The following is a 57,671-nucleotide window of genomic DNA, read 5'->3' on the forward strand; positions in this document are numbered from 1 at the left end:
ACCCTGTTTGCGGGTGTAATCGATGGTGCGGGCTTCGCGCTCGTATTCCATCTTGGCGCAGTGCCGGTAGGCCGCAGACAGCACGGCGCTGCGGCCGTCGCCGCGGCTGACAATGCTGGCTGAGAAATGGGCGATGGCCACCGGTGAAAGCTCCTGACTGCAAACCTTGTTCGTCGGGAGCGAGCGACACCCGACGGCCCCGCCAGGGCCGTGAGCAACACGTCGCATCAGCGACGTATAATTGCGCCCTTGGAACCGCTCCTTCGGAACGGCGGGATCATCCACGAAAGAATCGGCTTTGCCGATCTGCAGATCTGCAGATTCCTTTTTCAAGGCATCCGGGGGATTCTTGGTGTCGCAACAGCAACGCCAAGGACCTCAAGGAGAGCATCCGGAATGAAGAAGCCATCATCCAAGATCAGGGAAGAAATCGCCAAATTGCAGGACCAGTTGAGAGCAGCTGAAACACGCGAGGCCGAACGCATCGGCCGGATCGCGCTGAGGGCCGGGATTGGTGAGATCGAAGTCGACGAGGCAGAGCTTCAGGCGGCATTCGAGGAGATTGCAGGACGGTTTCGCGGAGGGAAGGAGGTGGCGACCGGAAGAAAAAATCCGAGCGGTGGCAGGACCGGCGGCGAGGCGACCTCGACGCTCACGTATGGCGCGGGTGCGGGCAGCGCTGACGAGGCTTGAGCGGATGGCGAAGGGGATGTCGACGGAAGCGCGCAAGAAGGACACCCGCGAGAAGATCGAGCTCGGTGGCCTGATCGTGAAAGCGGGCTTGCGCTACGAGAAGCGAGCGCTGCTTCTCGGCCTGCTGATCGAAGCCGGAAAGCGGATCAAAGGCGACGAAGCAGAGCGAGCGCGGCTGACCACGATCGGTGCGGAGGCATTTGGCAATGACCGCGAATAGGCTGCTTCTCGGGATCCTTCCGGCGGTCATCATGTTAGCCGCAATGGTTGGGACAACAGGCTTGGAGCACCGGCTCGCGGCATTGGGGACTAGCCCGCAGGCAAAGCTTTTCCTCGGGCGGGCCGGTCTCGCCCTGCCCTACATGGCCGCCGCCGCAATCGGCGTGATCTTGCTGTTCGCCGCGAACGGATCGGCGAACATCAAGGCCGCCGCGCTGAGCGTGCTTGGCGGAAACGGCGCCGTCATCATCATCGCGGTCGCGCGTGAAGCAATCCGGCTCGCTGGCATCGCCACCAGCGTGCCTGCGGGACAATCGGTTCTCGCCTATACCGATCCTGCGACCATGGTTGGCGCGAGCGCCGCATTGTTCAGCGGGGTGTTTGCTTTGCGTGTGGCCATCAAAGGTAACGCCGCGTTTGCTCAAGCTGGGCCAAGGCGCATCGGTGGCAAACGGGCCGTGCATGGCGATGCCAACTGGATGGGCATGCAGGAGGCCGGGAAACTGTTTTCCGACGCTGGCGGCATTGTCATCGGCGAGCGCTACCGCGTCGATCGCGACAGTGTCGCGGCCGTGGCGTTCCGTACTGACAATCCGCAGAGCTGGGGGGCTGGCGGCAAGTCACCGCTGCTATGCTTCGATGGCTCGTTCGGTTCCTCGCACGGCATCGTTTTTGCCGGCTCCGGTGGTTTCAAGACGACGTCCGTGACGATCCCAACCGCGCTCAAATGGGGCGGCGGGCTCGTCGTGCTCGATCCGTCGAGCGAGGTCGCGCCGATGGTCGTCGAGCACCGCCGCAAAGCCGGCCGCAAAGTGATCGTGCTGGATCCAGCCAGCCCTGCGACCGGCTTCAACGCCCTCGACTGGATCGGCCGCTTCGGTGGCACGAAGGAGGAGGACATCGTCGCTGTCGCAACATGGATCATGACCGACAACGCACGCGCCGCCTCGGCCCGCGACGACTTCTTCCGCGCGTCCGCCATGCAACTGCTGACCGCGCTGATCGCCGACGTCTGCCTATCCGGACATACGGATGCAAAGGACCAGACGCTACGCCGTGTCCGGGCCAACCTCTCCGAGCCGGAGCCAAAACTTCGCGAGCGGCTGACACGGATTTACGAGCAATCGGAATCCACCTTCGTTCGCGAAAACGTCGCCGTCTTCGTCAACATGACGCCGGAGACATTCAGCGGCGTTTACGCCAATGCAGTGAAGGAGACGCACTGGCTTTCCTACACGAATTATGCCGCCCTCGTTTCGGGCGACAGTTTCTCGACCGACGAATTGGCGACCGGTGTCACGGATATCTTTATTGCTCTGGACCTCAAGGTCCTGGAAGCGCATCCGGGACTGGCGCGGGTGGTGATCGGCTCCTTCCTCAACGCGATCTACAATCGCAATGGCGAGGTTGCAGGTCGCACTCTGTTCCTACTCGATGAAGTGGCCCGACTTGGCTATTTGCGCATCTTGGAAACCGCCCGCGACGCAGGACGGAAATACGGCATCAGCCTGGCGCTGATCTTCCAGTCCATTGGCCAGATGCGCGAGGCCTATGGCGGCCGTGACGCCAGCTCGAAATGGTTCGAATCCGCATCCTGGATTTCATTTGCGGCGATCAACGACCCAGAAACGGCCGAATACATATCCAAGCGCTGCGGCGACACCACGGTCGAGGTCGACCAGACGAACCGTTCTTCCGGACTGAAGGGATCGTCGCGCTCACGGTCGAAGCAATTGACCCGCCGCCCGCTGATCTTGCCTCACGAAGTGCTGCGCATGCGCGGTGATGAACAGATCGTCTTCACCGCAGGAAATGCGCCGCTGCGGTGCGGTCGTGCCATCTGGTTCAGACGCAAGGATATGAGCGCTTCCGTCGGCGAGAACCGGTTTCACAGGCAGGCCATAAAAGGGTCGGGAGCCAATGAGACGGGTCCCGCACCCGAGAGAATTTTCCCGGCGATCGCTGCCTCATCGGCCATAGTCATCTGCTTTGCTGCATCTGTGGCATCAGCCCAACAGCCTAATAGCCCGAGCGAAGCGTTTTCAGTTTGCGGAAACGGGCAACGGATCACTTGCGTGGTGGATGGCGATACGTTCTGGTTTCGAGGCGAAAAGATCCGCATCGCTGACATCGACACTCCGGAGCTCAGCCCGCCAAGATGCAAACGCGAACGCGAGCTTGGCCTCGCGGCGAAACAGCGTTTCCTCGGCATCCTCAATTCCGGTCCGCTCTCGTTGAAAGTGGCTGCCAGAGACGAAGATCGATTCGGTCGCAAGCTTAGGATCGTCTTCCGCGATCGGCGATCGGTCGGTGATATCCTTGTCGCCGAGGGGCTCGCCCGGAAGTGGGATGGATCGCGCCGGAGCTGGTGCGAATGACCAAGGAGCTAACGGATCACAGGTGTGAATCGATAGTGCCTGTCCGATTCAAAACTCTCATTGGACGGCAGAATCCGAACGCGCGATTCTGTGGTCATGATCACACAGCCGTACCACCTCTATGTCGAGCGCATCGCACCGGAAAAGAACATGGCACGCTTTTACGTGCTTGCCGTTCAGCCGACATTGTTCGGCGAGGTGTCGCTCGTGCGCGCCTGGGGCCGGATCGGAACGCGCGGACAACAGATGGAACACCTGTTCGACAACGAGAACCAGGCCGTCAGCCTGTTCCTCGATGTCCTTCGCGAAAAGCAAAAGCGGGGCTATCGGCCGAAACCACCTGTGGACATCCAGCGGATCTGATCCCCGTTCCCCTCGTTGCCGATGACAATACGGTCATAAGCTGACACGGCTTTTGCATTGTTATACTTTGCGAGGAATTTCCATGACCACCACCAATGAAATCGCCGACAAGATTGCAGCCGATAACGGCCTGACGAAGGTTCAGGCCAAGGGCATTGTCGAGGCCGTGTTCCAGGCCATTGCCGATGCAGCAGGATCCGACGCTGAAACCTCGATCCCCGGCTTCGGAAAATTCAAGGTGAAGGCTTCGCCTGAGCGCGAGGGTCGCAATCCTGCGACCGGAGAAAAGATGACGGTTGCCGCGTCGAAGAAGCTGACCTTTGCGCCTGCCAAGGCGCTCAAGGATGCACTGAACAAGTGATCCCCGACATGGAGAGCCCCGCCTTACGGCGGGGCATCCGGTATCAGTCCCGGTTCGACCGGGACCAGATGAGGGAGAGGCCTTCCTCGCCTTCGACCTCGATCAGCGTTGCGTAGATCGGGGCCGGGAAGCTTGGGTCGTCGAGCTTGACCGAGAGGTAGTCGCGACCTTCGTTCGAGGTCTTCTTCCAGGCTGCGCCAAATTCCGTGGCTCCCGCGAGGATCCGGTAGTCAGGGCCTTTCTCGGAAGTGCGCTCGACGACGCGGATGGTTGCCTTGACGTTGAGGTTGAGGGTCTTGATGGTGCCGGAGAAGCCGTTTGCGGAAGCGGTGAAAGAGCCGATGGTTGCCATTGTTGTAATCCTTTTCGGTTGTTCGGGCCGCGTCCATCGCGGCCTCGATGGCAGTCGATAGGACCGGGGACGATCGGCCTGCATCCAACGGACCGAAACGGAGTGGAGGACGGCCAAGGAGAGGCTTTCTTGTCTCGCGAGGAATGGGCGCTTCAGCGCACAGGGGAAGAAAACGAGCCGGCCGTTGCGGATGCCGATCGAGCCGAGCATCGCGAGGCGGTCTTTGGTCAGACATGCCCCATCGAGACCGCAGTGGACTTGGCCTACTGACAGATAAGGGGTACGGCAATGGCGTGATCTGGCGGTGACCAATGGGAATGGGTGCTAGCACCGACAAGTCGGGATCGAATGGTCGAAGCCAATACCTGCCTGTGAGAGAATTGCCGGGAAGCGCATTGTACCTCCTCGCTTGGCTGGTAGCGGCGCCAGGCCTTGATGACCAACTTTACTGGGGTCCGCTCCACCTTCCCGACAGCAGCTCCAGGCAGGTTCTCAGCGTCGCTCAAGCGGTCACTTGTCGTGTTGGCGCTGACACCCCAGGGTGACTTAAGCCGACCACGGCCGTGGCGTTTGCTACCTCCGGAGTTGATTGACTGTCCATAAGCTGGGTGTTGAGCGAGAGCCGGTGCTACCGCTCGCCGTGCGTTTCGAAAAGGCCGGTCGGAAATCCGTCGAGGCTGACCTGATTCTTTTCCCGCCAGTAGTCTTCGATCCCGTCAACGCCCTTGGCCTTGGCCCAGGCGTCCATCTGCGGGCGCTCTTCCTGGTATTCGAACAACGGCACGCCATAGCCGCAGGATGTCTGCACTAGATCGAAGTCGAGCCTTATCATTTGACGCGCGCCGAGCGGCGCGTTGCCGTCGAACCGTTCGTCCAGCAGGCTGGCGAACTCGTCGCTGTCGCGATGGATAACGCGCCCCCTACCGAAAAGCCGCATGATGAGCGGCGGCCCGGAAACCGCACAGAACATGATGGTGAGGCGCTCGTTTATCCCGAGATGAGCAGCGGTCTCGTTGCCGCTACCAGTGCGGTCGAGATACATCGCGGCGTTGTCGCCAAGGATACGAAACATGTCCGTGCTGCGCGGAGACATGTTGACGTGACCGGTCGGCGCTGCCGACGCGGTGAAGAACATGTGCTGCGCGGCGATGAAGCGACGGTGTTGCGGTTCGAGAGTCGGGAAGAATTTGGCCATGCCCGAGAATATGGCCGGCTTCATACGCTGCCAAGACCGGAATGTGCGAAAAGTTCCTGACACGGGCGCCGCAGAACGAGCCACGGGGATCCGGGCGCGCACCTCTTTCAAAGCTAGGCCGCCGCGAAAGCGCCATCATCAACGAGTTGTTCGAGATGAAGCTGGCGCCCCTGCTTTCTAAGCGACCCCTGCATTTTGACAGTGTTAACTGACGCACCTCTCCTGAGGAGCGCCCGCACTTTGAAGCGCCTCTGAAGGGCCTTGGACAGTCACCTAAGTGCCCAACGCATAGCTGTACTGCACAAAAATTGAGTGCGCCGTGTAGAAAATTCGGGCATACAGACTTCAGCTGATGCACATGGCGGCTTCCTCCCAGTTCCGCCGCAGCAGCTGTTCCCCTCTGGAGGTCCATGACCTTCACACTTTATGGGCCGCGGTTTTCCGTCGGCCCTTTTTTCTTGTTCCGAAGCGAGTCGCAACGACGGTACGGGACGCTGAGAAAGGCGGGGCCGAAGCCCCGCGATCGTCCTATTCGAACGCTGCCATCTGGGCCGTTGCGGCCTTTTGATCAACGGAGTTGGCGGGCTGCTCGACCGTGCGCTCATAGGGCTTCCAGGTTTCGCCTGTGATATCCTCGTAAGCCGAGACGGCGCCTTCGGCTGCCATGCGAAGCACGTGGGCCTGCAGGCCCATGTCGGCTGCGAACTCGCGCTTGCGCTGGGCGCGGCTGTCGAAGCCGACCGGGCCGTCCAGGTCCTCGTCTCTGGTGTCGTTGGAGAGTTTCGTGGTGAGATCACGGGCCTCGGTGACCGCGCGGCTGTAGAATTGCCCAGCGCCGTAGGCGGAGCCGACAAACGATCCGACGATGCGCTGCATGTGGATCTGCATGGCCTTCTCGGCTAAGCCGTCCTTCAGGGCATCGGCGCTTTCCATCAGCTGGCCGCGATGGAGATCGCGGATCCCGTCGCTGTCGATGAGGGCAAGGCCGAAGCTTTCGGAGATGCGCAGTGCCTGGGTTGCGTCGGGGCAGGCGTGCCTGACCATTTCGAGTGTGGTGGCGCGCTGGGAATTGGCGGGACGGTTTTTCTGGGTGGAGCGGTTGAGCGGTGCCATGATCGGATCCTTTTGAGCGATGTTTCAGCGAAGCCCGGGGTGCCGGTTGTCGACCGGCTCAGCCCCTCGGGTGCGGGCAAAAAGACATGGGCACCAGCGGCCCGGCCCAAGGTCAGGGCATTGCTAAGAGGAGCGGGGAAGGTTTGCGGATGGTGCTGCCCGCCTTTAAGCGGGCTGCGACAGACGCGGGCCTGCCCTGCGACGAGGCGATGATCCTGCCGCAACGCGGCGTGGCACACGGCCTTTGACCGGGACGCGCCCATGTCAGACCGCAGCAAAACCGAGGTGCTGTGCCGGCCGACGATCTGGTCCACGACAGCATGATGCAATCGCCATCGCCGATCCGTTCTTGGCAACGCCGCGTCAGGCAGGGAGGGAACCGACAAATCTCGATTCCACCACACTCCAGTGTAAGCCGGTTGCCCCGTGCCATGGCTTCCGCGCTTCGATCAATGCTTTACCGCACCCTCGCCTTGACCGGGCTTCCGGCTCTCACTTGGCCGTTGATATGCCGAGTGTGACCGGTAGGCGGGCCATGTCGTGCTTTGCATCGCCACGGCGCCTTCGTTTGTCGTGTCCGCTCAGCCCGCCGGGAGCGACAATCCTGCTGCCGTGCCCAGATGCCTTGATAGAACGCGATGACATCGATCACATGATCTCGAGGAGCGCCGCTGCCAGTGAACGCGACAGTCATTGCCTTGCCGCCCAGGTTACGAAGCTGGACGGACCATCATATGGCTGGTGATTGAGTGGATCGATGACGAAGCCATGCCGGCCGATCACGTAGTCGGAGCCTGGAACCAGAAATCGCCGTTCACCGGTCTCGCCGCGGATCCCACCCAGCGTCGCGATGCATTCGACGAAACCGGGCCTGTGATTGGAATTGAGGGCTGCGATGACCACCCAGTCGTTGCGATGTCGCGTTTCGAATTCCTGTCGGTCCCGAATATGCGACTGACCGTCCTTCAGTGTGACGCTCATCACGCGCTCGTAGGCATCAGGATAAGTGTCGCGAAGTGTGCGATCAGCCTGACGCCGCTCATAGGCGGTGAACAGCTGCGGAAAGGGCATGGGCGACCTTCGCCCATTCACAATCCTCCTCGTAGAATCCGTCGTCATTACGATAGAGGGCATGGACGATGGCATTGGCATTCTCGACGAGATGGAAACCACCATGGCTGGCGGTCGAATGCAGAACGATACCGTTGGCGAATTGCCGCGAGATCTGCGCCATGCCCCATGGCGTCGATGCTCCGGCCCGTATCGTCGGCCGGTCCAATGTCCGTAGTTCAGTCTCATGGGCCGCTTTTTCCGCGGCCATGTCATCATGGATCTCTGCCATGACAAACTCCTTCTGATTGCTGGAAACGAAAACGCCGCCGGCATCAGCCAGCGGCGTCGGTTCAAATCCTGTTCCTGATGCTATTCGGCGGCCTCGCGAAAACCCTCGTCCGCCTCTTCCTCGGCGGCGGAATGGTCCACGAGGTCACCAGCGGAAAGCTGATCTTCGAGCGTATCGGGAACGTCGTCGGCATCCGCCAGTCCGGTGTCGACGCTGGTGTAGCGTCCGGCCCACGATCGCACCTCCTCAGCGGATGGCGCGAGCAACGCTGCCGGATGCACCAGCCGTCCGTCGGCAAAATGCTCGACCAGAGCCGCGCGGGTATCCTTGACCTTGATCCGGCCGGGCACGCCTGCCGTTTCCGCGGTCGCCTCCAGGGCGGTACGTGACAAGCATGAGAGGAAGTCCTCTGTGCCCATATTGGGCAAGAATTGATCAGCCGCGATGGCGTCGCCGGCAATGCGGGCAATCAGGCCGCTATCGGAACGATTGCGCCGAAGAGAAAGGACTTCGATCAGCACCGAGCGCGCAGCCTGCACCAGTGTCTCGCGATCGAAGGACAGCTTGCCGTCCTCGCTGATCAGCCGGGCGGCGTGCGGCCCGCATTTCGCATGACCATAGGGATTGTCCGATGCGCCGCTGGCAATGCTGACATTCGTGCCGGTGAAGGCGAGAATGAGCAAAGCCATCAGCGTGTCGTCTTCGATCGGCGCGCGGGCAAGCGCCTCGTGGAGAGCGTCGGTGCGCAGGTCGCCGATCATGTCGAGACCCTTCTGGGTCACATCGGGCCGTACTTTCGGAGCTTCGACCTCCTCGACGACCGTTTCGACACCATCGGAATCCTTGACCAGTGTGGGCTTTTTGACTTCGGGCATGCGATAGGCAACCGACTGCACCGAGCCATCGCGCGCGTTGATGTACCAGCCGGTCAGGTCGCCCTTGCCGGGCTTGCCGTAGACCTGTTGCGCTTGGGCAGGCAGCTTGGGCTGGCCGTATTCATTGGCCTCGATGATCGAGCCGCGCTTTGGCAGATTGTTGGCAAGCCACTCCTGCTGCGCTCCGAGAAACGCCTCGACGTCGGTGGTGTAGCGGCTGTCCTCGTCAGCGGGTGCAAACAGGTCCTCGACCCAGGTAATGCCGTAGGCCTGGGCCAGATCGTCACCGAAGCTTGCATGCTTGGCGAGCAACCTGGTCGTGGTCAGCGCGCGGGCAACCTCCCACCACGAGACCTGCGGGTCCTGCTTCTTCGGCTTGTACTTCTTCCAGACCTCGGCCTGCTCGTCCTGGCCGGCGGCGGCGATCGTGCGCAGTTGCTGTTCGTTCGGCATATCGCCGCGCGCCATCTGGTCGAGCATGGCGGGCAGGATGTTGGCAAGCAGCCGCAGCTTGCGGATTTGCCGGCTGGGAAGCGCCAGCGCCATGGCGATCGACTCTTCGGTCCATCCGAGAGCCACCAGCCGTTCGATCGCGCGCCATTGGTCGACGGGGTTCAGCGGTTCGCGGGCGATGTTCTCCGCAAAGGACTGCATGGCGCCGAGATCGTCGGAGGGATCGGCAAGCAGAAGCGGGATTTCCGAGAGATCCGCTGCGATGGCCTGTGCGGCACGGCGGTGACCGAAAACGATGATGTAGCTGTTGCCACCTTCCGGATCGAGCTTGACGATCGGTGGCTGGACGACGCCGATGGCCCTGATCGATGCGCACAACAGCGCGTCGGACTGTGGTGAGGATTTCGACTGGCGGGACCGGTCAGGATTGTCCTTCAGGCTGCGCGGATCGGCTGTAATCAACTGCATGGGAATTACCTCTTGAGCTTCGGGCGGACGGACTGTCCTGGCCTCCTCATCTTCATTTCGAAGACACCTCCCGAACCGCAGGACGGGCCGGCGGCTGCAATTGCGCCGGAGCAGACCTGGCTTGCGGAGGAGCGAGGCACACCTGCCTTGCGAGGCAAGCTGGCCCGGTCTCGGCGACCGGCGCGATTGAGGGAACCGGCAGCCGTTAGACCGTCCTTGCGAAGAAGTTCTGATATAAGATCCTCATCACTCAATCCTCCAAACCTCTGTTTTAATTTCATTTTTTAAGTTTGAAACTTGTTGTTTGTGTCGGTTCCGACAAAAAGGGGATATAAAAATCCACTGTGAGACCCGATTTGGGTATTCAATCCAGACTGCCCTTCAGACAAAACCTCGATAAAAAACTTGGCAATTTGCGCCGGTCAGATGCCGCTGTTTTTGTTCAACATTCCCCAAACCAAAATCATTGGCCCAAGGACGAAACGCATCGAATCTGATATAAGGGGGATAAAAGGAGATCATGAATGCCGATCCACAATCCCTGCGCCCTGCTCGACCGTTTGTTGCAGGAACCGAACGAAAGCACATGGCTCGAATTCAAGGTCAACAACAAGGATCCACGTGAGATCGGGGAATACGTCTCAGCGCTTGCAAATGCCGCAATGCTAGCGGGGCGTGACCGCGCATTTATGGTCTTCGGCGTTCGGGACAAAACGAGGGAGCGGGTCGGTACCGACCTGCGTCTGCAGCAACTCAAGCATGGCAACGAAGACTTTACCAATTGGCTGAGCCGAATGATTGAACCGAGGATCATGCTCGATGTCGTGGATGTCGAATGCGACGGGCTGACTTATTCCCTCATAGCCATCGAGCCGTCCTATGAGCGGCCGGTCAAATTCAGCGGTGCGGAATTCATCCGCATTGGAGAAAACAAAAAGAAACTCTCCGATTTTCCCGAACACGAGAGATCTCTCTGGATTGCAACTGGTCGTCGGCGCTTCGAGAGTGCAGTCGCTGTTTCGAACGCCACCGCCGATGACATATTCGCCCAACTCGATCCCGAACCCCTCTTCGAGTTGACAGGCGATCCCCGCCCGAAAAATCCGGACGAAATTATTCGAAAAATGATCGAGTATGGATTCCTGCTGGATAACCTGGAAGGGCGCTACGACATCACCAATCTCGGCGCGATCATGCTTGCGCGCGATGTCACGCTGTTTCCGTCTATTGCCGGGAAGGCAGTACGCATTATCAAATATATCGGACGCGACAAATCCAAATCGGATTTCGAGCAGGAAGGTAAGAAAGGCTATGCAGTTGGCTTCACTGGGATGATGAGATTCCTAATGGAACGCCTGCCCAAGGAAGAACGATACATCAATGGCGTCCGGCGCATGGTGCCGCACTTCCCGGAAACAGCAATCCGCGAGGTGATTGCCAATGCCATGATTCACCAGGACTTCATAGTCGGCGGCGTCGGCCCGGTTGTCGAGATCTACGAAAACCGTATCGAGGTAACCAATCCTGGGAACTCACTGATAGCCACCGACCGAATTCTTGACGAGAGACGCTCGCGCAATGAAAAACTCGCATCGACAATGCGCGCATTCGGTCTTTGTGAGGAGCGTGGCGGCGGTCTGGACAAAACGCTGATCGAAATAGAAGCTGGTCACCTGCCTGCGCCGGATTTCATTTCCTCTGAAAACTCGATGCGGGTGGTTTTGTTCGCTCCTCGTGCATTTGCCCAGATGTCAAAGGCAGAGAAGATGCGGGCCTGCTTTTTCCACTGCGTTCTTCGATGGTTGACCCACGACTATATGAGCAACGCAACCCTGCGAGAACGCTTCTCGCTGGCCCCAGAGGACTATCAGGCCGTCTCTGCCATAATTGCCGAGTCGATCAAGCTTGGGCGGATTGCACCGGCCGATCCCGACCAAGGAAAGAGAAATGCGCGATACGTGCCCTACTGGGCAGTTTAAAAACGAAAGGGCGCTCGACCCTTTCGGGGAGCGCCCTTTCCGACCCGGACAGTTTCAAACGCGCGGCAATCACCACAGCAGGAAACCATCAAAACGGGTGATAGCCGATAAATGTGTATGGACCACACCCGTTTCAAGTGACCGCAAATATGCCGCCGTTCACGCGGCTTCCTGGCGATCCTCCTCTGGTTCATCGGCGGTTGCCGCCAAATCCCTTTCGATGTCGTCCAGTTGGCTTAACTTGAGCTCAAGCTCGGCTTCGAATGAGAAGCTTTCTCCCAGACGTGGCGTGTAGGAGATGAGGCGGCGTTTGGCGTCAACCAGACGAATGCGATGGTTCTCTCTTTCCTGTTCAAACCTACCGAGCGCATGCTCGAGCCGGGAGATGGCGCCGATCGGCGTCGTGGTTACAGCCAAGTCAACCTCGTATCCGCCACCTGTTCGTTGAAGCACCGTGTCGTAGCGATAGCCGTCCTTGCCGAACCGTTCGCCCTGATAGGCGAGATCGAAGCCGCCGATGGTGGCAATGATCACCTCTTTCTCCTTCTGAAGCTGAACCAGCGTCAGAATCTCTTTCATCAGCGCGCGGCCAGCGAGTTTGCGCTCATCGAATTCCGCGTTTCCAATCTGCATCGTAAACGCATCGCCGGCGGTCGGTGCCAAACGCTCAATATCCTTGCCCACGTCCTCGATCCGGCGGCTGGAGAATTCGATATCCCGTTCGGCGTCGCGGATCTGCCGGCGGATCGCGTGCTGGTCATCGATATGGGCGGCACGCAACCGGTCGAGACGGGCAATCTCGGCCTCGAGCCCCGCCTTCTGCATCAGACGTTCGTCGCCTGACGCGATGGCCTTGGCCATGGCGAACTGGTTCGCCTGCCCCTCACCCATGTCCTCAAGCCGCCGAACGCTGGTATCACCCGATAGTGCCGCCGCAATGAAGCGGGCCTTGCGTTCGTTGTTCTGCCACATGGTGGCGTCGAGGCTGCCGAGCGTCGCATAGGCGAACACATCGACTTCGTCATGCTGATTGCCCTGGCGAATAATACGGCCCTCGCGCTGCTCGATCTGCGATGGCAACCACGGAACATCGAGATGATGGAGCGCCTTCAGCCGTGCCTGGACATTGACGCCGGTGCCCATGGTTTCCGACGAGCCGATCAGCACGCGAACTTTTCCGGCATTGAAGTCGTTGAACAGGCGCTGCTTGGCATCCGACTTCTTGTAATCCTGCATGAAAGCGATTTCGGAAGCCGGCACGCCAAGGCGGACGAGCTCATCGCGGATCCATCTGTATGCGGAAAAACCGCGGGATGCCTCGACATTGATCGTGCCGAGATCGGAGAAGATCAACTGGCCGGCGCCCGGCCGGTCGAACGGCTTGCCGTCCTTGCGCCGATATTCCGACGCCCCGGTTTCCTGCCATATCCGATGGGTGTTAGTGACAAGTGCGTTCAGCTTGTTGGCCTCCTCGTTGCCCATCGCCTGATCGACGAGACGAAGATCGATGGCAGCGTGACGGCCGTCGGTGATGACCGAGAGCAGGATGTCGTCGCCGGGCTTGGCCGGACCGTCACGCATCTCGATCGCCTTGATGCGGGCATCCAACTGCTTCTGGTAGGTCTTGAAAGCAACGGTTGGCTCCGCGGTGACGATCTGGCGCTTGCCGCCGGAGACGTCGGGAACCTTCACATACGTCCTGAGATCGGCGGGCAGCACGACGTCGGCGAAGGATCGGAACATGGCGATCAGTTCCGGAACGTTGACGAACTGGCTGAAGCGCGTGACCGGCTTGTATTTGCCCGACGGTTGCAGTTCGAGTTCGGTCGAGGTATCGCCGAAGGTCGAGGCCCAGGCATCGAACTCGTGCAGGCCGCGCTCGGAAAGCGCTGTCGGACCCATCATCCGCTGTACGGAGAACATCTCGCCGAGCGTGTTGGTGATCGGGGTGCCCGAGGCCAGCACCAGCGCCCTGCCCGGGTTCTTCGTCTCGATGAAACGGGATTTGACGAACAGGTCCCAGGCGCGCTGCGAACCGTTCGGATCAACTCCGCGCAGCGTCGACATGTTGGTGGCAAAGGACAGCTTTCGGAATTCCTGCGCCTCGTCGACGATGATCTGGTCGATACCGAGCTCGGAGATGGTCAGCAGATCGTCTTTACGGGTAGCCAGCGCTTCCAGCCGTTCCTTGTGGCCCTCCTTCATGCGTTCGATGCGCTTGCGCGACAGCCGGTCCTGGCTGTCGACCTTGACCAGTAGCTCCTCGTAAAGCTCCAACTCATCCTGGATCATCTGGGCCTCGAACGACGAGGGTACGGAGATGAAGCGGAACGCCGAGTGGGTGATGATGATGGCATCCCAGTTGGCCGTGGCTGCCCGCGACAGAAAACGGTGGCGCTTCTCCCTGACAAAGTTCGTTTCGTCGGCGACCAGGATTCGGGAACTCGGATAGAGAGCCAGAAACTCGCGGGCGGCCTGCGCCAGGCAATGGCCGGGCACGACCAGCATCGCCTTGTTGATTAGGCCCAGCCGCCGTTGTTCCATGATTGCAGCCGCCATCGTCAGCGTCTTGCCCGCGCCAACGGCGTGGGCCAAATAGGTGGTGCCCGCCGAGATAATCCGCCAGATGCCGCGTTTCTGATGGCCATACAAAGAAAAGGCGCCAGAGGCGCCGGGAAGCTGGAGATGATCGCCGTTGAACGATCGAGGCGCGATGTTGTTGAAGGTGTCGTTATAGACGCGCGCCAGCCGGTCGGTGCGATCCGGATCGGACCAGATCCACGACTGGAAGGCGGACTTGATCTTGGCGAGCTTCTCCTTGGCGGCCTCCGTCTCTACCGTGTTCAGCACCCGGCGCTCGGTCTCGCCGTCGCGGACGGTGTCGAAGATCTGCGGCACGGACGAGTTCAGGGCATCGGAGAGAAGCTGGCCGGCATGGCGGCGGTGCGTGCCCCATTCTGTGGTGCCTGATGCCGACCATTCCAGCTGCCGGGCATTCACCGTCCATGTCGCCAGTTCGGGTAGGTGGTGAATGGAGATCTCGGCGTCCATCGTCTGTTTGACGAAGGCGACGACATCATCGGCCGGGATCCACGGCGCGCCAAGGCGCGCGGTGATATCCGAAGGCCGGAGATCGGCCGGCTGGACACGCTCCAGCGCCGCAACATTGCGCGCGAATGCGGGATCAAGGTCCGCGGCCGCGCGTGCGGTTACCAGCTTCGAACGGACAGCACCCGACAGATAGGCATCGGCCATCTGCCAGGAACCATCAGATGGTTCGCGGAAGATGGCATCCCCCAGCTCCTCGATCACACCTTCCACGTCGCGGTGCAGCAGCTCGGCGATATGATCGGGATCGACATGGCCACGTTCGTTCAGAACAACCGCGAGCGCATCTGATGCCGAGGTGATCATTGGCGTGGGCGGCGGCGCAATCACCCGCTCGGTAAAGATGGGACCAGGCTTGGCTGTATTCGTCTCCAGATCGTAGTCTTCGATCGAGGCGACCAGCCAGCAATCGGGATCGTCGAGGAAAGGCGCGATATTCGGCCTGCGATGGACCTCCCTGACTTCACCGGTTTCCGGATCCTCCGATGTCGAGATGGAGGTAAAGTTGATCGGGCCGAATTCCCGTACGAAACTCGACCAGGCAATACGCAGCGAGACCTGCGCCTGGGTCCAGGGCTGATCGCGCTCTTGAAGTTTGAGAATGAGCCGGACCGCATCGCGGATCGTGATGAGCTTGCGGATGATCAGGGCGTGCTTGGCAAAGATGCCATCGGTGCTCCGGTCCTTGCGAACTTCGACGGAAACGCTCGTGCCGTTGACCACCTGCATCAGGGCGGTGCCCTTGCCAATGAAATAGCTGCCCTCGCGCACCTTGGGATCATCAGGCCGCTCTGCCATCGCATCCACCACTTCATCCTCAAGTTCGAAATCGATGGAGGCGACCTCGCCCTCGTAGATCCCGGTTGGAAGGCGGTCGATAGCTGCGTTCAGGCTCGTTTCGAGATCATCACCGATCGGGAGGCAGGTATAGGTCTCGCCGAAGGGTCCCGACGTGATCGCATGGCGGCCCAGCACCATGTGGGGGTGATCAACGAACCACCTGTTGACGCGGACGCTATCGCCCTCGCCTGCCGCCTGGACATCTGCGAGATTGAGCCAGCTGGTGTCTCCAGCATGCTCGTCTGCCCGGCGCTTCCGGAAAAAGAGGATATCGACAACGACATCCGTGCCGGCATCGGCGCGAAAGCTGCCTTCGGGCAGACGGATCGCACCTATGAGATCGGCCATGCCGGCAATGTGTTCACGGGCGCGGGCGTCAGCCTTGTCCATCGTGCCGGACGAGGTCACAAAGGCGGCAAGCCCGCCAGGCTTCAGCCGGTGGATGGACTTGGCGATGAAATAGTCATGCAGCCGTAAGCCGAGAGACCGGAAGGCCCGATCACTCTTTACCGTCCTGTCAGAAAACGGCGGGTTGCCGATCGCCAGATCGAAATGGTCGGGCAGGTCGGTGCGGATAAAATCGCCGCAGACGATTCTGGCCCGTGGCTGCAGCAGCCGAACGATACGGGCGGTGACGGGATCGAGCTCGACACCGGTGACGTGGCTCACCTTGGAAAGCGCATCCGGCATCAGCGCCGGAAACATACCCGTGCCGATGCCCGGCTCAAGGATCCGGCCACCCTTGAAGCCCATGCGGATCAATCCTGCCCAGATAGCCCGAACGATAAACTCCGGCGTGAAGTGGGCATACTGGGTGCAGCGCGCCAGAGATGCGTAATCCCCTGCCGCAACGGCACTTTCCAGATTGCCGCCGAGTTCTTCCCAACCTTTGCGAAAGGCATCTTCGCCCGGCCGCCGGAAGATGCCGTTGGCCAGATCCGAGGCGCCGAAGCCGGTGAACTTGATCAGCCTTGCCTGCTGGTCAGGTCGGGCCGGCACTCCGTGACGCTCGATCTCGTTGGCCAGCAGGATGGCGGCAATATTGTCTCGTGCCCTGTCGCGCCAGGACTTGGCAAGACCGCGAGAACCCTGCAGCCGGAAGTCGACATTCTTCCGTATCTGCGGTGAGGGCTTCCGTTCCTTGAGAATGGGAGCGTCTGGTGCCGGCATCGAAGTCCGCAGCTCGACATCGGTCCCGAAGTCTGCGGAGAAACTCCAGACACCGAGATCAAAGCCGCATGAGAGAGCTGTATTGCCGAACAGGTCGATGGTGAAAGGATCGTCATGCGCCATTGGAAAACTCCTGTGAGTGGGCGCGCCGAGGCACACTCACCGTCAGGTGCGAGTGTTGCCAGGATGCGGATGGTGGAGGTTTGGACGTGAAGACTGCCGTCAGGCAGCGATAGTTTCGGCTAAGAGGCGGAACTGCACCGGCAGTTTCGCGGCGATCTCCTCGTCGGTCAGATCATCAAGCAGCTTCCAGATTTTGCCTTGTGCTGAGGGATAGACGAGCACGATCTGGCGATTGCGCAGGTCAGCCGGAAAGCGTTCGTCGGCATAGCCGCGGAAATCCGGACCGGTCGCGCTCCAGATGTGATCGCGCTTTTCTTGGTCGTTCATCGCGCGCACGGGGCGGGATTCGCGGGTGATGATTTCGGCACGCATCCGGTCAGGTGACTGACGATCGCCCAGGTCGCAATATCCGTGAAACCAGCGGGACCGATCATCGATCGGCAGGGCGAAGAATACGCTGGTGACGCTGGCGGCCAGAAACTCGCGCATGGCGAACATGTCGCCACGGTAAAACAGCGGAGGGAGGATCTCGAACATGCGGTCGTGATCTGCTTCGGATATCTCAAACCATTCGCCGACGTAGCGGGTACCATTTATCCTGTTATCGTCGAACGGCGACTGGCTATGGCGATTGAACAGGGCGTACATTTCGTGGCGGCTGGCCACACCTTCGAACACTTTACGGATGGTAGGAGGATTGAACATCGGCTGCTCCTTTGGGGTTGGGACTGAGGCGAAGCCTGATCGACCTCCTTATTCAGTCCTTTGATTACCCCTCCTGGCCGGCGCTTCGCGGGCAGCGGGTCAAGGGCCGCCGTCAGGCGGGCGGCAGCTTCACCCTTGATGCGCTGTCCGCGTATACGGCAGCTCTCCTTTCTCCCTCCTACCCTTCAATTCGTCATTCCAATCCTCAGCTTCCGGCCTCAGCCGCGAGAAATCGCAACCGGCGAGATCTGCCATCTGGCGCAGACGATCGGCAAAGACCTCACCCTGAACATTGTTGTCTGTCGCGGCCACCAGCCATGCGCCTTCTCCGGAAGCCAGGGTCTCCAACGCCTGAGCGGTCAACGGCGACCAGCCGCCACCTGTGCTGACATAAAGCGTGTCGGGTCTTGTTTGCTCAATCGCCGCCAGGCTGAGCGCGTCGATTGCCGCCTCCGTGACACAGATCCGACGAGCGTCATTCATTCCAAACCGGAAAAGCGCCTTGGCCCCGCCGGTGGAAAACCCGCGCCAGTCCGGACCGCGCTCCTCCCAGCCGATGACGGCGCCAGCCTCATCGACATGTTTTGCCCACATCGAGCCATATGGTCCTTCGCGCAGAACGTCTGCCTCGATCGCTGCCGAGATGACTTGCCATGGCAGGGCGCGGCATTGATGCAGATACCTCCAGGTCGCCGAAGCGCGCCATGGCCGTTTTCTGTGGCGCCAGCGGTCAGCGATCGAAGCCCATGTTTGCGTTTGATGAAGAGGCTTCTCCCAGGTCGCTGCGGTGGGCTGGAATGCGACCAGCTCCCCAATAGCCGCCAGGGCCTCGGCAAAGCCGATCCCATGGAGATAGCTTGCGAGCGCGAAAACGTCGCCCTTGGCGTCGGAGCGGGCGTCAAACCAGCCCCTATCGTCGTGTATTACGATGATGATGTCGTCGTCGCGGCGGAATTTGACTGCCCGGCGCGTGCTCTCTTTCCTGTCTATCCCGAAGCCCTCATGCTCAAGCACGGCTGCGCAGCCACCCGGGTACGCAGCTCTTCGATGTCATTCTTATCCATATTGCCTCCTTTAGTTTCCATGACCTTTCGGACTGGCCGCGCCCAGGCCGCGAAGATGGAAGCGCGCAAGGGCGCGGTTCGCAATGTGCAGATCTGCGGGACAAGCTCGCGGCGAAGCCTCCCTTGCGCGCGCATCAGCGCAAGCGGCACGCGCTCCCCGGAAGGGGTGATCGGCTCAATGAGCCGATCCATAGGCAAAGGGATCGTATTCGTTGATGATGGCGTCCTCATCGCCGTCATACTCGGCGGAAGGCATGACGCCGATCTCTCCATCCACCTCGAAGAGGGTGACCGGGACCATCAGGGTCCGGGCAAGATCGAGTGCGTGGTTTTGTGCGAGGCTGAGATCCGACATGTGATGCTCCATCCAGTGGCGGGGCCGATCCCCGCTCGATGGCGCCCGTTCGATCCGGGCCTGACCGCGGTCACCTCGGCGGCGCAGCCAGAGAGGTCGCAGTAGCTGCGAACCCCCTGCGGGTTGACCGTCCAAGGACGGGACTGGATTAGGGATGCCAGACAAGAGAGCTGGGTTTGGCAACGCCAATGGTTGGAGTAGATTGGTATTCGATCTCGCCGCACTGACCTTCGTCCAGATCATCCGGACTGCCATCAACCGGAATGACGTGAAGATAAGGAACGGCTTTGTCTTCCAATGGGAGACTTCGGCACAGGAACAGCGTTCGCTTTGTCGGCCAGGTGATCATCGATCGCATCAGTGCGACGGCGCGCAGGTTGAACCCTTGGCGTGGAGGGTTAAAACCCGACGAACAGGGCGCTGTCGTATTGACCGACACGGGACTTTGACACTATCGATTTTTGTCAATCCAAGGTTGACAAATTCAATAGTTTTTAAAGTCACCTTGATATTCACTTTGAACTCTGGCCATAATGTCTATTATGAATGAACAGCCAACGCCGAAGCTAAAGTACCTGATCCAATCAGTCCCACCGGGCTTCCTTGTCGATGCGGCCTGGACGGCACGTCATGCGATCTCACGGCAATCCGTATCGGCGTATATCAAACAGGGTTGGCTCGAGCGGGTCGCGACAGGCGTCTACCGACGCCCATTTTCGGCAAGAGAAACGTCGGAAGCCGTCACGGGCTGGAAAATTCCCTTGTTATCCGCGCAATGGATCATGGGACATGCATTTCATGTTGGAGGTCTGACCGCGCTTGGATTGCGCGGCCATTCCCACTACCTGCAGTTGGGCGGCAATACGCGCGTCTACCTCTATGGCTCCGATATACCTGACTGGCTTATGACATTGACAACCGAAGCCAGGTTCGTCCGACGAGGTCATGGACTGTTCTCCGACGAGAACAACGGCGTGGAGAACAGCGAATTCAGCCTCTCCGATAATCCAGATGAGGAACTGGCCATGAGCCCGTGGCGCTGGCCTATCAAAATGTCGTCTGCAGAGCGGGCGATACTGGAGATTCTCGATGAACTTCCGAAGAACGAGAGCTTTCACAACATCGACATGGTGTTTGAGGGAATGGTCAATCTGCGCCCGAAAATGTTGACGACGCTGTTGGCCCAGTGTCGCAGCGTGAAGGTGAAACGCCTTTTCTTCGTCTATGCCGACAAGCACGCGCATGCTTGGCTCAAGCATATCGACAGATCGCAGATCGATATGGGACGGGGCGATCGAGCACTCGTTCCAGGCGGGAGGCTCCACCCGATTTATCGCGCAACGGTCCCTGCCGACCTGCTGCCAAAGGAGAATGTCGATGGCGCGTGATCGCTATATGCGGCAGGTCGAACTGCTAGTCCGGACGTTGCCCTATATCGCGCGGCAGGATGTCTTCGCTCTCAAGGGGAGAACGGCCATCAACCTATTCTACAGGGATATGCCTCGCTTGTCGGTCGATATCGACCTCACCTACCTTCCCATCGAGGATCGGGAAACGACGCTCAGCGGTATCGACGCCGCGCTCGACCGCATTCGCGACGGCCTGCTGAAAAACCTGCGGAGCGTAGATGTCCAGCGTATCGCCGGCGGCGGTAACAATGACACGCGGGTGCTCGTCCGGCAGGGTACGACCGAAATCAAGATCGAGACCTCGCCGGTCGCGCGTGGAACGGTGCATCCTGCGAAGCTGCGGGCCGTCACGGATGGCGTGGCCGAGGCGTTCGGCTTTGCCGAAATGCAGGTCGTGTCATTCGAGGATCTTTTTGGTGGCAAGCTTCATGCCGCCGTGGACCGTCAGCATCCGCGCGATCTCTTCGACGTGAAGCTGCTCTACCATAATGAAGGGCTCACCGATGCGTTGTTTCGGACCTTCCTCATCTACGTCGCAAGCTCCGGCCGCCCCCCGCATGAGCTCATCAGGCCGTCATTGTCCGAACTCGAAGAAGCCTTCGTGAAAGAATTCGAAGGGATGACCATCGAACCTGTCAGCCTGATCGAACTGAAAAACGCACGGGCCCGGCTCACAGATGACCTTCGAGCCCGGCTCGATGAGAAAGCGATGCGGTTCTTGCTTACTCTCCACGATACGGAGCCGGATTTCGATGCCATCGGGCTGCCGCAGGCGGCGGCACTGCCGGCAGTCCGGTGGAAGTTGCTCAATCTTGCAAAGCTAAAGCAGCAGAACCCTGACAAGCACGCCATGCAGCGTCGGGAAATCGAGAACATACTTGCTTAAGCCGCCCGATAGGGATGCCTGTCGGGGAAAAGTTACGGCTTTTCACCTTCAATGTGTCGTTGTGCAGATCATGCATTTATCTAAGCCGGCTATTCAGTAAACCCTTCCAGCTAAACGTATGCCACCCGCTGACGGCTCTTCTCCGATAGAGCCTAAGGCCGTTCGTGTCCCGCCCGGCGTTGCATCATCGTAAGATTTGAGTCAAAAACGTCCGCGACCGAACCACGTCTACCGGATGAACCTAAGCCACAAATGATCGTCGTTGTTGAAGGCATCAGTGCCGCAGGCAAAACAACCTGGTGTCACCAGAACGCTGCGCAGTTTCTGATCAAGGAAAGCTACCCCGAGAAGCGGCCCGACCGACAAGCAGGCCCGGGGGAAGCTGCAAGGATATGGACGGACTGGAATGCCAAGCGGTGGTCTGACGCCGTCGCGATGGAGCGGGCGCAAGGCGTTGCCGTTTGCGACACAGATCCGCTGAAACTTCATTTTATCTGGGCAATGTGGCAGATCGGGGAGGTTGCTGAGTCCCATTGGACCGCGCAGCTGAAGTTCACCCGGCAAGCGCTCCAGGATCAGCGTCTGGGCTTTGCCGATCACTATCTCTTCAAGAAAATTGACCCCGACGTCGCTCAGGCACAAAAAGATCATGACGCCGCCAGATCTCGACCAAATTTCGACCTGCATCTCAGGCTCCACGCCTCGCTCGTCGTCTGGTACGAAACCATTGAAAAAGTTCTGTCTGGAAGATTGAACTGGGAATTATCGGAGACTCTTCCTGCGGCAGAGCATACTCCAAATCCTTACCGTTACGACGTTTCGGTGTTTGACAGGTTCATCCAGATGCTCCCTCGCCCCAGACGATAAAATCACCGCAACGCTTCTCCTGCGGCGGCCCCAATAGGCTAGGCGGCTGCGTATACCCAGATCTTCTCCACAGCGAACAATGGATCAATGGAAAAATCGCTGAGGATGAGACCGTGGTTGCGGCGCACCTGATGGGTCAATGTTATTCCCTCAAGTGCACAAACCGGAATAATTTGCGCGATGGCGTTATCGCGCCGTCGGCGGTTGATAGACAATCACTGCCGCTGTAAAACCCACTCACGGAGTCGAAAAGACTTCGGGAATTCACGAGGAACTGTCATGGCTACCGGTACCGTTAAATTTTTCAACGACGACAAAGGCTTTGGTTTCATCACGCCCGAAAACGGAGGACAGGATGTCTTCGTTCACGTGTCATCGTTGCAGCGCGGCAGCTCGCTTAGAGAAGGCGACAAGGTGAGCTTCGAACTTGGTCAGGATCGCAAAACGGGGAAATCGAAGGCTGAGAACGTCAGCGTACTTTAAATTCAGGAGGCTCGTTCCGGACCGGGTGGAGGTTGCATCTTGCGATATCGGCCTCGCATTGCGGTTACCGTCGCTGCGGTTGGCTTGGCGATTGTCGCGGTTGCACTTCCAGCAGTAACGGGAAGCCATCTTCCTCAGCGAGTGCCTCTAAACGCAGCCACACCAACGGCGAGCCTCTGGCAACTATGTCGCGACGGCAGTGCTGCGACCTCGACTCAGCCTAGCGCCGATGACAGCGCAATCCTTCAAAGCTACGAGCAATCGCGTACAGCCTGCGACCGGCTGGTCGACACCTCCGGTCTTCGGGATCGTGACCTTGTAGAAGCGTTGCTGGACCGGGCGGATCTTCTGGCGCCGGGCGAGAAGGATTCTTATGCGCGGGCATTGGCCGATTATAAGCGCGCCATCGCGCTAGCGCCGGACGTCGCCGTCGCCTATTGGCGGCGAGGCAAGGCACACCTCCTCTATGGTCGCAACCTGCCTGAGGCGCTGAAAAATCTGGATGAAGCTGTTCGCCGTGATTCTTCGCAGGCGGAATTCTACATTACACGGGCTTCCATCCTGAGCTGGCTTGGACAGCCCAATCCTGCGTTAGCCGACCTCAACCGAGCCCTCTCACGTGACCCGCGTTCCGTGCACGCCTTGACCAACCGCGCCATGGCCTACTTCAACAATGGCGACATAACTCGAGCCCTCGCCGATTTCGATGCCGCCCTCCATCTCGCACCCAACGATTCCGGCCTCTACGCACTCCGGTCCGCCGCTCGCCGCCAGGCAGGCGACGAGGCCGGGGCAAAGTCCGATGAGGCGAAAATGGCAGAACTGATGTTTGGAAAAGCCCCATAAAGGACCGAGGTAGACTGCCTGTCGTCTCCGGCCTACCGCCATGCGTTTATGCACATTTTGCCGCCAAGCGCGCTTTATGATTGCGTAGAAATAACAACGCTCGCGCCAGGCCTTTACCTTATCACGGGCAGGTAGAGAACGGAAAGTTTCAGTGACTTACTTCAGTCTCAAGGTCCTGGGCGAGCTGAGAAATCCGGAAAATTGACCGCCATTCGCCGCGGCATCTTCCAATTTCTCTAATGATGGATAATCAATGTGAGTCGGTACTGTTGTAGCATGCCAAGGTCGAGTTTAAGGAGCCTGAGTTGAGCGACGATCCCATCACTGCGACCTCGCCTAACCAGCCGGAATTGGACTTTCTCTCCGGCCGTGGCGAAATGGGTGCGCTTATGCGCAATCACGATTGGCGAGCCACGTCGCTTGGCTCGCCCAAGGACTGGCCGCAGAGCCTCAAGACCGCAGTGCGCATCATGCTCTTATCCCGGCAGCCGATCTGGATCGGCTGGGGCGATGAGCTGATCTATCTCTATAATGACTCGTACAAATCCATTATCGGCGGCAAGCATCCCTGGGCACTTGGAAAACCGACCGCAGACGTCTGGGAGTGAAATGGTCAATGCTGCTACACCGCCTATGACACGGCCAAGCCTGCCCAAGCGGTGGAGGCCCCGGGAACGCTACCGGCGGCCGATCCTCATTGCACCGCGGTGCAATTCCTAAAATCGTATGATACTCAAAGCCATAACACAACGGGTGCGCAGCTGGAGCCGCGGCGAGAGGAAGTTGATGAGCAGACGCATATCAAAAGAAGAAGGCCCACACCCGGTCGATGTTCACGTTGGCCGTCGTCTGCGAATGCGTCGCGCTCAACTAGGGATGTCGCAGACCACGCTTGGCGACCAACTTGGCATCACCTTCCAGCAGATCCAGAAATATGAGCGTGGCGCCAACCGGGTGAGCGCGTCGATGCTGCACGACATCGCAAGGGTGATGGAGACCCAGATCGCCTATTTTTTTGAAGACCTGCCCACATGGACACTGCGGGCGCAACGCCAACAGCTAGCTCCGAGCGGCATCAGAGCTTTCTCTCGAGCATGTGACGCTTCCTGGGAACATACCGCCTGATTTGCTAGCCAAAATTAATAGGGCGTCTTAAAAGTGCCGATCGAAATCGATCACGCCGACGCCAGCTTTTCTTACCAGTGAATGGACTGAAGAAGCCACGATCGTCATCTCCGCCGCTATAGTTTCCCGCCCATCGACCGGATCGCCGGAGCCAAGATGCTGCTTCTTCTTTGAAAATCAGAGGAGCGACGTCTGCGTCTTGAATGGATCTGGGCCATTAAGTCTGACTGGGAGGAACCGCGGTCGCCCCAGGGGCGATTGGCACGATCATGTTCTTTTCGTAATAATATTTATCCGCGCACCATCGCACTCAGCAAAGGCTCAAACGGAAGACGTTGTGTCGCATTCATCGTTCGAACCGCTCCAGCATCTTCCTCAATTGCGTATTCTGAATTTGAAGCTTGCTCGCCAACTGATGCCTCAGCGCGCCGATCTCTTGATCAAGGTTGTCGCATCATCCGCAGCAGTAGGCACGACTGGAGAGACATGCGAAACGACCTCAGCCGGCTCTGTTTTCCTACCACGACTTGCCCGCTTGACCGGCGGGGCCGCGGCAGCCTGTTCGCGCTTCGCGTCGTTGCTCGTGCGAGCAACGACAATATTGGTATCGTCAAGTGAAGCTGGATCCCCGACTTCATCCAACTTCCCGTCCAGGCAATCAGCCGCCGGAGCAGGCGTGGCGGAGTCAGGATCGGATTGATCCCGCGGCGGCTCAGCGCTTGCAGGCGGATCCACCGCGTTCAAGTCTTCCTCGGCAGGCGTGTCCATCTGACCGGCAATCGCCAGTGCGGCCGGCTTGCCGTCGTCGACCGCGTCGTCCCGCTTTCGCTCACCTCTTGACGATACCAGTCGAGCAAGAAATTCCATGGAGACGCCATCTCTTCGACCTCGCGTTCTATCCCACATCCAAGCTGGGGGTTACGGCTATGGCGACAGCTGCACCGCCGCCAATGCACGTTGACATACATAGAATGCGGCCCAGGCTTGGCAGCCTGCCGTCAATCAATCGAGTTCAAGACGCCTTCGCAGATCGGCGTTTTCAGCACGAAGTTTTTCGGCCAGCAACTTGCGCAGTCTCTGGTTTTCCTCTTCGAGCTGCAACAGATCCGTCAATGCGTCGATCGCCGCCGTCTCTGCAGAGGTCGACGTCTGCGCAGCCCTCGGGGAACGTTTCACATATGTGCGCTTTGCACTATCCGCGCCATCGATACCCTTTATCTTGGGACCCCTTTTCTGCTTCCCCGGAATGCCCTTCGAAGCGGCCGCAGTTTCGGGAGCGGCCTTCTTGGCACGAGGTTTACGCTGCTGCTTTGGCGCAATGGGCGTCTCAACGGCCGGCGCTTCAGCCTCAGCATGGGTCATTGTATCGGTTTCGTCGGCCATACTCGTCTCCTGTGCATCTGATGCAGTTTTCAGCTGCGCAGGCAGGCGTGTCAATGAAGGTATCGCAGGAAACATCTCCGGTGAAGATGCTTTACGCTCCGTTATGCTATCGTGCGGGGTAGCGGACGGAAAAGGCATTGTCTCTTCCTTCACACGGCGCGCCAAGGATTTGAGATCCATATTGCCCCAGATCGAGTTGGACTTGAGATCGGCTTTCCGTCGACCATGTTTGTGCTCGACGACAAAGCTACGCTGGATTTTTTTCAATTGAAGAGGCCTTGGATAATCTACCGGAAGGTTTTGCGACGTGCCGTCCGGCGCGAATAGCGATCACCGTGCCAGCAGTCTATAGCCGCCCTCATACCCGGTCATCACTACAATTCCAAGCCTAGGATTTGTACCTACTGATGCGATGAAACAAGCGGGACCCGAGGCCAATACGCGCGTCACTGTCCTCCACTGGAGAAGCGCGGTCCTGAAACGATGCCGCAACTGCTGCTAGCCGCTTGGACCGCCGCCAAGGCTGAAAGCAAGCGTTCGAAAGATTTGGCGCGAAGGTGTCGGCAGGAAGTGGTTAAAGGATTTCTTTCCGATACAAGGGCATCGGCCCAATCCACCAGCAGACCGCGCGCTGGTACTGGGATCTACTGGTCATGATAGGGCGCGATCTCGGCATTCGCGTCAATCTAGAGCTTGGCGTAGACTTCCGGCCAGCGACCAGTCGCCGTCCGTCGTTGAATGCTGAAGCTCTTGTCGCACTAAGACTGGCATGGTCAGGATATTTTTGGACCCAAAGCATTACCTTATACCGCCTTAGCGATGGCAGCATCTGCAAAATAAGCGGAAGGGCAGATCGCGAGCCCGTTCATCGCAGGACAGGGAGCAATGCAGCGATGTCGGACATGGCCAGCTGATTGAGGGACCGGCAAACGTCAACCCTCCCCCATCATTGGGCCTTCGCGCTCAAGACATGCAACCTTCGGATTTCAGCTCACGGCCTTGGAGGTTTATAACCTATTATCAAACAACTTTCTCGCCATCCCGACCGAACGCGGTGCGGTTTCAGCGAAACCGAACTGCTTGTAGAGGCGGTTTGCCGGGACGTCGGCAATCAGACTGACATAGGCGGTCTTCGGCAACTGCTTCTCGATATAATCCGTCAGCGCGGCCATGATCATCTTGCCTAACCCCCTGCCCTGATGCTCAGGCATGATCGCAATGTCGGTGACCTGAAAGAAACAGCCTCCGTCTCCGATAATTCGCCCCATGCCGACGACCGCACCGCCGTGCATCAGGCAGACGCCAAAGATCGAGTTGGGTAATCCCTTTTCAGCCGCCTCTCTCGAAAAAGTGCTGAGGCCTGACGCCTGCCGTAGGCGCAGATAATCGTCGACACCTGGGACATGGAGCTCAATGCGGTAGTCGTCGTGCTGGGCCAATGCGGCTTCCTTCCGTGCAACTATTCTAAAAATCGATGATCCGCCATTATCGTGTTCCCGGCGGTTGATAGGCAACCATTGGCGCTGTAAAAAACAGTTGCAAAGTCAATTGCGACGAGATTGAAGAGGAGTGGTCATGGCTACGGGTACTGTCAAATTTTTCAACGACGACAAGGGATTTGGTTTTATCACGCCCGAAAACGGTGGACAGGACGTCTTCGTTCATGTGTCCTCGTTGCAGCGCGGCGGCTCGCTCAGAGAAGGTGACAAAGTCACCTTCGAGGTGGGCCAGGACCGCAAGACCGGGAAATCGAAGGCTGAGAACGTCAGCGTGCTTTAGTTCTGGGAAGTCTTCTTTAATTCGGCGAAGACCAGCCACCAGCAGGATCGGATATTGGCTTTCTGTAAAAGGAATTGATCATGCCGGCTCAGCTTCGTGCACTGCTCGTCTTTGTTATGGCTGGACTTCCAACTGTCGTAACGTTCCCGGTGGAAGCGGCCGAAAAAGACGTCCGAAAGGCCATACCGCTCGGGGCGGAGATGCCAATAGCGCCCCATCGTAAGCTTGTGCCGTGACGGTAGTCCCGACATGCGCGAGCAGTCTGGCATCGACGTCAGTAAGATCATCCATAGCCATGACCAGGCGCTGCAGGCCTGCGACCAACTGGTCGAGACTTCCGGTCTTAAAGGCCGCGACCTTGCAGAAATCCTTCTTGACCGGGCGGATCTTGATGCACCGGGACAAGAGGAAGCTTACGCGCGGACACTGGCTGACTATGGGCGTGCCATTGCGCTCGCTCCGGACCTTGCAACCGCCTATTGGCGGCGTGGCAAGGCCAACCTGCTCAACAGCCGCAATCTCCCAGCTGCTCCGAACGAAATTGACATAGCTATCCGCCTCGATCCATCGCAGCCGGATTTCTTTGTCACTCGGGCCTCCATCCTAAGCTGGCTTGGTCAACCAGGCCAAGCTCTCGCCAACCTCAACCGCGCACTTGTCGTCGATCCTCATTCAGTGCATGCGCTAACCAATCGCGGTCTCGCCTACTTCGACGACGGCGACTTCGATGATGCCCTGAGTGACTTCGACACGGGGCTGCAGCTCTCGCCAGGCGATGCCGGCCTCTACGGCTTCCGCTCAGCGCCCGGCGCCAGGCAGGCGATGGGGTTGGGGCAAAGACCGATGAAGCCAAGATGGCCGATCTAATGTTCAAAGAGTGACAATAAAGAATCTGCAGTGGTTTGGTCGGAACATGCCAAAGGCCATGCAAAACCCGGGCGATTGACTGTTAGCAGGTGGATACAGCAGCATGCTGCTCTCCACGCGATCCGTCGCGAGCTTCACCTCAACGGCTCGGCTCGAAGCGAAGTATCCCCACCACCTTCGGACCTGAAGCCGAATCCGATGGACGAGAGACACCATTCTCCGCTCAGCCCAAAGACCAGAGTTGGCTCTGGAGGGAGGCGGAGCTGTTCGATCCGGCCGGCATTCCCATCATTGGGTCTTCGCGCTCAAGACATGCAACCTTCGGATCTCATCCGCGCATTCCAGAAGGATGTGGCTCATGAACGGCTCGGGCATGTCACCGACCTCTGGAAAAACGGTGTCTAGGCCGGCTATCACGCTAGATGGCATGGATAGGACGTTACCGGTAGCCGCGAGTTGTATCCGCTGCTCCGAAATCATTGTCGCGGCGCGTCCAACTAACCGCCGACGTTCAAGGTTTGACACCTTCGAGACCTCGTAGGCCGACCGATACAGCTCAGTCACAAAATTGAGGATGACAGACGTCACGGGTTCGCACCTTCAAAACTGTCGATGAACATCTAGTTTATCGACAGGTGGCAAATGAAGCCATTTGTACCGGCTTTACCGATCATCGGCAAACCAATCAAGACCGTCCCGTTGAACGTGTGAGATCCTGCCAAGATCGAAAGTTCCTCCAGCAACGTGAAGTTCTTCCGACGCCGAACGAGGAGGCCTGGAACGTCCACACTTGCCTTACAAAAGTAACTTGTTGAAATTTGAAAACCGCCGATACTATAGGTTGAATTTCTGCTGATTTGGATACAAGCTGCAAAATGCACCGTGTCCAGCCGATCTGCTACCGCAGCGCCCCTCCTGATGACACGAAACCGTGAGTTGTTAGGAGACCATCCATGTTGGCAAAGAAAATCCCTGATGCGATCGATGTCTATGTCGGCGGACGTATCCGGATGCGTCGCATCATGCTGAAATTCAGCCAGACGAGGCTGGCTGACGAACTCGGCATCACGTTTCAGCAAGTGCAGAAATACGAGAAAGGCGCAAACCGGGTGGGCGCAAGCCGGCTGCAAAAGATTGCAACGGTTCTCGGTGTTCCGCCAAGCTTCTTCTTTGGTCAGGAAGGTGACGAACCGGTCACGACTGCCGGCATCGGGAATTTTCATGGGATGAACGATGTCGCCCAATTCTTGCAATCGCGCGAGGGCATCACGCTCAATCAATCTTTCGTAAAAATTTCCGATCCAAAAGTCCGCCAGAAGATCGTGTCCCTGGTCATGGCGATGGCGCAGACGGAAGACCCCTTGGTGATGACTAATGAAGATCGTTCGGCCAGGGAAGTCACGTTGAACGGCTAGTTTTGGCATTGGCCGCATTCGTCAACCATCACATAAACTTCGCGGGGAGCAATGGCGTTCAAGCTGGTGACATTGGGGGATTTGAGGCTTTTGGACGCGGATGGGAACACGGTGTCCTTTCCGGAAAAGGGCCTGCTTATTTTCGCCTACTTGTTTGCGCATCCGCTTCACGCTCAGTCGCGCTCCGCTTTGTCGAAGCTGTTGTGGGACAAGGTCGAACTGGCGCAAGCCTATGCCAATCTGCGCAAGACACTGTCCCGAATGGAGGCCCGGCAACAGGAACTGGGCCATCGCTTCATCAAAATCACGGCGTCCGATATCAAGCTCGATGAACGGACGATACAATGCGACGTCGCTGAACTGCAGATGCCGCCCTCGTTGGATGCGCTCAGCGGTTTGCGAGCGCTGGTGGGATTGTTCAATCGATTGTTTCTCGAAAGCATAGAGGTCAAAAACGACGCTCTTTCGGAATGGATCAAGCAGCAGCAGGAGCAGTATCTAACCCGGTTGCGCGATACCATGATGGGCGCGGTTCCGATCGCGAAATCTGCATCAGACGTTGCGCTGGTCAAGGAGGCGGCACTGCGGATCTTCCAGCAGCACCCGGATGACGAGATGATCGTCGCCGTGCTTGCAGAAGCCTATTCTGCCGAAGGAAAACTGCGGACCGCCAGAAACATTTTCGACGGCCAGAAACAGAAGTTATGGGGTAACCTGACACTTGGTCCCGACATTCATGCGCTGAACGTCGTCAGGAAGGTCTTCGAAAAGCAGCGCGGTATCGTATCCATTCCACGGGAAGACAAAGCACACCCACCTGTTGTCAAGCCGGATAAAGGCCCCAGCCGCGCCGTCCCGAGGCTGGTATTGTTGCCGCCGGTGGAGAGCGTCGCCGGTAATCAACCCTTCTTGCCTTTCGCCGATGCACTCATCGAAGACGTGACTATCGCACTTTGTAGCCTGACATCAGTCTCCGTGGTCGCGCCCTATACGGCAGCTCAAATCGGACGGCGCTCCGACAAGGCCAATACGATTGCACAGCATTCGATCTCCTATGTGCTGGACACAAAAATGAGTGGGGACGGCGGCCAAGCGAGCCTGTTCGTGCAGTTGATCTATTTCGCGAACGACGAAGTCATCTGGGCCGACCGGTACGTTATGGAGATAGACAGTCTGGCCGCCCAGCGCCGGCAGATTGCCCGCCGGATTTCCATTGCGATCACGGGTCAGATCGAACGCAACGAACTGGCCCGGGAATATTTCGAGCGGAGCCCGGCGGCCTACCAGCACTATCTACTTGGACAGCGGTACCTGAAGAACCTCGATCTTCCCGATATCCGCCGTGCACGCAAGGAATTTCGCACTGCGCTCCACGACAGTCCATATTTCTCGCCCGCCCTGAGCGGCATAGCACGAACCTATTCTCGCGAATGGTTGATCACCGCGCGAGGCGACACCCAGCTTCTGAAAGAGGCCGAAAAGCACGCCAATCAAGCCATAGCCGCAGGGCAAGACATGGTCGGCGGTTATAGGGAGCTCGGGGTCGCCAAACTTCTTCTTGGCGGCATTGACGAAAGCGTCGAAGCTTTGGAATTGGCCGAAACTTTAAGCCCGCACTACGCCGATGTTGCTGCGGACTATGCTGATACCCTCGTTCATGCTTCCGAGCCTCGGCGGGCACTGGAGAAGATCGAAAAGGCGATCGATCTCAACCCGCTCTGCCCCGATGTCTATCTGTGGACGGGAGCCGGAGCGAGCTACTGCCTGGGAGAGTATACTCAGGCCTTGTCCTATATTGACCGCATGGCCGACAGCGGCCTTGCAAACCGCCTTTCGGCCGCGAGCTGGGCAATGCTCGGCAATCAAAGACGGGCTAAGACCTTTGTGCGCAAGGCACGGGAAACCAATCCCGATTTCGATGTCGATACATGGCTGGCTGTCATACCCTTGAAAGAACAATGGCAGAAAGATCACTACCGTGATGGCCTGCGAAAAGCAGGTTTTTGAAACACGTTTTTCAACAGAGAGGGATTTAACAGCATGGCTAAAGTCGTCGTTATCGGATTGCCTGGGGAAGCCGGCCTATGGGTTGCAGATCTTGAAGCGGGGACAGTCGCCCCGTTTCAGCCACCGGCGGGAAGCCCGTTGGAAGCAGCAAGCAAGCTGCGCGCTGGGGGAGCCGCGATCATCAAGCGAGTGGATTTCTCCGTTGCCGTGGAATCGGCAGCTGACGCATTCTCCGGGCATCTCGACGGATAATGCGAGCGGCGCGGCCTTGGGAATATGGTATGACTGAACAGCCAGATGCTAATACCCGAACCTCCTAAGGTCACTGCCCCCTCCCCCATCTACTCAGACCGTATCTGCTCGGCTGAAGAGACGCTCGGCCGCATCAAACCCTTCCTGCCGCGCTATGGGATTACTCGTGTTTGCCGGCTAACGGGTCTCGACAGGATCGGCGTACCGGTTTGGAGCGCCGTCTCTCCGAATGCCCGTTCCATCGTCATTCATCACGGGAAAGGTATCACCGATGCTGACGCAAGGGTTTCCGCTTCAATGGAGGCCCTTGAACGCTCGATCGCTGGAAACCCGCTTATCGATGCCGTTACCGCAACACGAGTAGACCTTCAGGCCGAAGGGTTTTCGGTCGATAGCCTCGACAGCCTGATCGCACAGGGTCAGGCGGACATTGGCGATAGGGAGATGACTGCGTGGGTTCGCGGATCAGACGTTTTGTCGAAGAGCGAGGCCTGGGTTCCCCGTGAGGCTGTTGTCCTGGACCGCACACCAGAAGCGGTTCGATTCTGGCAATCATCGGATGGTTTGGCATCCGGCAACTCGATTCTGGAGGCAAGCTTCCATGGCATTCTTGAACGCATCGAACGGGATGCGGAAACCTTATGGAACATTGCTGCCGAAGAACAACGGCTTGAGACCTGCTGCGACCCATTCAGCTTCAAGGATCCGGTCATAGATAATCTCGTCGGAAGGATCGCTCGCGCCGGCCTGTCGGTTCGGCTCTTCGATATCACCAGCGATATCGGTATTCCGTGTTTCGCCGCATTCTTAGGCCCGGTCGTGATCGGCAGGCTGAGCCAACCTCGCTTTATCGATGTGACCAAGGGTAGTGGCGCCCACCCGGACCCCCTCCGGGCCGCGATACGGGCTATCACGGAGGCGATCCAATCCCGCCTGACCTATATTAGCGGCGCGCGGGACGACATCTATCCAGAGACATTCCAACGACCTTTGCCTAGGGAGTTTTCAAGCTATTTCAATGCTCATCCACGGCCTATGCCTTTCCAGAAGACAACCGGCTCTACCCGGTTGGGCACAATGTTCGACTCCGTCCTCGATAAGCTTCGAAACATTTCCATAAGCTCGGTGATCGTGGTTCCATTGACGCAGCCCGACCTCCCTTTCTCAGTCGCAAAAGTCTTCGTTCCAGATCTTGAAAACCCGCATGGGGCGCGAAGGCGACAGTTTGGATCAAGGGCCATCTCAAAAGCGCTGTTCTCTCCATGAAGATTGTTTTTGTAGGCCCAACGCTTCCGGATGTGGCAGGCTTTGTTCCAGCTGGTATCGAAATCCGCGGCCCGGCCGTGCACCGCGATATTCTCAATGCCGTCAATCAAGGCGTGACGACCATCGGCTTGATCGACGGCTATTTTGAAGATGTCGCGCCTGTTTGGCACAAGGAGATCCTCTTTGCCCTCTCAAGCGGCGTTCGAGTGTACGGCTCCAGCAGTATGGGGGCGCTCAGGGCCGCAGAGTGCGCAGCCTTCGGAATGATTGGCGTCGGTAAAATCTATGCCCAATATGCCAGTGGCCAAATGGTCGATGATTCCGATGTCGCTCAGATCCACGGACCACCAGAGATGAAGTACTTGTCGCTATCAGAACCTCTGGTCAATGTCCTTGCCACCCTCGACCATTTGTTGGCGAAGCACGAACTTCAAGGCGTGGAATACTCAAGCCTCAGGGCAAGTGCCGAAGGACTGTTTTTCAAGGACCGGACATACAGGACGGTCGTCGCCAATGCCGACCTGCCAGAATACCCCTCGCGTAAACGCCTGGAGGAACTCCTGCGGGCCAACGCTGTCAATCAGAAGCGGCTTGATGCTCTGGAGTTGCTGGATACAATTGCTGCCGCTGAAAATGCACGGCAGCCGGCTCCGATGGAGTGGGATTTTGCCTCTACCGCAACGTGGCGGAAAGTTCTGTAGGGTTTCATGGTTGTGAGTCTGCCCGGCCAGACACTTCAAGCTGTGTCACGCCCGTGTCACGCGCATCTCTTCAGTTTCTGAATTATCCTTTGCAACGGAACCCGTCACCACTGGGGTGATGATTGGAAACGCGAGGATTGATCATGGCATCCGAAGCCCTTGAACAAACAATTGAAGAAGCTGTCGATCGCATGCAGGAATTGACCTCTCTCGCACGCCTCGTCACCTACGCCCGCGACAGCGCCAAAGGTCTTGAAATCGAGTTTTCGGCTTATTGCCTCGACTTAACTTTAGGCTCACTGGTCGAGGAGCTCGCAAAGTGCGGGATGAGTGATCTTGGCGGGACCGATCATGAGAACCAAAGCCCGAGCTTCATATCGGGTGTGTCGCACTAGTCTTTGCCACCCGCGAGCCGGTTCTGTTTCTCCCAAGCCAGGACCGGCTCATGAACTTTTTTAAATATCTTTTCCTTGAAAGCCGCGTCGGAACGACCCACGATTTTTGGGCCCGGCCGGCATTGAGCGCAGGATTGGCATTTTTGATCGAAAAAGTTGTTCCGCTACCGCCCTTGAAGCCCCAACTATGCTAGCCGCTACCGCCCCGCTGATCACTAAAAAGTCCAAGAAACGGCTTGAGAGTTTCACCGCCGAAGTCATCGCACTGCCTTAGGCAAGGTGTGGCAATCCACATCCGGTGCCGCCTTTAGCACAGGCTACCTCTCAGCTTATCGATCCCTGCCTCGTCAATGCCGAGTTTGACGAGGAAGCCGCGAACGCTACCATAGCTGTCGCGATATCCGACGCCCCTCCATAGGGAATAAAAACCCATGCCATCCGCCGACCGCTGCTGTCTGCGTCCCCGATCAGAGGAACGTCAATTCCTTGAACCTTCCGATCCGATCGTCCCAGAGGCCCTGGCTGAAAGCTGTTACTGAGTGATCGCCACATGCGCCCTCATCAAGTCGACCGGACGTGATGCCGATATCCTTGAACAGCAGTGTTCCCACATTCCATCGCGCGCCGCCGTTTTCCTGTTCCAGGAACTGGAGGATCGTCAGTCCCGGCTCGTCGAAAATCCGTCGGCCGCGAAATGTCACGTTCTCCACATCGTGAGATGCCTCGATCTCGGTCACGACGTTGTTTTCGTAGGACACGATCGGCAGCTCTACCGCGCGGTACTCGCGCAGATATCCGTCGTCGTCATCGGCGGATTCGGGCGGGCCGATGATCGCTTTGACCTCGGCCGGCGATAATCCGAGACGGATTGGTCCCATGCCGATAAAGGGTGTGATTTCCCATTCCATCGTCTGTTACGGCCTCTTTCCAATTAAGTCCCGCAGTCATCGAATGTCGTTACGAAAAGCTGATACTCTCGAAGTCGTCCATTTTTTCGTCCCATAGTCCAGCTGCAAAAGCGGTCACTGAATGGCCGGTGCGGGGACCTTCATCCAGACGGCCGGTGGTCAGCCCGAGCTTATCGAAAAGGATAATGCCGACAGAGATTGTTGTCCCGCCATTGAGTTCCTCCAGATAGCGAAGAAATGCGGTTCCGTCTGTCTGGAAAACATCGATTTTTGGAACGTGACGGATTCCAAGTCGTAGAATGCTTCGATTTCTTTAACCCGGTTGTCCTTATAGCGCACGATCGGCGCTTTGGTGCGGCGAAACTCGTTGAAGCTGCCTGGCCGCAGGCCGCGCTTCGATCGGTCGGGCGCCCACATGTGCAGCTACCTCCTCCGGTGTCATCCCAAACCGGACAGGCCCCATCCCCTCGAAGGAAAGGATTTCCCACTCCATACTCGCCTCAGCCTCACTGCGACCGAACCACAAAACTACAGGAAGCTGCTTGCCTGCATCGTCGGCCTTTTCTCGATCCAAGGGTGATTGTGGCCAAAGAGTGTGATCGCCTTCTGCTCCGGCATCTCGTCATGGAAACCCGTCAATGCCAGGCCCAAGCCGAAAAAAATGATGAAGCCGTTGGACTCTCGCACGTTTAGATCATCCTGCTCCAATTGCCGCAAGACCTCGTCTTCCGGCATGGCAAAGAGATCCATGCCCCTGTATTCGAATGGCTCGGAAACGTCCGGCAGCAGATTCATCTCGATAAGTTCGCCATCGGCGAACACGAAAGCGGGCATTGACATGCTGTATTCCAGCCTTGTCTTGCCCGTATATGTCCGCTTGACCTTTTGGGGTTCGCCCAGAACCCTCTCGACCTCCTCGCGATCTTGTCGAAAACGAATATCCGATAACCCTTTGTAGGGGGTGAAAACCCACGCCATTCGCCAATCCTTCCGTGCTGATATACCCATCAAGACATGTCAAATCGGTTCGACATTTCAATCGCGGGCGGGACAACGTCGTGCTGGCAGGTACCGCTGGACAAGGCGGTAGACGCGTTCAGCCAATGGGACGCACCGGCACGATGTCGCTCGGCGTGATCTTCATCAAAGCGAACTCGTCGAGCTGGGCCAGAATGCTGAAATGTTCGAGCGCCGACAGGCGTTTGATGTTTTCAACGCGTTGAAGCGGACCAAACGCGCCGGAAATCGCAAGCGCCGGCACGAAGCCGAAACACTCGCCTTTCTTCAGCGGTCCGTAGGCCGCCACGCATCGATCGAACATCGGCTCACCATCGGCGTCGAGAAAATCGCAATCCTCTCGGTCAGGCACCATGCCGCTTGCCACATGGTCGGCAGAAGCAGTCTGCTGCCATCCAGGCATGGTGAGAGGTGGGCAGTATACGGCGCCCAGCGGAAGCTCGACATCAACTTCAAAATATTTCGGTGACCAACACCGCAGGTTACCGAAGGCAGTGTAGCCCACGACATGGCATTCGTCGTGGCGGAAATTCGGATCCGCCTTGAAGACAAGCGCCAGCACACTCCTGAATTCATCCGGATCGCAGAGCTGGAACATGCCGCCATGGAAAGATGGAAAGCCGTATTCCGAGATGAACTCGACCAGGGATGCGGGATAGATGGTCGACAAGCGGGCAATCACGGCAGCAGTCGGCTTCTCCTCGACCGACACAGGCTGGTACTTTTCTAGGTAGTATCTGAAATTATCGTGCATCGCAGGCCTATTCGCAAAGTTTCAGTTCGACATTCATCTTCTCCAGCGCCGTGCCGTTGCGCCGCATGTTTTCGGCTTCCTTCCTCAAAGAAGCCGCTCGACCTTTTTGGGTCCACTGGTTCCCAATATAGGAGTTCACTTCAGAATCGCCCAAAATCGGATTACCCTTCGCATCTGTGGAAAAAACCGATGGATTGCCGCCAGCAACCATGTCCAAAAAGTGTGTAGCCGCCTGCCCTTCGACCGCATCGGCAATTTCGGATTCTGTCTTACCTTGTTGACGCAGGTATTGCTTATAAAGATTTCGATGCTTGGTCTGCTGGTACGACTGCCGAAGTGCACCGGTCCCACCGGCCTTTTCCAACACCCAATGCGCATAGGCCATGTCGTCGGCCGTCATCTTAGAATTGATATAATCCATTTGCTCGTCAAGCTGCCGCTTGTATTCGCCGGCCTTGACCTTGAGATTGTCAGGTAGGTCGAAGCATTCCACATGGAAGCGTCGAGTGACGCGTCCGCCGCCGCTGCCGTCGACATTCTCACTGGCGTTTTCAGCTTTCTTCGCATCCCTTACATGCTCGGCCTCGCGGGCGATCTTGCCGATATCGCCAGCCTCTTCGAGGCCCTCCCCAACCTCTTTCAGCATTTTCAGCTTCTTGCCGGGACTGATCACGCCGGCGAGGACACCCGTCCCGGCCCCGAGAGCTCCGGATATGCCGTGCTTGTCGTAACCCTTCTCGACGCTTTCGGCGGCTCCCTTGACACCATCCACGACATAATCCTTGGCAGCCTGAGCGCTGCCGAGTGGATCGTTGATCACCTTTCCGCCGACATCGACGACGCCACGGCCGATATTCTGTGTTCCTTCCCAGATTTCCGAACCGGTCGGCAGGCTGTTATAGAGACCCTTGGCATCCTCTAACATGGACGCTTCGCCGCTATACCATTGGCCGATCTTGTTGACAGCCCCGTCCACGAAGGATGCTTCGTCGGACGTTGCCTTCATGCCAGACCAGAAATGGCCCACCTGCTCCTTGGCACCGTCGAAAAAGGATTTGTTTTGTTCCTCTTTCCCGTCTGGTGCCTTCTGCGTCTCGGTCGACTGGACGTAGCAATATTCTCCCTCGGTATTGCCCTTGTTCAATGTGCAGCGATCCGCGTGACGCTGGATCGGCACGCCGTTGGCACGCACAATCGGCGACGAGGTCACGGGCTCCACGACATCACCGACCGTGCCGGATTTGATCCCGACCCTGCCTGGCTGGTCACCGAACGTCTGGGTGAATTTCGAATCGTGCCGTTTGATGATCTCGCCGTTGGCTCGCACGTTCGGGGAATAATTGTGGTCGTTATCCGCCGTACCGTAGACCGAATAGGGTACGGGCTTATCTGGAGAAAGGCAGACATCCGGAGAAAGGCAGACGGCGATCGCCTTCTTGTTGTCAGGTATGATTTCCGGCGGCGCAGGATCGGGTGCCGCAGGGCGTGGCTTGGGTTTGGCCTCACGGGTGTAGGGAGCGGCGATGCGATCGGCTTCCGCCCATTCCTGTTTCGCTGCATTAGGATCGGAGCTGTAAAATGCATCGCCCCTGGCGAGCGCGGCATTATAGGAATCGAGCACGCCCGGCGGCATGGAAGCCGTATCGACGATCTTGCCGCCGCCGACGATCTCCACGACCAAGGGCTGATCATCAGACATGGTCACGGACCTTTGTGGATGCGCTTGTGCTGACGACTATGAGCTTTGGAAGGCCGCGCCTTTTTGGCCAGGGGAAACCGATGCGCCACGTCAGAAATACCCGGCCGACGCCTGGCCGCATATCGAAATGCACTCCGTCGAGAACCATTGGGCCGCGCGACGGGCCATCGCCTTGGTCGATCTCGACCTGTAGCTGGATATTCGGTAGGGAACCCCGAAACATTTTCCGGCTTGGCAGGAGATGATCCAGTTCATAGGGTTCGTTGCCGTTCAGCCAGGGCGTTGCGATCAGGTCTGGATGCGCAGCCTGCCAAAAGGCAAACTTGAAATCCTTCGGAAGAAGCGGGTGCCGCTCGTTGAGCCAGGCCTCGTCATAAGTCCCCGCATGCGAAAGGCGGTCTTGCCAGAACGGCGACATCGGCCCGAGACCGGCCGGCGCCGGTCGATCTGTGACATTGCGAATAGGTTCATTCTCGTCTTCGATTTGTGGTGCAGGCCATTCCGGCCTCTCGCGAAAGAGGGCCTCGTCAACAAGGCCTGTTCCGATCGGATTGCGTTCGAATACTTCTCCGCCTTCGATCCTTCCTCCGAAGGCAAGACGCCAGTCTATAGGCACATGGGCGACAGGTTCGCCTTCTGTCAGCTCCCAGCCCTCAAGAAGATCTTCCTTGTCGCGATCGATCAAGCCGCGCCATGTCTTCCGGGTCTTGGCACGCCATAAACGCGGCCCGTGGACGCGCAGGCGTTTTTCCACCGGACCAACCTTCAGCCCGCATGTCCAGGATATTGCTTCGACGCCATCCGGCGCAAAGGCCGAGCCGATGAAGGTGACATCCGTATTCGGCTTGAACGGGGCAAGATCGGTACACGCTGTCTGAGGCGTCTGGTGCGGATCGCCCTTGTATGTATCCACCATCTCCAGCGGCCGCTGAATATCATCCAGAACCAAAGGGCCGCCGTTACTCAACTTGAATGTGCCGCGCGCGACAACCACGCCCAGAAGGTCGCCAGCCAAATTATATTGGCGGAAGGCAAGTGCCGGAAACGGTGTGCGATTATCGACAGACATCGGCGCCTCAGCCGCTTGCGGTGCTGTCGGAAGAACTTGGTTCCGCCTCGTCAAACCCTCCGCCGGGCTTGTTCAGATCAACGACAGTGCCATTGATCTGGGTCGGGCCAGATGCGGTGAAGTTGAAATGCGTCCCGAGAATGATCACCGTGCCGTCCTTGCGCATGATGAATTTTGAGGCACCGCACTCGATGACGAATTCCTCCCCGACAATCACCTTCTTAAACCTGCCGACTTTTTCCAATGAGGTTTGGCCCACATGCGTTACCTTGCTCACGCCGATCTGTTCGGTGCGGGCAATGCCAATCGTATCGGATTTGAACGATCCGACGATCGTGTTCATGATGCCGGGCATTGGAAACAGGTTGGATGCGGCGTCGCCGACACCGGAGCCGGAGCCTGCCAACGCCGTGCCTGCGTCAGCCCGCGGCGAAGGCCCTGACACAACGCCTTCGCGGCTGCCGAGCCCGCCGGCGCCGAGAAACCCCAGAGCCGACGACGCAATCGTGCCGGCAAAGGCAGCAAGGCCTGCGCCGCCGCCCGCGATCTGGCCGGCCTGCGACAGCAATCCTGCCGTTTGACCCGAAAGCGCCTGAACCGCGCCCATCAGCGCCTGCGCCATCGGCCCCGTGCCGCCGACTACCGTATTCACCGATCCACCGATCTCATGCTTCTGGTTGCCGGAGACTTCGACAGCCCGATTGCCGCCGACCGCAGCAACCTCGTGGCGATCGACCCGCTTGATGCGATCGTTTAACACTCGCGTGGTCTGGTCCTTCTGGGCGTGAAAGAACTGGTTCTCCCGTCCGGCCTCGTCCTCGAAGGTCATTTCGTTGAAGCCCTGACCCTTGTGAGTGTTGGAGCGCAGCACCATGCGGGTTTTATTGGCCGGAAGATCGTAGGGAACAGCGTTGGAAGGATTGTTGACCACTCCCGTCACCAGCGGCCGGTCGGGATCGCCGTCGACATAGGCGACCATCACTTCCATGCCGATGCGGGGAATGACCTGCGCTCCCCATGTGCCGCCGCCCCAAGCCTGGCTGACGCGCACCCAGCAGGTGTCTGAGCCGTCCTTCTTCGCCTTACGATCCCAAGGAAACCACAGTTTGATGCGGCCATACTGGTCGGGATGGATCTCCTCGCCGGCGGGACCCGCCACGATCGCCACCTGGGTGCCCTCGATGCGCGGCCGCTTCGTTTCCCGGTGCGGCGTCATCGGCACGCGTGAGGGTACAGCCTCGAACTCGTTGCGAAATTCCGGCTCGTTCGAGTTGGTCTCGTAGGAGCGATCGACGACGGTGTGCACTGCCTTGAGGATCACATGCTCTTCATAGACATGATCGGGATGCGCAACCTCATAAGGGGTGAAGCGCCGGCCGGCCTCCAGGATGCGCGAGGTAGAGGCGCCGAACACCCGGTCATGATCAGCTTCCGAGGCCTGCATGCGCAGCTTCTCGGCGCGTTCGGCTTCGGCAACGGAGGAAATGCGCGCCGGATATTCGTAAAGCTCGCGTTTGACCGCATCCGGCATCTGTACGAGCGATGGCGTCATCGTCCCCGGCACCATGCGCGGCGTTTCGAAGTTCCAGTCGGCGCCGGCCCGCTGCCCCGGCACATAGGAGAAGCGCCGGGCCCAGTCGTTGATATGATTGCGGTCGGAGGAGCCCTGCGCCAGGCGCACCCTGCCCTCCCCTTGCGACGAGGGCGATGGTCCAAGCCAGCCGGACGCACTGTCGGCCACGTGCAGCTTGTGCTTACCGTCCTCGTGGGAGAACCAGTAGAACAATCCGTCTTCCTCAAAGCGACGAGTGAGATAGGCGAGGTCGGTTTCGTTCCATTGAACCGAATAATGCTGTGCTGGCGGAGGAGCGACGACGCCGGATGTGTCGGGCGCCGGAATTCCATGCTCGGAAAACAGCGTCTCGACAATGTCGATCGACGTCTTGTCCATCCAGATGCGGCAGTCGGAGCGACGCGACAGAAGCCACATCTGCGGCCTCAGAACCATCGAGTAGGATCGCAGACCTCGGGTAATCGGCGGCCCTTCGTTGAGCTCCGTAACCAACCCGTTGAATGGCCGTCGGATGGCTGACCCCGCCTCCCCGTCGCCTTGCTGCACCTCGATGGAAACGTCCATCAGCCGTCCGATCAGTTGCTCCGGCTTGACGACGGGCTGCTTGGAGCGCGCCGAGAGATGGATCTCGAACAGCGATGAGACGCCCTCCTCGATCGTCACCCGCTCTGGCAGAAGCTGGTCGTCCCCCAGCGGCGAAACAATCTTGAGGATGCGGCTCGCCTGGATGAAGTCGGCAGCGGAGGAAGCATTATCCATAAATGAAGACCCTTCAGCCTACCGCCGCATCGGATGCTTCCAAAAAATGCTTTTGGAAATTGTCGATCAAAGTGCGGCGTTCGAAATAATGGAGAAGCTCCAGCCGGTTGGTGGCGCTGTTGAAATACGCCGCCGCGATAGGACGCTGGCCGGTTTTCTGCAGGAACGTAACCGCCGGATTTCCGTAGAGCAGGCGGGTTGGTGCCGGATCCTCGCCATACATGCGAAGAAAGGGCAGCGTCGCGGAAGCCCTGTAGTGCTCCAGCGCCTTGGCGGTGAAGATGTTCTTTTTCCCGAGATAACGATGGAGCACGCCGTGCTTGCCGTTCGAGCGTGTCGTCAACTGCGTTCCGGGCTCGAAGATTTCCGACAGCATTTCGCGCACGCCAGGCGAACCTTGCAATTTCCGGCCCTTGAAATATACGTCTTGGCCAATCGTCAGCGTATAGATGCTGCGCAGCACTTGTAGATGGCTGGTGCCTATCACCTTGATGCCCTTGATCTTGGTACTCGGCGCAACCATGCCGAAGACACTCTCGTCAAAGACTTCCTCGATGATGAGGTTGTAGTTCGTCAGTTTGACATTTTCGATATCCGGTGCGCTCATGGAAATGATCTCCTCGAAACCGGGCAACGTTAAGTAACTGGGCGCCGATGTGACTCGGCGCCCGTTTTGTCAGATTTAGGCTGCCTTGGTGGTCGCGAGGTCGTAGGACGCGATCATCGGCGACTGCGGCGCCTGGTTTTCGTCGAACGGCGTGTATTTCACTTCCAGCTTGGTGAAGTTGAGCTTCACGGTTTCAACCGGCCGGTCGCCGCTCGAATCGATCGAATAGCTGGCGATAAGCGTGTTCGTCAGCGTATATTCGATATAAGTCTCGCCCGGATTGCCGGTGGTCACCAAATGGATGACCGTGCGCTTGCCGGTGCGGCCCGAGCACGCTTCCTGGAAAATTTTGGTCGACGAAGAGTCGCTGACCTTGGTGAGGATGACTTCCGAAACAGTCGGCTCGGAAGCTTCACGATTTGCCGCGGAACCGGCAGATGTGTTCATGTTGCGGGAGACATTCCAATGAATGGATTCGATATCCATCCATTTGCGATGCTGCTCGTGGGTTGCGTCACCCTGAATACCGTCAATCTGCAGATAAATCGGCATGCTATCAGCTCTCCTGTAAGCTATTGATTCCCTAGTTGCGTCTAAGGCCGTTGTGCCTTTCGTCCTGCTGATCCCCGGGCAGGCTTGCGGCGCGGGGTTCGTCATCCGCCAGCCCAGTTTCCCGAGGCATGTCGAATTGCGGTCCGGCCGCGGCGGTTTCGGACTGGATGCCGAACCGAAGGCCGTCGTAATTGATGGAAATCGCTTTGACCCTTCGTCCCTCCGCAACTGCGTCGAGGAGGAAAGTTGACAGAACGGGTAAGAGGTCGCGGGCAATCATGACCTCGATCGCCCTTGCGCCGAGATCACTCGTCCTAGCGCGTGACACCAGTGCCTCACGGGCTTCCGGCAACAGCGCCAGCGACGTGCCATAGGCCGATCCGACCCGCTCGCGGATACGTCCGATCTGGATATCGACGATGCCGGACAGCGTCTCGCGGCCAAGCGGCATGAAGGGCAGAACGGTGGTGCGGCCGATGAAGGCTGGCTTGAAATGTTTCTGCAATTCCGGCAGCAACAGTTGTTCGAGCGCTTCGCCTTCCGGCATCGTATCCGGATCGGCAGCAAGTGCCGACAACAGCTCGGAGCCGGTATTGGCGGTCATGAAAATGGTCGTGTTCTTGAAATCGATGTCGCGGCCTTCGCCGTCGCGCAACGTTCCTTTATCGAACACCTGGTAGAAGATTTCTTGGACACCGGGATGCGCCTTGTCGATCTCATCGAGTAGCAGTACCCCATAGGGTCGCCGCCGCACCGCTTCGGTCAGCACGCCGCCCTCACCGTAACCAACATAACCAGGCGGCGAGCCGAGAAGCATCGAGATCTTATGCTCCTCCTTGAACTCCGACATGTTGATCGTGGTGAGATGCTGGCTGCCGCCATAGAGCATGTCAGCCAGCGACAGCGCCGTTTCCGTTTTGCCGGTACCGGACATGCCGACTAGCAGGAATACCGCCGGCGGACGACGCGGATCGGAAAGGCCGGCTCGGGCGGCCCGCATCGCCGAGGAAATCCGCTCGATCGCCAGATCCTGTCCGAGCACGCGTTCTTTCAGGCGCACGTCGAGCGTCTTCACGGTCTCGACCTGGTCTGACAGCAGCTTGCCGACCGGTATGCCGGTCCAGCGGGCGACGATCGCCGCCACCACGTCCTTGTCGACGACGCGGGGCACGAGCGGTGTTTCTCCGGCGAGGGCTGAAAGGCTTCGTTCGGTCGTCGCAAAGGCGGCTCGGGCGGCCTCCGGCGTCATGGATTGCGGCGGGAAAGGTGCAACATTCGTGCCATCGCCCGAAGGCTCTGCGGATGCCAGCGGCAGGACCGTCGTCTGATCCGCGAAAAACTCCTCAAGTCGGTCGGCTTCCCTTGCGAGCCGCATCTCTTCTTCGAATTTTGACCGCAGCGTTGCGATCTCCGCGACGATCATGCCGCGCTCGGAGGCAATCTCGATCAACCGCGCTGCCGATTCAGGTGTTTCCGGCTCCGCGATCAGCCAGTTGGACTCTGTTTCCAGCAAATAATCTTCATTGGAGAGAAGTTTAAGCGCCTCCGGCGTGGTTTGCCGGGCGAGCGCCACGGCCGCCGCAGCGGTGTCGATGAGACTGATTGCCTTATCCGGAAGCTGTCGAGCCGGCAGGTAGCGGGCGGAAAGCCGGACCGCGGCAATGATCGCCTCGTCGCGGATCCGGACCTGATGATGGACCTTCAGTGCTTCCGCGACCCCGCGCACCATGCGCACTGCGGTTTCCTCGTCCGGTTCCTGCACAAGCACGGTCTGGAACCGGCGCGTCAGTGCAGCGTCCTTTTCAATAAAACGCTTGTACTCGCTCCAGGTGGTGGCGGCGATTGTGCGTAGCTCTCCGCGCGCCAGCGCAGGCTTCAGAATATTGGCGGCGTCGCCTTGACCTGCCTGGCCGCCGGCGCCAATCAGCCCGTGCGCCTCGTCGATGAACAGGATGATCGGCTCAACAGAGGTCTTCACTGCATCGACGACGCCGTGAAGGCGTCGCTCGAATTCGCCCTTGACGCCCGCACCCGCCTGCAAGAGGGTGAGATCAAGCAGCAGCAACTTCACGTCCTTGAGGCGGTCGGGTACGTTGCCGCCCGCAATTTCCAGGGCCAACGCCTCCGCCACTGCGGTCTTGCCGACGCCGGCTTCGCCCACCAAGATAGGATTGTTCTGCCGACGGCGCATCAGGATATCGATGATCTGTCGGAGCTCGCGATCGCGACCTATTACCGGATCGATCCGTCCGGCACGGGCATCATCAGTCATGTCGCGCGTATAGAGCCGCAGAAATTCATTTTCCTGTGCCGAGGATGCCGGCCTTGCGAACGCAGGCTCTGCACCGCCGTCACTATCGCCGCCCGCCGCTTCTTCAAGCATGCCGTCGAGGCGTACCCGGTCGAGTCTCAGCAGCGATGGTGCAACGCCACGCGCAATGGGGCGCAAGGCCTGGTCGCTCGTCAACACATTAAGCAGGTCGGCCAGAACGACGCTATTACGGCCGTACTGGAGCGATGCACCCAGCCATGCTTCACGGGCCAGGGACAAGAGGTTCTGCGAAAGGACAAGAGAGGCTCCATCCTCCCGGCGGATATCAGAAATCGTCGCGTCCAGCTCTGTTCGCAGTGCTTCGGAGGACACTCTCAGCTGTTCGAAAACTGCCGAGAATTGTGCGATGTCAAGAAGCGAGCGTAGCCAGTGGGCAACATCGACGACGGAGTGACTATGACGTGCAGCCAGCGATGCGGCTGTCTCAAGACCGACACGTAAATCGGGCTCAAGCGCTCTGATCATGCGATTTAGATCAATCGGCGACATCCGGCAGTTCCTGTCTTTACGTCGAAATTCAGTATGCTTTCGTGATGCCAGGAGACAACTAGGGCGGTCATTCACCCTTGTCCAGAAAAAAAACTGCTCTATTTCAAAATCCGTGGGTCACGACAGTTGTCATAAATCTGTTACATTCTTTGCGAGGTTGACAAGGCAGTATAGGGACCGCAGGATGATGAACCGCGAACTTAATCTCTTAAATTCGGAGTTTATGACAGCGTGAATTTTCGACAAATCATAGATCCACTAGGAATAAATGGCCCGTGCGGAGAAAACGTGCGAACCAATACTGTATCGCGGGAAATATACTATAGAATTAAGGACGCAAGAAGCGCAGCTAGGACGGCGGAGCGCGGTGTAAATCCGGGTGAAGCTATTGTGATTTCATCTGCCTGGCAGGACGTAAGCAATCTTGGATTGCAGATTCTTTCTTCCCATAGCAAGGATATCGAAGTATTAGCCTGGCTTGCCGAAGCCCAATTACGGCTCCGCGGCTTCGAGGGCCTGCGCGACGTGTACCAAGCTATCGCGTCGCTTTTAGACAACTATTTTGATGCGCTCCATTCGATCGGCGACGAAGATTTCGAGGAGCGTTTTGCGCCTTTAGCAGGTCTCAACGGTATAGGCGGCGAAGGCACAATCATTCAGGCCATCCGTCTGACTTCATTAGTTCCAGACGGCAAGTTCGCGCGGTTTTCGCTTTGGGATTTCCAGCTCTCACAACGCCTAAACGAAGCCGACCGGCGCGAAGATCTGCAGCAAGCGGCGAATGCAGCCGGTGTCGCACGCATGACAGACCACCTCAGGGTCGTCACGGAATGCATCGCCGCTTTCGATGGTTTGGTCGCAATTCTAGATGCGCGTTGCGGCGATCAGGCGCCACCAAGCTCCAATACGCGCAATGTTCTGCAAGAAGCCGCTTCGGCAATTCGCGTGCTGGCGGGCATCGAGACGCCTGTTGGCACACCGGAGCCTCCGGTATCGGACACGCCGGATTCCGGTTCTGCGGAAACGGTTGCGGGCGAGGAAGACGCTGTCCGGACGCGTCCGGTCACCGCCGACACCATCCGATCCCGCGAAGAGGCATTCGAGCTTCTGGTCGCCGTCGCGCGCTATTTCCGTCGCGCTGAGCCCCATTCACCGATTTCCATGTCGATCGAAACGCTAGTGCGCCGCGGTCGCATGGATTTTTCCGAACTTCTAGCCGAACTCCTGCCGGAACAGCAGACGCGCAACGCGGTGCTGACGGCGGCGGGAATTCAGCCTCATGGCGAACAGCGAGGTTAGAGGCGCCTGACCCAGGCGGGCATGGCCCGACAGGTATCTGCAACAGTCCGAATTCGTAATCTGCCGATGGCATGAAGGAGAATCCCGATGGCAAGTGTGCATGAGAAACTGGAAAGAGTGCGCAAGCCGCGCGTCCACATCAAATACGAAGTGGAAACCGAAGGCGCCATGGTGGTGAAGGAGCTGCCCTTCGTCGTCGGCGTGCTCGGCGACTTTTCCGGCAATCCGACCCAGCCCCTGAAGCCGTTCGGCGAGCGCAAGTTCGTCCAGATCGACCGCGACAATTTCGACGATGTCATGCGTCGCATGACGCCGGGGCTGACCATCTCCGTCGAAAACACGCTGCAGAACGACGGAACAGAGCTTCCCGTGTCCTTGAAATTCGAGGGCATGGACGATTTTGAGCCGGGCTCGATCGTCAACCAGGTGCCGGCTTTGAAGGCACTGCTGGAAGCGCGCAACGAACTGCGTGACCTGATGAGCAAGGCGGATCGCTCGGAAGAACTCGAGCGGCTGCTGGAGGACATTCTCCAGAACAAGGCCGACCTGTCGCAGCTGGTGGCGCAGCTTGGCAGCCAGAAGACCCCCGCCGGCAAGTCCGACAAGGACGACACCGCCAACTGAGTGCCTGCATGTAAGCGCGGACAAACACCCGCGCTTGGAATTCCTGACCATCTGTTTTTTGAGCAATGGGAAAGGCCCCTCCTTCCCGCTTTGCTCCTCGGAAAAGGACCAAGACATGAGCGCCGACACGCAAGTGCAAAAGAATGAAGAGGTCGTTCTCGCGCCCGACCAGAACCTGCTTTCTAAAGTCGTTTCTGCGACGCGTCAGACAGAGCCCAATCGCGCCCAGGATCTACTGCGCACCCTAACGGACCAGGCTTTGAAGGGCACGGTCACCTATGATCGCAACCTGACAATCACGCTGAACAATGCGATCGCCGAAATCGACAAGACGATTTCCCGCCAGCTGGCGGCAATCATGCAGGCGCCGGAATTCGTCAAGCTGGAAGGCACTTGGCGCGGCCTCAATTATCTCGTCAAGAATACCGAGACCAGTATCAACCTTAAAATCCGCGTGCTGAACGCCTCCAAACGCGACGTGTCCAAGGATTTGGCAAAAGCCGTTGAGTTTGACCAGTCGCGCCTCTTCAAATCGATCTACGAAGACGAGTTCGGCACGCCCGGCGGCGAACCGATGGGTGCGCTGATCGGCGACTACGAGTTCGATAATTCCTTCGAGGACGTGCAGCTCCTTCAGGGCGTCTCGATGATCGCGGCGGCCGCCTTCGCGCCGTTTATTTCCGCGGCCAGTCCCCGCATGTTTGGCTTCGACGACTACCGGGAGCTTGCCAAGCCGCGCGATCTCGAAAAGATCTTCGAGACGGCGGAATATGCGAAGTGGCGCAGCCTGCGCGACAGCGACGATTCCCGCTTCGTCACGCTGGCTATGCCGCGGGTTCTGTCGCGCATGCCTTACGGCCCGACGACCAACCCGATTGACGAATTCAACTACGACGAGACCGGGGGGTCGAAGAACGGCGAACTGAATCATGAATCCTATTGCTGGATGAATGCCGCCTACGTGATGGGGACCCGCCTCACCGATGCCTTTGCCAGGAGCGGCTGGTGCACGGCCATCCGCGGCGCCGAGAATGGCGGCAAGGTCGAAGGCCTTCCCATGCATATCTTCTCGAGCGACGACGGCGATCTGGACGTCAAATGCCCAACCGAGGTGGGCATTACCGATCGCCGCGACGCGGAACTCGGCAAGCTCGGCTTCCTGCCACTTTGCCATTACAAGAACACGGACTATGCAGTCTTCTTCGGAGCCCAAACGGCTCATAAGCCGAAACTCTACGATCGGCCGGAAGCCACGGCAAATGCTGCAGTCTCGGCACGCCTGCCCTATATGATGGCGACCTCGCGCTTTGCACATTACCTGAAGGTGATGGGCCGCGACAAGATCGGCTCGTTCATGGAAGCCGAGGATTGCGAGGCCTGGCTCAATCGCTGGATCTCCAACTACGTCAATGCCAACGACCAGGCGGGTGAGGAATCGCGGGCAAAATATCCGCTGCGCGACGCCAAGGTCACAGTGCAGGAAATCCCAGGCAAACCCGGCGCCTACAATGCGGTGGCGTGGATGCGCCCCTGGCTGCAGATGGAAGAATTGACCGCCTCGCTGCGCATGGTCGCCCGAATTCCATCCAAGTCATGATCTGATGCACGCGCGGTGGTCTTCGCCGCGCGTGGTTCCTTTTCGAGGTCGCGGGCAGGACAAAGATGGATTCCAACACAGAATGGCGACGCAGGGCGGACCGGTTGACAGCGCTTATCGACGACGCGCTGAACCGGCAGGTCGATGCGATCCTGCACCATCCCGAGTTTCAGGCGATGGAGGCAAGATGGCGCGGTCTGGCGATGCTGGTGCGTCAGGCGGGCCGCAGCGGCGACGTCAAGGTCAAGCTTTTGAGCGTTGGCTGGCGGGAATTGGCCCGCAGCATGGAACGCGCCACCGATTTCGACCAGAGCCATCTCTTCGAGCTGGTCTATAGCCGCGAGTTCGGCATGCCGGGCGGCGAACCCTACGGCCTCCTTGTCGGCGACTACTATTTTTCGCCGCAGGAACCAGCCGAAGGCGATGCGATCAGCACGCTGTCGCAGCTCGGCATGGTGGCGGCCGCCGCCTTCTGCCCCTTCGTCGCTGGCGCCTCACCCCGCGCCATTGGCCTTGAAGACTTCCATGAACTGAACCGGGTTCACGATTTTTCCTGGCTGGCGAGCGGTCCTGGGCACATCCGCTGGAACAGCCTGCGCGCCCGCGAGGATTCGCGGTTTCTCGGTCTCGTCGGCCCGCGCATCCTGATGCGGGCGCCGTTCGAACCCTATTCGCGCCATCGCGACGATGGATTTCCGTTCCGTGAAAGCATTGCTGCCGATGGCAGTTCGCTGCTCTGGGGCAATGGGGCCTTCGCCTTTGCCACCGTCATCATCCGGAACTTCATCGAATCGGGCTGGTTTGCGGATATCCGCGGCGTCACGCAGGATGCGATCGATGGAGGCATGCTCAGCGAAACCGAGCTGCGGCCTTACGATTTCGCCACGGAGAGTGGCGGCCTTTCCGCCCAGCCGCCCGTCGAAATCCGCCTGACGAGTGTCCAGGAGCAGCAGTTCAGCGATCTCGGGTTGATCCCCGTCGCCCACACCTATCTCTCGGCGTCGGCGATCTTCAACTCCAACCAATCGCTGCATGCGCCGCAATCCTATTCCAACGAGCATGTCCGTCAGAACGCAAGGCTAGCCGCAATGCTGCAATATGTGCTTTGTGCCTCGCGGTTTTCGCATTATCTCAAGGTCATCCTGCGCGATGAGATCGGCCGGCTTGCCGATGCAATTTCCATCCAGCGGAAGCTGGACGAATGGTTGACCGGCTACACGCTTGGCAATGACGACGCCGACCTTTCGTTGCGCACTCGCTTTCCGCTTCGCTCGGCGGGCATCAGCGTCAGCGAGATACCCGGAAAACCAGGCACATTCTCCTGCACCGTCCAGCTTCAGCCGCATTTCCAGCTGGACGACGTTTCCACGAGCTTCCACCTGATTGCCGAACCCGCTATCGCCAGCCGGCCCTCGACCTTGCCAGAAAGGATGTCCGCATGACGCTTGCCAAAAGCATCGCCCAGTCGCTCAGCGACAACGCCCTCGACGAGGCGATCGGCGAGGCTAAAGCCTATCTGAAGGCGAAGCCCTCCGATCAGGAGGCGCGGCACCTCTACATCGACCTTCTGGTGCTGGCGGGCGACTACGAGCGCGCCGACACCCAATGCAGCCTGGCAGTGACTTTTGCGCCGGACGCGACTATGGGCTTCGTCCTGCTGCGTAACGAACTGCGCGCCATGGCGGCGCGCGACGCCTGGTTCGAGACCGGAGCCGTCCCGGAGTTTCCGCAGGGACCGAGCGATCTCGATAAGCGCGCCATCCGCCTCGGCATTGCCCACCGCAGCGGCGACGCAACCGAGGCAGCCTCCTCCCTGGTCGAGTTCGAGGAGGCGCGCGGCGAACGTCCGCTGATCTGGAACGGCAGCCCGGTCTCCGATTTTCGGGATCTCGACGACCGCACGCCCCACGCGCTGGAAGTGATCATGGCCGGCGGCGCCTATCTCTGGGTCGATTTTACCAAGATCGCCGCACTTTCGGTAGAGCCGGTCGCCCGACCCCGCGACCTCGCATTCCGCCGCGCCGAACTGTCGCTTGTGGACGGCGCCGTGGCGCCCGTTCTGTTACCAGCCATCTATCACGGCACCGGCCAGGATTCGAAACTGCGCCTTGGGCGCGAGACGGAATGGATCGAGGAGCCGACCGGACTGACGACGGGCCGTGGCCAGCGCTGCTTCCTTGCCGGGGATGACGTCGTCTCCTTCCACGACACCGAAAGCCTTGAGGCCATGGTGTCCGAAATCGCCAGCAAGCGGGTTTTCCATGGCTGATCCTCTCGAGCGTTACAGACCCCGCGACCGCGTGCTTGCTCGCTCCATCCTCGACCGGTTGATCGACGAGGCGCCGGATCGCAGTTTCGACCCTCCGGTGAACCTCACCGATCAGGTACGCGACATGCGCGAGTCGATCCGCCGGGATCTGGAGGCGTTGCTCAACACGCGGCGATGCCCCGCCGCCCCGCCCGTCATGCTTGCCGAACTGAGAGACGCGCTGGTGAGCTACGGCGTCGATGGCATGGTGTCTGCCAATCTCGTCACCGACGAGGCCAAGCTCAGGCTCGCCCAGTCGATCGAGCGGCGAATTTCGCTGTTCGAGACCCGCCTGTCCGACGTTCGGGTGACGATCCTGAAAAGCCGCACGATCACCGAGCGGGCTTTGCGCATGCGCATCCAGGCGACCTTCCGGCTGCATGAGGGGATGCCGCCGATCGGCTTCGAATCGACCATCGATCCTTCGACCCAGCGCTTCCTGGTGGAGGCTGCCAATGGCTGAAGGGTTCCTGCACCGCTACAATGACGAACTGCTGGCGCTGCGCCGCCGCGCCTCGCGCTTTGCGGATGCCTTCCCGAAGATTGCCGGTCGCTTGCGGATGACGGGCGATGTGGCCGACGATCCGCATGTAGAGAGGCTGATCCAGAGCTTTGCCTACTCGGCGGCGCGAGTGCGCCAGAAGCTGGATGACGAGTTTCCCGAGCTTACCGACGGCCTGCTGGAAACACTGTATCCCCATTATCTGGCACCACTGCCATCGATGAGCATCGTGCGCTTCCGACCGAGCGATACGCTGGCCTCGGTGCAGACTGTTCCGCGTCACACCGAAATCCTGGCCGAACCGATCGGGGGAGAGGCCTGCCGTTTCCGCACCACTCAGGATGTCCACATCGCGCCGATCGAGATCTCGGGCGCCTCGCTCACCGGCCAGCCGATCAACGCGCCACAATCGCCGTTTGCCGGCATTGCCGGCTGTCTGCGCCTATCGCTGCGTGCGCTGGATACCCGCCAATCCTTCGGCGATCTCGGCGTGACTCGCATCCGGCTGCATATCCCCTCCCCCTGGCAGCAGGCGGTAGCGATCCATGAACTGCTTGCCAATCATACGCTGGGGATTGCGCTTGCCAGACACGCCGACGACCGCGATCCCGTCTTCCTGCCCCGCACCAAGCTGACGCCTGTCGGCTTCGAGCCGGAAGAGGCCATGCTGCCCTACCCGGCGCCGAGCTTTACAGGCTACCGGCTGCTGACGGAATTCTTCGCGCTACCGCAGAAATTCCTGTTCCTGGATATAGCCGGGCTCGATGCATGGCAGGACGAAACGCTGGAAATCTTCATATACCTCAATGACATTGACGCGAAGCTCGAGCGACTGGTGTCGGCTCGCGACTTCGTCCTGCACGCGGCACCGGTCGTCAACCTCTTCCGCCAGACCTGCGAGCCAATCACCGTCGATGGCGCCCGCACCGAATACCGCCTGCTTCCCGACGCGCGCCGTCAGAAGACCCGCGAGATCTATTCGGTCGACCGGGTCCTGCTCACCGGTTCGCGTGGCCAGGAGGAATTCTGCCAGCCGTTTTTCGGCCGGTCGCAGCGCGCCGGCGCCAGCGCGACCTTCTGGCAGACCTATCGCCGCTTCGACGATGACGACCGGACGAGCGACACGGATATTGCCTTTGTCGACCGGCAGCGTCGGCAGGCAGGGCCGATCGATTCCGTGGCCAGTATCGATACGCTCTGCCTCAACCGTGACCTGCCGGAGCAATTGCCGTTTGGCGGCGGCCATCCGTTCCTGCAACTGGCGTCGGGCCATGATTCCGTTGCCGGTGCGGACGCGCTGATCCCGCCGACGCCGTCGGTCCGGATGAACGACCAAGAGGGCCGGAACTGGCGGCTCGTGTCGCATCTACTGCTCAACCATCTATCGCTCTTCGACAATGACGGGGCGGCCCTCAAGGATGTCCTGTCGCTCTACGCCTTTCGCGACAGCCCGGAAACGAAGCAGCTCGTCGATGCGCTGGTGACGATCAGGGCGGAAAATTCAACCGCGCGGCTTGGCAGCGGCGGCATGGTGCCCGGCACCGAGATCAATCTCGAATTCGATCCGGCAGCGATCGACCGGGCATCCGCCTTCCTGTTCGGCAGCGTGCTCGACCGGTTCTTCAGCCTTTACACATCCGTCAACAGTTTCACCCGGCTGACCGTCTCGATGAAGGGGCAGTCCCAGCCGATCGCCAACTGGCCGGCCCGCGCCGCCGAACGGCCCCTGCTCTAAAAGGACAAAGGGAAACCACGACCGATGGACCTCTCTCCCTCCAGCAAGCCTGACGCCCTGACCGACCTGCTCGAACGCGACCCCGGCCGCTTCGACGCGGTGACGGCGCTGCGTGTCGCCCAGGCTTCGAGCGATGGCATGCTGGAAATCGAGTCGCATATGGGCGTCTCGCCCGCGCCGCTTGCGGTCAGCGGCTTGCGGCGCAAGGGCGGCAAGACCGCCATCCGCAGCTCGCTTGCTGGCCTGATGGGGCCGCTTGGATCGATGCCCTCTGCCTATAACGAGATCGCCATGCGCGAGGAGCGCAACAAGTCGCGGGCGCTTTCGGGTTTCTTCGATCTGTTCAGCGCCCGCATGACCGAGCTATTTGCGGATGCCTGCGAAAAATACCGGATCGCCCGCCGGCTGCGCTGGGGTGGCGACCGCCGGAACAATGCCTTCGTCACCACGCTCCTGGCATTGACCGGCTTCGGCACCAAAAAGCTCACCGAGCGAAGCGGTGTCGATGAGGATCTGATCCTGCGCTTTTCCGGTTTCTTCGCCGCCCGCAATCGCAATGCCGTCAACCTGCGCGCCATGCTTTCCGAGTTCAGCGGCCTGCCGGTGGAGATCGAGCTGTTCCGCGGCCGCTGGCTGACGATCCCGGTCGAGGAGCGCAGCCGCATGGACCGGCAGCAGGGCGTCCAGCTCGGCGTCAACGCCACGGCGGGAGCGGCGATCCGCGATTTCAGCGGCAGTTTCCGCGTCGTCATCGGGCCTCTCGGATATACGGATTACCTGTCGCTGGCACCGGGCGGCCGAAACATTCGGGAACTAACTGCGTTGACCCGTCTCTATATCGGCTCGGCACTCGATTTCGATATTCAGGTCATTTTGAAGAAGGAAGAGATTCCGTTCTGCCAGCTCGGAGAGGCGTGTCATCCGCCGCGCCTGGGCTGGAACAGCTGGGCCCGCGTTGCACCTGCCGCACAAGACAGCGGCGACGCGGTCATCGTCGAACGCCTGTCGGTACCAGGGTCAGGGAGGGAGGATGCGGCTTGAACTGAGAGAAATCACGGGCGGAGCGGTGCCGTCGACCAGCCGATCGAAATGGTTTTTCGAACGCGGCCGACGCACGATCGGCCGTGCGCCCGATTGCGACTGGCAGTTACCGGACGACCAGCGATCCGTGTCGAAACTTCATTGCACCATCGAACGGGATCGCGAGGGCTTCCTGCTGCGCGACCAGAGCGCCAATGGGTCGCAGGTTGATGGCATCGTGGTGCATGAGGGCGAGGTTGCGCGGCTCGCGGACCAGTCGCGGCTGGAAGTCGGCGGGCTGAAATTCTCGGTGCATATTTCCGGAGAGACGGATCTGGATATGGAAGACCCGGATGCTGGCCTTGCGCTCAGCGACGACCGGCTGACCATATCCTCGATCCTCTCGGACATCGCGCCGGGCGGCCGGACCGCGACGGGCATTCTTGGTGAGAGGATCGGCGACGACTGGCCGATCGCACCTTCGAGCCGCAAGGAAGGCGCCGCGTCTTCCCGCAATGTCGAGATCGGCTGGAGTGGCCCTCCGGAGATCCAGTCGGCAACAAAGATCCTGCCCGACGACTGGTACAAGGAAGGCGATTCCGAATATGGCAGCCATCTGGAACACGGGGCGGCGACCCACATCGCAGTGCCGGTGTCTCGCACCAGGCCGGCCGACCTCCCCGGGACCGTCAACGACAACGTACCGCTGTCGGATACGGACGATTTCGCCCCACTCTCGATCGGCCGATCCTGTGACATCGCCAGCCGCCTCGAAACCCTGATCGCCCGGCTGGAGGAATCGCTGGAAGGTGCCTTCGCCATTTTCGAGATGGAGACGCCGAGGCCGGATCGGGGATCAGGCGTCATCACGCACGATGAAGACGACGCGCTGGTGGCACGCGCCGAGGCGCTGCTTCGGCAGCATACGGCGCTGAATGCCGGGCTTGAAGCGCTGGTGCGAGAATCGAGCCGGTTGATGGAGCCACGCATTCTCGAATCGCGCGTCGATGCCAACCCCCGGCGCCTGCCCTGGATCCGGGATCGCGACTACTGGCAGGCCTATCGGGCGCAGTTCGAAAAGGACGGACATGCGCTGTCGGTTCGCGAGGTGTTCCGCGACGCGATGATGCAGGCACCAAACGCAGCGGGCAGCAGGATTTTGCCGACAGGGCAGAAAGGAAATGCAGAACATGAGGAGTGAGAACCGTGTCGCCTGGAGCGAGGGCATGTTCCTTCGCGTGCAGCATTTCCAGCAGGCGGATCGCTGGACCGAGCGCCTGGTGCGGACCACGACACGCGGGCTGACGCCCTATCCCTGGGGCGTATCCGAAATCGGAATAGACCGGAGCGCGCTGGCGATTGGCCAGTTCGCGCTGTCGAACCTGCGCGGCATCCTGCCTGACGGAACACCCTTCGAAGCGCCGATCGACGCCGATCTGCCGCTGCCGCTCGATCTGGACGAGAACACCAAGAATGCCATCGTCTATCTGGCGCTGCCTGCCCGCCAGCCGGGAAAGGCCGATGTGGCGATGAATGGCGGTGCCAGGCTCAACAGCGTGCGTGTCGTCGCGTCGAACTATGAAGCGCCCGACGCCAATGTCGAGGCGGATTTCATGGCACCCATCGATGTCGGTCGTCTCAGCCTGCGTTATTTGAAGACCGGCGACGAGCTAGCCGGTTACGAACTGATCGGTCTCGCCCGGATCATCGAGGTCCGCTCCGACCACGCCGTTATTCTGGATCCGGAATATATCGCGCCAAGCCTGACATGCGGCGCCGAGGCGCGGCTGACGGAGCTGATGACGGAGCTTCTCGGCATCGTCCGGCACCGCGCGGAGGCGATCGCCGAGCGGATCGGCGATCCGACCATCCGCGGCACGGCGGAGGTCGGCGATTATTTCCTTCTGCAGATCCTCAACCGCGCCGACCCGATGCTGAAACATATAGCTGCGAACGCGACGCGCATCCATCCAATCGATTTCTACGAGAC

54 protein-coding genes and 3 pseudogenes (2 of these 57 only partly in view) are annotated in these 57,671 nt (G+C 59.2%); 33 read left to right on the top strand and 24 right to left on the bottom strand.

Features of this window, described 5'->3' with window-relative positions; translation table 11 throughout:
* A pseudogene (gene traA, locus EPK99_RS03945) lies at positions 1–141 on the bottom strand (Ti-type conjugative transfer relaxase TraA); it reaches 3,161 nt to the left of the window's first position.
* 255 nt (positions 142–396) lie between these two features.
* Between traA and traC the strand changes: the two are divergent.
* From traC to EPK99_RS03970, 6 genes and pseudogenes are all read left to right on the top strand, one after another.
* A complete protein-coding gene (gene traC / locus EPK99_RS03950; protein ID WP_128441286.1) occupies positions 397–693 on the top strand; it encodes a conjugal transfer protein TraC in 297 nt (98 codons plus the stop codon).
* A 4-nt stretch (positions 694–697) separates the two neighbouring features.
* Complete coding sequence (gene traD / locus EPK99_RS03955) at positions 698–913, top strand: type IV conjugative transfer system coupling protein TraD (RefSeq protein WP_164901684.1); 216 nt, start codon at positions 698–700, stop codon at positions 911–913.
* Positions 900–2,807, top strand: a pseudogene (gene traG / locus EPK99_RS03960) (Ti-type conjugative transfer system protein TraG); the annotation flags it as partial. The gene traD and the pseudogene traG, both read left to right, overlap by 14 nt.
* 183 nt (positions 2,808–2,990) lie before the next feature.
* Entirely contained in the window at positions 2,991–3,290 is a 300-nt protein-coding gene (locus tag EPK99_RS25605; protein WP_245455731.1) for a thermonuclease family protein, read from the top strand.
* Between the two features lie 96 nt (positions 3,291–3,386).
* The gene (locus EPK99_RS03965; protein WP_128441288.1) at positions 3,387–3,653 is read left to right on the top strand and encodes a WGR domain-containing protein; all 267 of its coding nucleotides are present in this window, start codon (positions 3,387–3,389) and stop codon (positions 3,651–3,653) included.
* 82 nt (positions 3,654–3,735) lie between these two features.
* Positions 3,736–4,014, top strand: coding sequence for an HU family DNA-binding protein (locus EPK99_RS03970; RefSeq protein WP_012648969.1), 279 nt, complete (start codon positions 3,736–3,738; stop codon positions 4,012–4,014).
* A gap of 43 nt (positions 4,015–4,057) precedes the next feature.
* On the opposite strand, the gene EPK99_RS03975 is transcribed toward EPK99_RS03970, so the two are convergent.
* Positions 4,058–4,366 carry a DUF736 domain-containing protein gene (locus EPK99_RS03975; RefSeq protein ID WP_128441290.1) on the bottom strand — a complete coding sequence of 103 codons (309 nt, stop codon included), beginning with the start codon at positions 4,364–4,366 and terminating at the stop codon, positions 4,058–4,060.
* A 129-nt stretch (positions 4,367–4,495) separates the two neighbouring features.
* Between EPK99_RS03975 and EPK99_RS25215 the strand changes: the two genes are divergently transcribed.
* A complete protein-coding gene (locus tag EPK99_RS25215) occupies positions 4,496–4,636 on the top strand; it encodes a hypothetical protein (protein WP_164901686.1) in 141 nt (46 codons plus the stop codon).
* A 358-nt stretch (positions 4,637–4,994) separates the two neighbouring features.
* Here the strand turns inward: EPK99_RS25215 and EPK99_RS03980 are convergent, their stop codons facing one another.
* From EPK99_RS03980 to EPK99_RS03995, 5 genes are all read right to left on the bottom strand, one after another.
* On the bottom strand, positions 4,995–5,585 hold the full coding sequence (locus EPK99_RS03980; RefSeq protein ID WP_342633727.1) for a pyridoxamine 5'-phosphate oxidase family protein: 591 nt from the start codon (positions 5,583–5,585) through the stop codon (positions 4,995–4,997).
* Between the two features lie 504 nt (positions 5,586–6,089).
* Complete coding sequence (locus EPK99_RS03985; RefSeq protein WP_128441292.1) at positions 6,090–6,674, bottom strand: hypothetical protein; 585 nt, start codon at positions 6,672–6,674, stop codon at positions 6,090–6,092.
* A gap of 690 nt (positions 6,675–7,364) precedes the next feature.
* Complete coding sequence (locus EPK99_RS25610) at positions 7,365–7,745, bottom strand: DUF7007 domain-containing protein (RefSeq protein WP_245455633.1); 381 nt, start codon at positions 7,743–7,745, stop codon at positions 7,365–7,367.
* Positions 7,714–8,016 carry a DUF7007 domain-containing protein gene (locus tag EPK99_RS25615; protein WP_245455634.1) on the bottom strand — a complete coding sequence of 101 codons (303 nt, stop codon included), beginning with the start codon at positions 8,014–8,016 and terminating at the stop codon, positions 7,714–7,716. Before EPK99_RS25615 ends, EPK99_RS25610 begins: the two co-directional genes overlap by 32 nt.
* A gap of 80 nt (positions 8,017–8,096) precedes the next feature.
* The gene (locus EPK99_RS03995; RefSeq protein WP_128441294.1) at positions 8,097–9,812 is read right to left on the bottom strand and encodes a ParB/RepB/Spo0J family partition protein; all 1,716 of its coding nucleotides are present in this window, start codon (positions 9,810–9,812) and stop codon (positions 8,097–8,099) included.
* 524 nt (positions 9,813–10,336) lie between these two features.
* Here EPK99_RS03995 and EPK99_RS04000 point away from each other — a divergent pair.
* Positions 10,337–11,791: an ATP-binding protein gene (locus EPK99_RS04000; protein ID WP_128441296.1), complete on the top strand. Its 1,455-nt coding sequence runs from the start codon at positions 10,337–10,339 to the stop codon at positions 11,789–11,791.
* Positions 11,792–11,950: 159 nt separating this feature from the next.
* On the opposite strand, the gene EPK99_RS04005 is transcribed toward EPK99_RS04000, so the two are convergent.
* From EPK99_RS04005 to EPK99_RS04020, 4 genes are all read right to left on the bottom strand, one after another.
* Positions 11,951–17,032 (bottom strand): helicase-related protein, encoded by a 5,082-nt coding sequence (locus tag EPK99_RS04005; RefSeq protein WP_128441298.1) that lies wholly within the window; start codon positions 17,030–17,032, stop codon positions 11,951–11,953.
* A 99-nt stretch (positions 17,033–17,131) separates the two neighbouring features.
* Positions 17,132–17,737, bottom strand: coding sequence for a DUF1419 domain-containing protein (locus EPK99_RS04010; protein WP_128441300.1), 606 nt, complete (start codon positions 17,735–17,737; stop codon positions 17,132–17,134).
* Between the two features lie 129 nt (positions 17,738–17,866).
* Positions 17,867–18,751, bottom strand: a complete 885-nt coding sequence (locus EPK99_RS04015; RefSeq protein WP_342633728.1) for a DUF3991 and toprim domain-containing protein — start codon at positions 18,749–18,751, stop codon at positions 17,867–17,869.
* A gap of 225 nt (positions 18,752–18,976) precedes the next feature.
* Entirely contained in the window at positions 18,977–19,156 is a 180-nt protein-coding gene (locus tag EPK99_RS04020; RefSeq protein WP_128441302.1) for a hypothetical protein, read from the bottom strand.
* 542 nt (positions 19,157–19,698) lie between these two features.
* On the opposite strand from EPK99_RS04020, the gene EPK99_RS04025 reads away from it, so the two are divergent.
* The 7 genes and pseudogenes from EPK99_RS04025 to EPK99_RS04055 all read left to right on the top strand — a co-directional run bounded on the left by EPK99_RS04025 (position 19,699) and on the right by EPK99_RS04055 (position 24,772).
* A complete protein-coding gene (locus EPK99_RS04025) occupies positions 19,699–20,544 on the top strand; it encodes a type IV toxin-antitoxin system AbiEi family antitoxin domain-containing protein (RefSeq protein WP_128441304.1) in 846 nt (281 codons plus the stop codon).
* The gene (locus tag EPK99_RS04030) at positions 20,534–21,451 is read left to right on the top strand and encodes a nucleotidyl transferase AbiEii/AbiGii toxin family protein (RefSeq protein WP_128441306.1); all 918 of its coding nucleotides are present in this window, start codon (positions 20,534–20,536) and stop codon (positions 21,449–21,451) included. The genes EPK99_RS04025 and EPK99_RS04030 overlap by 11 nt, the downstream gene beginning before the upstream one ends.
* Before the next feature lie 252 nt (positions 21,452–21,703).
* On the top strand, positions 21,704–22,318 hold the full coding sequence (locus EPK99_RS04035; RefSeq protein WP_128441308.1) for a hypothetical protein: 615 nt from the start codon (positions 21,704–21,706) through the stop codon (positions 22,316–22,318).
* A gap of 279 nt (positions 22,319–22,597) precedes the next feature.
* Positions 22,598–22,801: a cold-shock protein gene (locus EPK99_RS04040; RefSeq protein ID WP_128441310.1), complete on the top strand. Its 204-nt coding sequence runs from the start codon at positions 22,598–22,600 to the stop codon at positions 22,799–22,801.
* 39 nt (positions 22,802–22,840) lie between these two features.
* Positions 22,841–23,647, top strand: a complete 807-nt coding sequence (locus EPK99_RS04045) for a tetratricopeptide repeat protein (protein ID WP_164901687.1) — start codon at positions 22,841–22,843, stop codon at positions 23,645–23,647.
* A gap of 350 nt (positions 23,648–23,997) precedes the next feature.
* Positions 23,998–24,249 (top strand): annotated as a pseudogene (locus tag EPK99_RS04050) (hypothetical protein); the annotation flags it as partial.
* Between the two features lie 184 nt (positions 24,250–24,433).
* Entirely contained in the window at positions 24,434–24,772 is a 339-nt protein-coding gene (locus EPK99_RS04055; RefSeq protein WP_128441315.1) for a helix-turn-helix domain-containing protein, read from the top strand.
* Positions 24,773–25,192: 420 nt separating this feature from the next.
* Here the strand turns inward: EPK99_RS04055 and EPK99_RS04060 are convergent, their stop codons facing one another.
* The 3 genes from EPK99_RS04060 to EPK99_RS04070 all read right to left on the bottom strand — a co-directional run bounded on the left by EPK99_RS04060 (position 25,193) and on the right by EPK99_RS04070 (position 27,594).
* On the bottom strand, positions 25,193–25,639 hold the full coding sequence (locus tag EPK99_RS04060; protein WP_128441317.1) for a hypothetical protein: 447 nt from the start codon (positions 25,637–25,639) through the stop codon (positions 25,193–25,195).
* 135 nt (positions 25,640–25,774) lie between these two features.
* A complete protein-coding gene (locus EPK99_RS04065; protein WP_128441319.1) occupies positions 25,775–26,422 on the bottom strand; it encodes a transcriptional regulator in 648 nt (215 codons plus the stop codon).
* 740 nt (positions 26,423–27,162) lie between these two features.
* Entirely contained in the window at positions 27,163–27,594 is a 432-nt protein-coding gene (locus EPK99_RS04070) for a GNAT family N-acetyltransferase (protein WP_128441321.1), read from the bottom strand.
* A gap of 136 nt (positions 27,595–27,730) precedes the next feature.
* On the opposite strand from EPK99_RS04070, the gene EPK99_RS04075 reads away from it, so the two are divergent.
* The 8 genes from EPK99_RS04075 to EPK99_RS04115 all read left to right on the top strand — a co-directional run bounded on the left by EPK99_RS04075 (position 27,731) and on the right by EPK99_RS04115 (position 34,837).
* Entirely contained in the window at positions 27,731–27,934 is a 204-nt protein-coding gene (locus EPK99_RS04075; protein ID WP_128441323.1) for a cold-shock protein, read from the top strand.
* Positions 27,935–28,183: 249 nt separating this feature from the next.
* A complete protein-coding gene (locus EPK99_RS04080) occupies positions 28,184–28,801 on the top strand; it encodes a tetratricopeptide repeat protein (RefSeq protein ID WP_128441325.1) in 618 nt (205 codons plus the stop codon).
* A gap of 956 nt (positions 28,802–29,757) precedes the next feature.
* Positions 29,758–30,216 (top strand): helix-turn-helix domain-containing protein, encoded by a 459-nt coding sequence (locus EPK99_RS04090; RefSeq protein ID WP_128442156.1) that lies wholly within the window; start codon positions 29,758–29,760, stop codon positions 30,214–30,216.
* A gap of 51 nt (positions 30,217–30,267) precedes the next feature.
* On the top strand, positions 30,268–32,223 hold the full coding sequence (locus EPK99_RS04095; protein ID WP_128441329.1) for a DNA-binding protein: 1,956 nt from the start codon (positions 30,268–30,270) through the stop codon (positions 32,221–32,223).
* Positions 32,224–32,256: 33 nt separating this feature from the next.
* On the top strand, positions 32,257–32,475 hold the full coding sequence (locus EPK99_RS04100) for a hypothetical protein (protein WP_128441331.1): 219 nt from the start codon (positions 32,257–32,259) through the stop codon (positions 32,473–32,475).
* 45 nt (positions 32,476–32,520) lie between these two features.
* A complete protein-coding gene (locus EPK99_RS04105; protein ID WP_128441333.1) occupies positions 32,521–33,741 on the top strand; it encodes a YcaO-like family protein in 1,221 nt (406 codons plus the stop codon).
* On the top strand, positions 33,738–34,442 hold the full coding sequence (locus EPK99_RS04110) for a TfuA-like protein (protein ID WP_128441335.1): 705 nt from the start codon (positions 33,738–33,740) through the stop codon (positions 34,440–34,442). Before EPK99_RS04105 ends, EPK99_RS04110 begins: the two co-directional genes overlap by 4 nt.
* A 143-nt stretch (positions 34,443–34,585) precedes the next feature.
* Positions 34,586–34,837 carry a hypothetical protein gene (locus EPK99_RS04115; protein WP_245455638.1) on the top strand — a complete coding sequence of 84 codons (252 nt, stop codon included), beginning with the start codon at positions 34,586–34,588 and terminating at the stop codon, positions 34,835–34,837.
* 467 nt (positions 34,838–35,304) lie between these two features.
* Here the strand turns inward: EPK99_RS04115 and EPK99_RS04120 are convergent, their stop codons facing one another.
* The 10 genes from EPK99_RS04120 to tssH form a co-directional block, all read right to left on the bottom strand.
* Positions 35,305–35,745: a hypothetical protein gene (locus tag EPK99_RS04120; RefSeq protein WP_128441337.1), complete on the bottom strand. Its 441-nt coding sequence runs from the start codon at positions 35,743–35,745 to the stop codon at positions 35,305–35,307.
* Positions 35,746–35,904: 159 nt separating this feature from the next.
* The gene (locus EPK99_RS04125) at positions 35,905–36,162 is read right to left on the bottom strand and encodes a hypothetical protein (protein ID WP_128441339.1); all 258 of its coding nucleotides are present in this window, start codon (positions 36,160–36,162) and stop codon (positions 35,905–35,907) included.
* Between the two features lie 111 nt (positions 36,163–36,273).
* Complete coding sequence (locus tag EPK99_RS04130; protein WP_128441342.1) at positions 36,274–36,723, bottom strand: hypothetical protein; 450 nt, start codon at positions 36,721–36,723, stop codon at positions 36,274–36,276.
* Between the two features lie 118 nt (positions 36,724–36,841).
* Positions 36,842–37,516 (bottom strand): GAD-like domain-containing protein, encoded by a 675-nt coding sequence (locus EPK99_RS04135; RefSeq protein ID WP_128441344.1) that lies wholly within the window; start codon positions 37,514–37,516, stop codon positions 36,842–36,844.
* A gap of 7 nt (positions 37,517–37,523) precedes the next feature.
* A complete protein-coding gene (locus tag EPK99_RS04140) occupies positions 37,524–39,215 on the bottom strand; it encodes a PAAR-like domain-containing protein (protein WP_128441346.1) in 1,692 nt (563 codons plus the stop codon).
* Positions 39,208–40,284, bottom strand: a complete 1,077-nt coding sequence (locus tag EPK99_RS04145) for a DUF2169 family type VI secretion system accessory protein (protein WP_128441349.1) — start codon at positions 40,282–40,284, stop codon at positions 39,208–39,210. The genes EPK99_RS04140 and EPK99_RS04145 overlap by 8 nt, the downstream gene beginning before the upstream one ends.
* Positions 40,285–40,291: 7 nt before the next feature.
* Positions 40,292–42,616 (bottom strand): type VI secretion system tip protein TssI/VgrG, encoded by a 2,325-nt coding sequence (gene tssI / locus EPK99_RS04150; RefSeq protein ID WP_128441351.1) that lies wholly within the window; start codon positions 42,614–42,616, stop codon positions 40,292–40,294.
* A 13-nt stretch (positions 42,617–42,629) separates the two neighbouring features.
* Positions 42,630–43,223: a hypothetical protein gene (locus EPK99_RS04155; protein ID WP_128441353.1), complete on the bottom strand. Its 594-nt coding sequence runs from the start codon at positions 43,221–43,223 to the stop codon at positions 42,630–42,632.
* 75 nt (positions 43,224–43,298) lie between these two features.
* Entirely contained in the window at positions 43,299–43,775 is a 477-nt protein-coding gene (locus EPK99_RS04160; protein ID WP_128441355.1) for an Hcp family type VI secretion system effector, read from the bottom strand.
* Positions 43,776–43,806: 31 nt separating this feature from the next.
* Positions 43,807–46,596 carry a type VI secretion system ATPase TssH gene (gene tssH, locus EPK99_RS04165; RefSeq protein ID WP_205909043.1) on the bottom strand — a complete coding sequence of 930 codons (2,790 nt, stop codon included), beginning with the start codon at positions 46,594–46,596 and terminating at the stop codon, positions 43,807–43,809.
* A 288-nt stretch (positions 46,597–46,884) separates the two neighbouring features.
* Between tssH and tssA the strand changes: the two genes are divergently transcribed.
* The 10 genes from tssA to tssK all read left to right on the top strand — a co-directional run.
* A complete protein-coding gene (gene tssA, locus EPK99_RS04170; protein ID WP_245455640.1) occupies positions 46,885–47,895 on the top strand; it encodes a type VI secretion system protein TssA in 1,011 nt (336 codons plus the stop codon).
* Between the two features lie 87 nt (positions 47,896–47,982).
* A complete protein-coding gene (tssB, locus tag EPK99_RS04175; protein WP_128441359.1) occupies positions 47,983–48,519 on the top strand; it encodes a type VI secretion system contractile sheath small subunit in 537 nt (178 codons plus the stop codon).
* Between the two features lie 115 nt (positions 48,520–48,634).
* A complete protein-coding gene (gene tssC / locus EPK99_RS04180) occupies positions 48,635–50,116 on the top strand; it encodes a type VI secretion system contractile sheath large subunit (protein WP_128441361.1) in 1,482 nt (493 codons plus the stop codon).
* Positions 50,117–50,181: 65 nt separating this feature from the next.
* Entirely contained in the window at positions 50,182–51,558 is a 1,377-nt protein-coding gene (gene tssC / locus EPK99_RS04185; RefSeq protein ID WP_128441363.1) for a type VI secretion system contractile sheath large subunit, read from the top strand.
* The gene (locus EPK99_RS04190; RefSeq protein WP_128441365.1) at positions 51,555–52,385 is read left to right on the top strand and encodes a type VI secretion system accessory protein TagJ; all 831 of its coding nucleotides are present in this window, start codon (positions 51,555–51,557) and stop codon (positions 52,383–52,385) included. The genes tssC (EPK99_RS04185) and EPK99_RS04190 overlap by 4 nt, the downstream gene beginning before the upstream one ends.
* Positions 52,378–52,887, top strand: a complete 510-nt coding sequence (gene tssE, locus EPK99_RS04195; RefSeq protein WP_128441368.1) for a type VI secretion system baseplate subunit TssE — start codon at positions 52,378–52,380, stop codon at positions 52,885–52,887. The genes EPK99_RS04190 and tssE overlap by 8 nt, the downstream gene beginning before the upstream one ends.
* Positions 52,880–54,661 carry a type VI secretion system baseplate subunit TssF gene (tssF, locus tag EPK99_RS04200; protein ID WP_128441370.1) on the top strand — a complete coding sequence of 594 codons (1,782 nt, stop codon included), beginning with the start codon at positions 52,880–52,882 and terminating at the stop codon, positions 54,659–54,661. Before tssE ends, tssF begins: the two co-directional genes overlap by 8 nt.
* A 24-nt stretch (positions 54,662–54,685) precedes the next feature.
* A complete protein-coding gene (tssG, locus tag EPK99_RS04205; protein WP_128441372.1) occupies positions 54,686–55,702 on the top strand; it encodes a type VI secretion system baseplate subunit TssG in 1,017 nt (338 codons plus the stop codon).
* Positions 55,692–56,882, top strand: coding sequence for a type VI secretion system-associated FHA domain protein (locus tag EPK99_RS04210; protein ID WP_128441374.1), 1,191 nt, complete (start codon positions 55,692–55,694; stop codon positions 56,880–56,882). Before tssG ends, EPK99_RS04210 begins: the two co-directional genes overlap by 11 nt.
* A protein-coding gene (gene tssK, locus EPK99_RS04215) for a type VI secretion system baseplate subunit TssK (RefSeq protein ID WP_128441376.1) crosses the window boundary here: on the top strand, positions 56,872–57,671 show its 5' portion. Its footprint extends 541 nt past the window's final position; only the first 800 of its 1,341 coding nucleotides appear in the window; its start codon is at positions 56,872–56,874; its stop codon lies beyond the right edge, outside the window. The genes EPK99_RS04210 and tssK overlap by 11 nt, the downstream gene beginning before the upstream one ends.

This window comes from Neorhizobium lilium (assembly GCF_004053875.1).
GTDB lineage: Bacteria > Pseudomonadota > Alphaproteobacteria > Rhizobiales > Rhizobiaceae > Neorhizobium > Neorhizobium lilii.

Excerpts from the sequence above, each read along its gene's own strand:
- traC (WP_128441286.1), top strand. The coding sequence starts at position 397 with ATGAAGAAGCCATCATCCAAGATCAGGGAAGAAATCGCCAAATTGCAG.
- traD (WP_164901684.1), top strand. The coding sequence starts at position 698 with ATGGCGAAGGGGATGTCGACGGAAGCGCGCAAGAAGGACACCCGCGAG.
- EPK99_RS03965 (WP_128441288.1), top strand. The coding sequence starts at position 3,387 with ATGATCACACAGCCGTACCACCTCTATGTCGAGCGCATCGCACCGGAA.
- EPK99_RS03970 (WP_012648969.1), top strand. The coding sequence starts at position 3,736 with ATGACCACCACCAATGAAATCGCCGACAAGATTGCAGCCGATAACGGC.
- EPK99_RS03975 (WP_128441290.1), bottom strand. The coding sequence starts at position 4,366 with ATGGCAACCATCGGCTCTTTCACCGCTTCCGCAAACGGCTTCTCCGGC.
- EPK99_RS03980 (WP_342633727.1), bottom strand. The coding sequence starts at position 5,585 with ATGAAGCCGGCCATATTCTCGGGCATGGCCAAATTCTTCCCGACTCTC.
- EPK99_RS03985 (WP_128441292.1), bottom strand. The coding sequence starts at position 6,674 with ATGGCACCGCTCAACCGCTCCACCCAGAAAAACCGTCCCGCCAATTCC.
- EPK99_RS25610 (WP_245455633.1), bottom strand. The coding sequence starts at position 7,745 with ATGCCCTTTCCGCAGCTGTTCACCGCCTATGAGCGGCGTCAGGCTGAT.
- EPK99_RS25615 (WP_245455634.1), bottom strand. The coding sequence starts at position 8,016 with ATGGCAGAGATCCATGATGACATGGCCGCGGAAAAAGCGGCCCATGAG.
- EPK99_RS03995 (WP_128441294.1), bottom strand. The coding sequence starts at position 9,812 with ATGCAGTTGATTACAGCCGATCCGCGCAGCCTGAAGGACAATCCTGAC.
- EPK99_RS04000 (WP_128441296.1), top strand. The coding sequence starts at position 10,337 with ATGCCGATCCACAATCCCTGCGCCCTGCTCGACCGTTTGTTGCAGGAA.
- EPK99_RS04005 (WP_128441298.1), bottom strand. The coding sequence starts at position 17,032 with ATGGCGCATGACGATCCTTTCACCATCGACCTGTTCGGCAATACAGCT.
- EPK99_RS04010 (WP_128441300.1), bottom strand. The coding sequence starts at position 17,737 with ATGTTCAATCCTCCTACCATCCGTAAAGTGTTCGAAGGTGTGGCCAGC.
- EPK99_RS04020 (WP_128441302.1), bottom strand. The coding sequence starts at position 19,156 with ATGTCGGATCTCAGCCTCGCACAAAACCACGCACTCGATCTTGCCCGG.
- EPK99_RS04025 (WP_128441304.1), top strand. The coding sequence starts at position 19,699 with ATGAATGAACAGCCAACGCCGAAGCTAAAGTACCTGATCCAATCAGTC.
- EPK99_RS04030 (WP_128441306.1), top strand. The coding sequence starts at position 20,534 with ATGGCGCGTGATCGCTATATGCGGCAGGTCGAACTGCTAGTCCGGACG.
- EPK99_RS04035 (WP_128441308.1), top strand. The coding sequence starts at position 21,704 with ATGATCGTCGTTGTTGAAGGCATCAGTGCCGCAGGCAAAACAACCTGG.
- EPK99_RS04040 (WP_128441310.1), top strand. The coding sequence starts at position 22,598 with ATGGCTACCGGTACCGTTAAATTTTTCAACGACGACAAAGGCTTTGGT.
- EPK99_RS04055 (WP_128441315.1), top strand. The coding sequence starts at position 24,434 with ATGAGCAGACGCATATCAAAAGAAGAAGGCCCACACCCGGTCGATGTT.
- EPK99_RS04060 (WP_128441317.1), bottom strand. The coding sequence starts at position 25,639 with ATGGAATTTCTTGCTCGACTGGTATCGTCAAGAGGTGAGCGAAAGCGG.
- EPK99_RS04075 (WP_128441323.1), top strand. The coding sequence starts at position 27,731 with ATGGCTACGGGTACTGTCAAATTTTTCAACGACGACAAGGGATTTGGT.
- EPK99_RS04080 (WP_128441325.1), top strand. The coding sequence starts at position 28,184 with ATGCGCGAGCAGTCTGGCATCGACGTCAGTAAGATCATCCATAGCCAT.
- EPK99_RS04095 (WP_128441329.1), top strand. The coding sequence starts at position 30,268 with ATGGCGTTCAAGCTGGTGACATTGGGGGATTTGAGGCTTTTGGACGCG.
- EPK99_RS04100 (WP_128441331.1), top strand. The coding sequence starts at position 32,257 with ATGGCTAAAGTCGTCGTTATCGGATTGCCTGGGGAAGCCGGCCTATGG.
- EPK99_RS04105 (WP_128441333.1), top strand. The coding sequence starts at position 32,521 with ATGCTAATACCCGAACCTCCTAAGGTCACTGCCCCCTCCCCCATCTAC.
- EPK99_RS04110 (WP_128441335.1), top strand. The coding sequence starts at position 33,738 with ATGAAGATTGTTTTTGTAGGCCCAACGCTTCCGGATGTGGCAGGCTTT.
- EPK99_RS04115 (WP_245455638.1), top strand. The coding sequence starts at position 34,586 with ATGGCATCCGAAGCCCTTGAACAAACAATTGAAGAAGCTGTCGATCGC.
- EPK99_RS04120 (WP_128441337.1), bottom strand. The coding sequence starts at position 35,745 with ATGGAATGGGAAATCACACCCTTTATCGGCATGGGACCAATCCGTCTC.
- EPK99_RS04125 (WP_128441339.1), bottom strand. The coding sequence starts at position 36,162 with ATGTGGGCGCCCGACCGATCGAAGCGCGGCCTGCGGCCAGGCAGCTTC.
- EPK99_RS04130 (WP_128441342.1), bottom strand. The coding sequence starts at position 36,723 with ATGGCGTGGGTTTTCACCCCCTACAAAGGGTTATCGGATATTCGTTTT.
- EPK99_RS04135 (WP_128441344.1), bottom strand. The coding sequence starts at position 37,516 with ATGCACGATAATTTCAGATACTACCTAGAAAAGTACCAGCCTGTGTCG.
- EPK99_RS04140 (WP_128441346.1), bottom strand. The coding sequence starts at position 39,215 with ATGTCTGATGATCAGCCCTTGGTCGTGGAGATCGTCGGCGGCGGCAAG.
- EPK99_RS04145 (WP_128441349.1), bottom strand. The coding sequence starts at position 40,284 with ATGTCTGTCGATAATCGCACACCGTTTCCGGCACTTGCCTTCCGCCAA.
- tssI (WP_128441351.1), bottom strand. The coding sequence starts at position 42,616 with ATGGATAATGCTTCCTCCGCTGCCGACTTCATCCAGGCGAGCCGCATC.
- EPK99_RS04155 (WP_128441353.1), bottom strand. The coding sequence starts at position 43,223 with ATGAGCGCACCGGATATCGAAAATGTCAAACTGACGAACTACAACCTC.
- EPK99_RS04160 (WP_128441355.1), bottom strand. The coding sequence starts at position 43,775 with ATGCCGATTTATCTGCAGATTGACGGTATTCAGGGTGACGCAACCCAC.
- tssH (WP_205909043.1), bottom strand. The coding sequence starts at position 46,596 with ATGTCGCCGATTGATCTAAATCGCATGATCAGAGCGCTTGAGCCCGAT.
- tssB (WP_128441359.1), top strand. The coding sequence starts at position 47,983 with ATGGCAAGTGTGCATGAGAAACTGGAAAGAGTGCGCAAGCCGCGCGTC.
- tssC (WP_128441361.1), top strand. The coding sequence starts at position 48,635 with ATGAGCGCCGACACGCAAGTGCAAAAGAATGAAGAGGTCGTTCTCGCG.
- tssC (WP_128441363.1), top strand. The coding sequence starts at position 50,182 with ATGGATTCCAACACAGAATGGCGACGCAGGGCGGACCGGTTGACAGCG.
- EPK99_RS04190 (WP_128441365.1), top strand. The coding sequence starts at position 51,555 with ATGACGCTTGCCAAAAGCATCGCCCAGTCGCTCAGCGACAACGCCCTC.
- tssE (WP_128441368.1), top strand. The coding sequence starts at position 52,378 with ATGGCTGATCCTCTCGAGCGTTACAGACCCCGCGACCGCGTGCTTGCT.
- tssF (WP_128441370.1), top strand. The coding sequence starts at position 52,880 with ATGGCTGAAGGGTTCCTGCACCGCTACAATGACGAACTGCTGGCGCTG.
- tssG (WP_128441372.1), top strand. The coding sequence starts at position 54,686 with ATGGACCTCTCTCCCTCCAGCAAGCCTGACGCCCTGACCGACCTGCTC.
- EPK99_RS04210 (WP_128441374.1), top strand. The coding sequence starts at position 55,692 with ATGCGGCTTGAACTGAGAGAAATCACGGGCGGAGCGGTGCCGTCGACC.